This is a genomic window from Bacillus sp. FSL K6-2869 (assembly GCF_040869405.1).
GTDB lineage: Bacteria > Bacillota > Bacilli > Bacillales > Bacillaceae > Bacillus > Bacillus altitudinis.
In genome coordinates, this window is the sequence record NZ_CP152035.1 from 2,790,794 (window position 1) to 2,848,464 (window position 57,671).

General features: G+C 41.2%; 63 protein-coding genes, 1 riboswitch and 1 other annotated feature (2 of these 65 running past the window's edge). Of the genes, 21 read left to right on the plus strand and 42 right to left on the minus strand.

Annotated elements, in window-relative coordinates:
• Positions 1–826, minus strand: partial view of a glycoside hydrolase family 88 protein gene (locus MHI58_RS14380; RefSeq protein WP_039168377.1) — the 5' portion only. 287 nt of this gene lie to the left of the window's left edge; the window shows 826 of its 1,113 coding nt (coding positions 1–826); the start codon lies at positions 824–826; the stop codon falls past the left edge of the window.
• 18 nt (positions 827–844) lie between these two features.
• Positions 845–1,810, minus strand: coding sequence for a sugar ABC transporter permease (locus tag MHI58_RS14385; protein ID WP_008343019.1), 966 nt, complete (start codon positions 1,808–1,810; stop codon positions 845–847).
• A 231-nt stretch (positions 1,811–2,041) separates the two neighbouring features.
• On the opposite strand from MHI58_RS14385, the gene MHI58_RS14390 reads away from it, so the two are divergent.
• Positions 2,042–4,342, plus strand: a complete 2,301-nt coding sequence (locus MHI58_RS14390; protein WP_144680029.1) for a helix-turn-helix domain-containing protein — start codon at positions 2,042–2,044, stop codon at positions 4,340–4,342.
• Positions 4,343–4,377: 35 nt separating this feature from the next.
• On the opposite strand, the gene MHI58_RS14395 is transcribed toward MHI58_RS14390, so the two are convergent.
• On the minus strand, positions 4,378–4,749 hold the full coding sequence (locus MHI58_RS14395; RefSeq protein WP_008343017.1) for a helix-turn-helix domain-containing protein: 372 nt from the start codon (positions 4,747–4,749) through the stop codon (positions 4,378–4,380).
• A 154-nt stretch (positions 4,750–4,903) separates the two neighbouring features.
• Between MHI58_RS14395 and MHI58_RS14400 the strand changes: the two genes are divergently transcribed.
• Together MHI58_RS14400 and MHI58_RS14405 are read left to right on the plus strand one after the other, a co-directional pair.
• Complete coding sequence (locus MHI58_RS14400; RefSeq protein ID WP_368004330.1) at positions 4,904–6,091, plus strand: MFS transporter; 1,188 nt, start codon at positions 4,904–4,906, stop codon at positions 6,089–6,091.
• Positions 6,092–6,104: 13 nt separating this feature from the next.
• A complete protein-coding gene (locus MHI58_RS14405) occupies positions 6,105–6,944 on the plus strand; it encodes an aldo/keto reductase (protein ID WP_061419961.1) in 840 nt (279 codons plus the stop codon).
• A 44-nt stretch (positions 6,945–6,988) separates the two neighbouring features.
• On the opposite strand, the gene MHI58_RS14410 is transcribed toward MHI58_RS14405, so the two are convergent.
• The 6 genes from MHI58_RS14410 to MHI58_RS14435 all read right to left on the minus strand — a co-directional run bounded on the left by MHI58_RS14410 (position 6,989) and on the right by MHI58_RS14435 (position 14,596).
• Positions 6,989–8,488: an extracellular solute-binding protein gene (locus MHI58_RS14410; protein WP_368004331.1), complete on the minus strand. Its 1,500-nt coding sequence runs from the start codon at positions 8,486–8,488 to the stop codon at positions 6,989–6,991.
• Between the two features lie 25 nt (positions 8,489–8,513).
• Positions 8,514–9,374, minus strand: a complete 861-nt coding sequence (locus tag MHI58_RS14415) for a carbohydrate ABC transporter permease (RefSeq protein ID WP_098680761.1) — start codon at positions 9,372–9,374, stop codon at positions 8,514–8,516.
• Positions 9,375–9,592: 218 nt separating this feature from the next.
• Positions 9,593–10,345, minus strand: a complete 753-nt coding sequence (locus tag MHI58_RS14420) for an NAD-dependent epimerase/dehydratase family protein (protein WP_368004332.1) — start codon at positions 10,343–10,345, stop codon at positions 9,593–9,595.
• A gap of 52 nt (positions 10,346–10,397) precedes the next feature.
• Entirely contained in the window at positions 10,398–11,300 is a 903-nt protein-coding gene (locus MHI58_RS14425) for a dienelactone hydrolase family protein (protein ID WP_017367887.1), read from the minus strand.
• Positions 11,301–11,430: 130 nt separating this feature from the next.
• The gene (gene leuS, locus MHI58_RS14430) at positions 11,431–13,845 is read right to left on the minus strand and encodes a leucine--tRNA ligase (protein ID WP_056705439.1); all 2,415 of its coding nucleotides are present in this window, start codon (positions 13,843–13,845) and stop codon (positions 11,431–11,433) included.
• Positions 13,846–13,942: 97 nt separating this feature from the next.
• Positions 13,943–14,164, minus strand: a binding site (T-box leader).
• A 102-nt stretch (positions 14,165–14,266) separates the two neighbouring features.
• Complete coding sequence (locus MHI58_RS14435; protein WP_008343006.1) at positions 14,267–14,596, minus strand: DUF4257 domain-containing protein; 330 nt, start codon at positions 14,594–14,596, stop codon at positions 14,267–14,269.
• A 426-nt stretch (positions 14,597–15,022) separates the two neighbouring features.
• Here MHI58_RS14435 and MHI58_RS14440 point away from each other — a divergent pair, with 426 nt between their 5' ends.
• Both MHI58_RS14440 and MHI58_RS14445 read left to right on the plus strand, forming a co-directional pair.
• On the plus strand, positions 15,023–15,826 hold the full coding sequence (locus tag MHI58_RS14440) for a PAS domain-containing protein (RefSeq protein WP_007501884.1): 804 nt from the start codon (positions 15,023–15,025) through the stop codon (positions 15,824–15,826).
• A gap of 84 nt (positions 15,827–15,910) precedes the next feature.
• On the plus strand, positions 15,911–16,609 hold the full coding sequence (locus MHI58_RS14445; RefSeq protein ID WP_045034181.1) for a hypothetical protein: 699 nt from the start codon (positions 15,911–15,913) through the stop codon (positions 16,607–16,609).
• 60 nt (positions 16,610–16,669) lie between these two features.
• On the opposite strand, the gene MHI58_RS14450 is transcribed toward MHI58_RS14445, so the two are convergent.
• The 8 genes from MHI58_RS14450 to MHI58_RS14485 form a co-directional block, all read right to left on the minus strand.
• Complete coding sequence (locus MHI58_RS14450; protein ID WP_045034182.1) at positions 16,670–17,980, minus strand: ABC transporter permease; 1,311 nt, start codon at positions 17,978–17,980, stop codon at positions 16,670–16,672.
• Complete coding sequence (locus MHI58_RS14455) at positions 17,970–18,668, minus strand: ABC transporter ATP-binding protein (protein WP_007501890.1); 699 nt, start codon at positions 18,666–18,668, stop codon at positions 17,970–17,972. Before MHI58_RS14455 ends, MHI58_RS14450 begins: the two co-directional genes overlap by 11 nt.
• 21 nt (positions 18,669–18,689) lie before the next feature.
• Positions 18,690–19,685 carry an ABC transporter ATP-binding protein gene (locus MHI58_RS14460; protein ID WP_045034183.1) on the minus strand — a complete coding sequence of 332 codons (996 nt, stop codon included), beginning with the start codon at positions 19,683–19,685 and terminating at the stop codon, positions 18,690–18,692.
• On the minus strand, positions 19,679–20,557 hold the full coding sequence (locus MHI58_RS14465; protein WP_045034184.1) for an ATP-binding cassette domain-containing protein: 879 nt from the start codon (positions 20,555–20,557) through the stop codon (positions 19,679–19,681). The genes MHI58_RS14460 and MHI58_RS14465 overlap by 7 nt, the downstream gene beginning before the upstream one ends.
• Positions 20,550–20,942: a GntR family transcriptional regulator gene (locus tag MHI58_RS14470; RefSeq protein WP_024719312.1), complete on the minus strand. Its 393-nt coding sequence runs from the start codon at positions 20,940–20,942 to the stop codon at positions 20,550–20,552. Before MHI58_RS14470 ends, MHI58_RS14465 begins: the two co-directional genes overlap by 8 nt.
• A gap of 17 nt (positions 20,943–20,959) precedes the next feature.
• Entirely contained in the window at positions 20,960–21,139 is a 180-nt protein-coding gene (locus MHI58_RS14475; RefSeq protein ID WP_008342991.1) for a hypothetical protein, read from the minus strand.
• Positions 21,140–21,404: 265 nt separating this feature from the next.
• Positions 21,405–21,737, minus strand: a complete 333-nt coding sequence (locus tag MHI58_RS14480; protein ID WP_041507628.1) for a hypothetical protein — start codon at positions 21,735–21,737, stop codon at positions 21,405–21,407.
• Positions 21,738–21,887: 150 nt separating this feature from the next.
• Positions 21,888–22,163: a YtzC family protein gene (locus MHI58_RS14485; protein WP_017367895.1), complete on the minus strand. Its 276-nt coding sequence runs from the start codon at positions 22,161–22,163 to the stop codon at positions 21,888–21,890.
• A 152-nt stretch (positions 22,164–22,315) separates the two neighbouring features.
• Here MHI58_RS14485 and MHI58_RS14490 point away from each other — a divergent pair, with 152 nt between their 5' ends.
• Both MHI58_RS14490 and MHI58_RS14495 read left to right on the plus strand, forming a co-directional pair.
• The gene (locus tag MHI58_RS14490) at positions 22,316–23,281 is read left to right on the plus strand and encodes a TIGR01212 family radical SAM protein (protein WP_017358356.1); all 966 of its coding nucleotides are present in this window, start codon (positions 22,316–22,318) and stop codon (positions 23,279–23,281) included.
• Positions 23,278–23,856, plus strand: a complete 579-nt coding sequence (locus MHI58_RS14495; RefSeq protein WP_017367896.1) for a class I SAM-dependent methyltransferase — start codon at positions 23,278–23,280, stop codon at positions 23,854–23,856. Before MHI58_RS14490 ends, MHI58_RS14495 begins: the two co-directional genes overlap by 4 nt.
• A 19-nt stretch (positions 23,857–23,875) precedes the next feature.
• Here MHI58_RS14495 and MHI58_RS14500 read toward each other — a convergent pair whose 3' ends face one another.
• The 3 genes from MHI58_RS14500 to MHI58_RS14510 all read right to left on the minus strand — a co-directional run bounded on the left by MHI58_RS14500 (position 23,876) and on the right by MHI58_RS14510 (position 26,772).
• Positions 23,876–24,652, minus strand: coding sequence for a sporulation protein (locus tag MHI58_RS14500; protein ID WP_041507626.1), 777 nt, complete (start codon positions 24,650–24,652; stop codon positions 23,876–23,878).
• 231 nt (positions 24,653–24,883) lie between these two features.
• Positions 24,884–25,963 carry a tetraprenyl-beta-curcumene synthase family protein gene (locus MHI58_RS14505; RefSeq protein WP_041507625.1) on the minus strand — a complete coding sequence of 360 codons (1,080 nt, stop codon included), beginning with the start codon at positions 25,961–25,963 and terminating at the stop codon, positions 24,884–24,886.
• Positions 25,964–25,992: 29 nt separating this feature from the next.
• Complete coding sequence (locus MHI58_RS14510) at positions 25,993–26,772, minus strand: alpha/beta hydrolase (protein WP_019743683.1); 780 nt, start codon at positions 26,770–26,772, stop codon at positions 25,993–25,995.
• Between the two features lie 45 nt (positions 26,773–26,817).
• On the opposite strand from MHI58_RS14510, the gene MHI58_RS14515 reads away from it, so the two are divergent.
• Positions 26,818–27,333: a gamma carbonic anhydrase family protein gene (locus MHI58_RS14515; RefSeq protein WP_008342977.1), complete on the plus strand. Its 516-nt coding sequence runs from the start codon at positions 26,818–26,820 to the stop codon at positions 27,331–27,333.
• A gap of 141 nt (positions 27,334–27,474) precedes the next feature.
• On the opposite strand, the gene asnB is transcribed toward MHI58_RS14515, so the two are convergent.
• Both asnB and metK read right to left on the minus strand, forming a co-directional pair.
• The gene (asnB, locus tag MHI58_RS14520; RefSeq protein WP_008342976.1) at positions 27,475–29,373 is read right to left on the minus strand and encodes an asparagine synthase (glutamine-hydrolyzing); all 1,899 of its coding nucleotides are present in this window, start codon (positions 29,371–29,373) and stop codon (positions 27,475–27,477) included.
• A 148-nt stretch (positions 29,374–29,521) separates the two neighbouring features.
• Positions 29,522–30,724, minus strand: coding sequence for a methionine adenosyltransferase (metK, locus tag MHI58_RS14525; RefSeq protein ID WP_008342973.1), 1,203 nt, complete (start codon positions 30,722–30,724; stop codon positions 29,522–29,524).
• A 195-nt stretch (positions 30,725–30,919) separates the two neighbouring features.
• A riboswitch (SAM riboswitch) is annotated at positions 30,920–31,054 on the minus strand.
• 226 nt (positions 31,055–31,280) lie between these two features.
• Here metK and pckA point away from each other — a divergent pair.
• A complete protein-coding gene (gene pckA / locus MHI58_RS14530) occupies positions 31,281–32,867 on the plus strand; it encodes a phosphoenolpyruvate carboxykinase (ATP) (protein ID WP_007501908.1) in 1,587 nt (528 codons plus the stop codon).
• Between the two features lie 39 nt (positions 32,868–32,906).
• Here the strand turns inward: pckA and MHI58_RS14535 are convergent, their stop codons facing one another.
• Genes MHI58_RS14535 through MHI58_RS14560 form a run of 6 tightly spaced genes read right to left on the minus strand, consistent with a single transcriptional unit; the run spans position 32,907 to position 38,043 of the window.
• Positions 32,907–33,149, minus strand: a complete 243-nt coding sequence (locus MHI58_RS14535; protein WP_003217584.1) for a DUF2584 domain-containing protein — start codon at positions 33,147–33,149, stop codon at positions 32,907–32,909.
• Between the two features lie 39 nt (positions 33,150–33,188).
• Complete coding sequence (locus MHI58_RS14540; RefSeq protein ID WP_017367901.1) at positions 33,189–33,983, minus strand: S9 family peptidase; 795 nt, start codon at positions 33,981–33,983, stop codon at positions 33,189–33,191.
• A 26-nt stretch (positions 33,984–34,009) separates the two neighbouring features.
• A complete protein-coding gene (locus MHI58_RS14545) occupies positions 34,010–35,491 on the minus strand; it encodes an NAD(P)/FAD-dependent oxidoreductase (protein WP_024719317.1) in 1,482 nt (493 codons plus the stop codon).
• Complete coding sequence (locus MHI58_RS14550) at positions 35,488–36,615, minus strand: glycosyltransferase family 2 protein (protein WP_268373025.1); 1,128 nt, start codon at positions 36,613–36,615, stop codon at positions 35,488–35,490. Before MHI58_RS14550 ends, MHI58_RS14545 begins: the two co-directional genes overlap by 4 nt.
• On the minus strand, positions 36,600–37,346 hold the full coding sequence (locus tag MHI58_RS14555) for a lysophospholipid acyltransferase family protein (RefSeq protein WP_024719319.1): 747 nt from the start codon (positions 37,344–37,346) through the stop codon (positions 36,600–36,602). The genes MHI58_RS14550 and MHI58_RS14555 overlap by 16 nt, the downstream gene beginning before the upstream one ends.
• The gene (locus MHI58_RS14560; RefSeq protein ID WP_138278910.1) at positions 37,315–38,043 is read right to left on the minus strand and encodes a carotenoid biosynthesis protein; all 729 of its coding nucleotides are present in this window, start codon (positions 38,041–38,043) and stop codon (positions 37,315–37,317) included. Before MHI58_RS14560 ends, MHI58_RS14555 begins: the two co-directional genes overlap by 32 nt.
• A 173-nt stretch (positions 38,044–38,216) precedes the next feature.
• On the opposite strand from MHI58_RS14560, the gene MHI58_RS14565 reads away from it, so the two are divergent.
• The 3 genes from MHI58_RS14565 to MHI58_RS14575 are packed head-to-tail and all read left to right on the plus strand — an operon-like array spanning position 38,217 to position 40,785.
• Positions 38,217–39,218: an ABC transporter substrate-binding protein gene (locus MHI58_RS14565; protein ID WP_024719321.1), complete on the plus strand. Its 1,002-nt coding sequence runs from the start codon at positions 38,217–38,219 to the stop codon at positions 39,216–39,218.
• Between the two features lie 15 nt (positions 39,219–39,233).
• Positions 39,234–40,004, plus strand: coding sequence for an ABC transporter ATP-binding protein (locus tag MHI58_RS14570; protein WP_008342956.1), 771 nt, complete (start codon positions 39,234–39,236; stop codon positions 40,002–40,004).
• Positions 39,991–40,785, plus strand: a complete 795-nt coding sequence (locus MHI58_RS14575) for an ABC transporter permease (protein ID WP_007501924.1) — start codon at positions 39,991–39,993, stop codon at positions 40,783–40,785. Before MHI58_RS14570 ends, MHI58_RS14575 begins: the two co-directional genes overlap by 14 nt.
• Positions 40,786–40,815: 30 nt before the next feature.
• On the opposite strand, the gene ytkD is transcribed toward MHI58_RS14575, so the two are convergent.
• On the minus strand, positions 40,816–41,292 hold the full coding sequence (ytkD, locus tag MHI58_RS14580) for an RNA deprotection pyrophosphohydrolase (protein WP_008342951.1): 477 nt from the start codon (positions 41,290–41,292) through the stop codon (positions 40,816–40,818).
• Between the two features lie 246 nt (positions 41,293–41,538).
• Here ytkD and MHI58_RS14585 point away from each other — a divergent pair, with 246 nt between their 5' ends.
• Together MHI58_RS14585 and MHI58_RS14590 are read left to right on the plus strand one after the other, a co-directional pair.
• Positions 41,539–42,192 carry a TerD family protein gene (locus MHI58_RS14585; RefSeq protein ID WP_039168327.1) on the plus strand — a complete coding sequence of 218 codons (654 nt, stop codon included), beginning with the start codon at positions 41,539–41,541 and terminating at the stop codon, positions 42,190–42,192.
• Between the two features lie 22 nt (positions 42,193–42,214).
• A complete protein-coding gene (locus tag MHI58_RS14590) occupies positions 42,215–42,997 on the plus strand; it encodes an AIM24 family protein (RefSeq protein WP_008342947.1) in 783 nt (260 codons plus the stop codon).
• Between the two features lie 193 nt (positions 42,998–43,190).
• On the opposite strand, the gene MHI58_RS14595 is transcribed toward MHI58_RS14590, so the two are convergent.
• The 4 genes from MHI58_RS14595 to MHI58_RS14610 form a co-directional block, all read right to left on the minus strand.
• Complete coding sequence (locus tag MHI58_RS14595) at positions 43,191–43,499, minus strand: hypothetical protein (protein ID WP_008342945.1); 309 nt, start codon at positions 43,497–43,499, stop codon at positions 43,191–43,193.
• 43 nt (positions 43,500–43,542) lie between these two features.
• Entirely contained in the window at positions 43,543–43,947 is a 405-nt protein-coding gene (locus tag MHI58_RS14600) for a holin family protein (protein ID WP_008342944.1), read from the minus strand.
• 157 nt (positions 43,948–44,104) lie between these two features.
• Positions 44,105–44,296 (minus strand): hypothetical protein, encoded by a 192-nt coding sequence (locus MHI58_RS14605; protein ID WP_008342942.1) that lies wholly within the window; start codon positions 44,294–44,296, stop codon positions 44,105–44,107.
• A 124-nt stretch (positions 44,297–44,420) separates the two neighbouring features.
• Positions 44,421–44,858, minus strand: a complete 438-nt coding sequence (locus MHI58_RS14610; RefSeq protein WP_007501934.1) for a Dps family protein — start codon at positions 44,856–44,858, stop codon at positions 44,421–44,423.
• Positions 44,859–44,989: 131 nt separating this feature from the next.
• On the opposite strand from MHI58_RS14610, the gene ytzI reads away from it, so the two are divergent.
• Complete coding sequence (ytzI, locus tag MHI58_RS14615) at positions 44,990–45,136, plus strand: YtzI protein (RefSeq protein WP_017358370.1); 147 nt, start codon at positions 44,990–44,992, stop codon at positions 45,134–45,136.
• Positions 45,137–45,144: 8 nt separating this feature from the next.
• On the opposite strand, the gene MHI58_RS14620 is transcribed toward ytzI, so the two are convergent.
• Complete coding sequence (locus tag MHI58_RS14620) at positions 45,145–45,582, minus strand: FixH family protein (protein WP_017358371.1); 438 nt, start codon at positions 45,580–45,582, stop codon at positions 45,145–45,147.
• A gap of 123 nt (positions 45,583–45,705) precedes the next feature.
• Entirely contained in the window at positions 45,706–46,179 is a 474-nt protein-coding gene (locus MHI58_RS14625; RefSeq protein WP_008342935.1) for an S-ribosylhomocysteine lyase, read from the minus strand.
• 128 nt (positions 46,180–46,307) lie between these two features.
• Here MHI58_RS14625 and yidD point away from each other — a divergent pair, with 128 nt between their 5' ends.
• On the plus strand, positions 46,308–46,532 hold the full coding sequence (gene yidD / locus MHI58_RS14630; protein WP_008342933.1) for a membrane protein insertion efficiency factor YidD: 225 nt from the start codon (positions 46,308–46,310) through the stop codon (positions 46,530–46,532).
• Position 46,533: 1 nt separating this feature from the next.
• Here the strand turns inward: yidD and MHI58_RS14635 are convergent, their stop codons facing one another.
• Positions 46,534–47,100, minus strand: coding sequence for a carbonic anhydrase (locus tag MHI58_RS14635; RefSeq protein WP_017358372.1), 567 nt, complete (start codon positions 47,098–47,100; stop codon positions 46,534–46,536).
• Positions 47,101–47,313: 213 nt separating this feature from the next.
• Between MHI58_RS14635 and MHI58_RS14640 the strand changes: the two genes are divergently transcribed.
• A complete protein-coding gene (locus MHI58_RS14640; protein WP_024719324.1) occupies positions 47,314–48,306 on the plus strand; it encodes a metal ABC transporter solute-binding protein, Zn/Mn family in 993 nt (330 codons plus the stop codon).
• 77 nt (positions 48,307–48,383) lie between these two features.
• Here MHI58_RS14640 and MHI58_RS14645 read toward each other — a convergent pair whose 3' ends face one another.
• Positions 48,384–48,626, minus strand: coding sequence for a type B 50S ribosomal protein L31 (locus MHI58_RS14645; protein ID WP_024720420.1), 243 nt, complete (start codon positions 48,624–48,626; stop codon positions 48,384–48,386).
• 176 nt (positions 48,627–48,802) lie between these two features.
• Between MHI58_RS14645 and MHI58_RS14650 the strand changes: the two genes are divergently transcribed.
• From MHI58_RS14650 to MHI58_RS14665, 4 genes are all read left to right on the plus strand, one after another.
• Positions 48,803–50,134, plus strand: coding sequence for a cytochrome ubiquinol oxidase subunit I (locus MHI58_RS14650; RefSeq protein WP_017358375.1), 1,332 nt, complete (start codon positions 48,803–48,805; stop codon positions 50,132–50,134).
• A gap of 22 nt (positions 50,135–50,156) precedes the next feature.
• Entirely contained in the window at positions 50,157–51,203 is a 1,047-nt protein-coding gene (locus MHI58_RS14655; RefSeq protein ID WP_169476099.1) for a cytochrome d ubiquinol oxidase subunit II, read from the plus strand.
• A 68-nt stretch (positions 51,204–51,271) separates the two neighbouring features.
• Complete coding sequence (locus MHI58_RS14660; protein WP_008360682.1) at positions 51,272–51,430, plus strand: DUF1540 domain-containing protein; 159 nt, start codon at positions 51,272–51,274, stop codon at positions 51,428–51,430.
• A gap of 25 nt (positions 51,431–51,455) precedes the next feature.
• Positions 51,456–51,647, plus strand: a complete 192-nt coding sequence (locus MHI58_RS14665; protein ID WP_045034188.1) for a hypothetical protein — start codon at positions 51,456–51,458, stop codon at positions 51,645–51,647.
• A 105-nt stretch (positions 51,648–51,752) separates the two neighbouring features.
• Here the strand turns inward: MHI58_RS14665 and menC are convergent, their stop codons facing one another.
• From menC to menD, 5 genes are all read right to left on the minus strand, one after another.
• The gene (gene menC / locus MHI58_RS14670; RefSeq protein ID WP_008342917.1) at positions 51,753–52,877 is read right to left on the minus strand and encodes an o-succinylbenzoate synthase; all 1,125 of its coding nucleotides are present in this window, start codon (positions 52,875–52,877) and stop codon (positions 51,753–51,755) included.
• A complete protein-coding gene (locus MHI58_RS14675; protein ID WP_045034189.1) occupies positions 52,864–54,324 on the minus strand; it encodes an o-succinylbenzoate--CoA ligase in 1,461 nt (486 codons plus the stop codon). Before MHI58_RS14675 ends, menC begins: the two co-directional genes overlap by 14 nt.
• Before the next feature lie 70 nt (positions 54,325–54,394).
• Entirely contained in the window at positions 54,395–55,213 is an 819-nt protein-coding gene (gene menB / locus MHI58_RS14680; RefSeq protein ID WP_008342913.1) for a 1,4-dihydroxy-2-naphthoyl-CoA synthase, read from the minus strand.
• A gap of 14 nt (positions 55,214–55,227) precedes the next feature.
• On the minus strand, positions 55,228–56,058 hold the full coding sequence (gene menH, locus MHI58_RS14685; RefSeq protein WP_045034190.1) for a 2-succinyl-6-hydroxy-2,4-cyclohexadiene-1-carboxylate synthase: 831 nt from the start codon (positions 56,056–56,058) through the stop codon (positions 55,228–55,230).
• Positions 56,043–57,671 carry the 3' portion of a 2-succinyl-5-enolpyruvyl-6-hydroxy-3-cyclohexene-1-carboxylic-acid synthase gene (gene menD, locus MHI58_RS14690; protein WP_045034191.1) on the minus strand. 114 nt of this gene lie beyond the right edge of the window, so only the last 1,629 of its 1,743 coding nucleotides appear in the window; the start codon falls outside the window, past its right edge — the gene reads right to left on this strand; its stop codon occupies positions 56,043–56,045. Before menD ends, menH begins: the two co-directional genes overlap by 16 nt.

Below are 57,671 nucleotides of genomic sequence, written 5' to 3' on the forward strand. Positions count from 1 at the left end.
CTGAGCTTTCAAGCCAATTGTCGCTATGACTTCCTTTATCAATGATTTGATGCCATAGACCCGTTTCATCGTCCTGATATTTTGCCACACTTTCCAGCATATCTGTCAGTGTGTCCTTCCACACTTTTCGTCCTTCATGTCCTTCTGGTAAATCTTCGATCATATCGGCTAACGCAAGGACATACCAGCCAAAGGATCTTGCCCAAAATTCTGGGGAACAGCCCGTCTGTTGATCAGCCCATGGCATCACTTTCCGTTCATCCCATGCGTGATAGTAAAGGCCCGTTTTTTCATCTTTGGTATGCTTTCTCATGAGATGCTCTTGATGGATGACCATGTCCACCAGCTCCGATTCTCCTGTCAACTGGGCATACTTTAAAGCAAAAGGCCCACCCATATAAAGACCATCTAGCCACATTTGATAGGCATAATTGTCTTTATGCCAAAAACCGCCCTCAGACGTGCGATTCAGCGTCCGGTAAAGCCCCCGAAGCTTTTCTGCTGCCTTCACATACCGCTTCTCTCCCGTTCTTTCAATCAGCGGGAATAAAATGAGCCCTGCTTGAATGGCATCAAGCTCGTCTCTGCGGAATAATAGATTCCCATGGTCATCAATGAGTGAGTCAGCATAATTTTTCACATAATCAAAGTACGCCTCGTTTTCTGTTGCTTCGTAAAGCTTCATCACTCCGCAAAGGAAAACTCCTTGATGATAGTGCCACCTTCCAGCTGGCGGAAGTTCAATCGGTGTATACGCTTTCATTATTGTTTGTGCTAATTTCTCTGCATGCTCAAGCGGTGATCCCTTTTCAATCGATAATGTCATTGGTCTTCATCTCCCCTTTTAATAAATCCCTTCTTCTCCAAACTTCTTCGCTAAACGGTTCGCCATCATAACCAAAATAAGTCCAACGGCTGCTTTAAATAAACCAACAGCGGTACTATAGCTGAATTGTCCTTGCTTCAGACCAGCTGTATACACATACGTATCAAAAATCTCTGCGACTTCCCTGTTGGTCGCATTGAGTAATAAATAGACATGTTCAAATCCAAGCTCTAATGTATCACCGATTTTTAAAATGAGTAGTACAACAATGACACTTTTAATCGCAGGAAGGGTGATGTGCCACATTTGTCTGAGTCTGCCGGCTCCATCCATTTTTGCTGCTTCATATAGCTGCGGATCTACTGCTGTAATCGCTGCAAGATAAATAATGGTTGACCAACCCGCTTCTCTCCAGATTACCTGCAAAATGTACATGGGTCTAAACCATTCTTGACTAAGAAGGAAGTTAATCTTTTCTCCTCCGAAGAAAGCAATCAATTCATTGATTAACCCGCCATCTACCGTTAACAAAACAAAAGATAAGGACACGACAATCACCCATGACATGAAGTGAGGAATATAAATCATTGTCTGAACAAATTTCTTAAACAGTGCCAATCTGACCTCGTTTAAAAGAAGGGCTAATAAGATTGGAATCGGAAAGAAAATCACGACATTCATGGCAAATAAAATGAGCGTATTTTTTAATAAAATGAAAAATGTTGGTTCTGTAAATAAGCGAATAAAGTGTTTGAAGCCAACCCACTCACTGCCAAGAATTCCGAGAAACGGCTGGTAATCTTGAAAGGCAATGATCAGCCCCCACATAGGGACATATTTAAAGACAAGAAAATAAAGGAGCCCTGGCAAAATCATTAAATACAGAAATTTTTGACTAAGTAATTGGTTAAGTAAGCGCTTTCTCTTTTCTTTTTTCAAAGCTGCCGCAGGCACACCCTTGGCAGTGACATCCTGTGTTTTCACAGATAAAGCCTCCCCTCATGCTGATGCATGTGTTAACTGTATCTTAAGGATGAAAAATCCGTCTACAATCATATCATCAGATCATATTTACTCAGGGGAAGCTACTCAAAACGTTACATAAAACATAAGAAAATGATCCTAATCTCAGAAAATGATTATTGACAAACCTACCAGATTTTTGGATTAATAAACTAAGGGGAAAAGATTGTTTCGTTTGAAATGGGGGGTTTTATGAAAAGAAAGCAGTATAAATTTTATTACAAGCTGGTGACGTTTTTTTTCGTGCTTAGTACAATTCCTGTTATTATTGTCGGTATTTTTTCTTATCAGCATTCGCAAAAAACTGCACTCGAAAATATTTCAAATGAAAAGCTGGACAGCGTCAAACAAACGCAATCCAATATTGAGCATATTCTAAAGACAGTAGATCATTCTCTCACTCACTATGTCAGTTCGCCGCCTCTCCTTCAAACACTGGCAGAACCTTTAAATCCAGACCAATTCCAACTTTATAATCAAGTCCAGCAAGAACTGAATTACCTGCAAACCTTCGACACCGATCTCTCCAATATTACACTTGTTAGTAAAATGGAAGATTGGTATATGAACAATTCTGGTCTTTATCATGTCTCAAACGGAGATCAAGAGAAAGCGTTAACCTCTTACCTCAATATTCCGAGTCATTCCAGCTGGGCACTTGAAGAAAATAATCCACTTGTCTCAACAAAAGAAGGAAAGACATCCTTTTGCAAATACAATGTGAATTTAATCAAGCAGCTTCCGATGAACAGTGTCCAAAAGAAGGGGATCGCCGTCGCCAGCATTCCAAGCTGCGTGATTGCTGACAACATGCCTGACTTCTCTCAATCTGATAGTATGTTTGTCATTGATACAAACGGAAAAGTACTGCTACATAATCGAAAAGAACAAATTGGTGACTCGTTAAAAAATCAAGATTTCGTCAAACATGTCCTGTCACTTGAAGAACGATCCGGACAATTTGATATGAAAATCGATGAACTAAACTATCAAATTACGTTTCAAAAATCAGATTATAACGAATGGACATACTTATCCTTTGTCTCCATTCCAGAACTAAAGCAGCAAACGAAATCAATCGGGTGGATCACCTTTATTATTTGCTTTATTTTGTTAGCGCTTTCATTATTATTTTCATGGTTTGGCTCTAGACACTTTTATAAACCGATTCGCTTATTATACGAATCCTTTGCACGTAATGAGTCGTTTTTGCATAAACAGCCTTTCCAAAATGAATTTGAGCTCATCGAATCGAGCATTAAACAAATGAAAGATCAAAACAATGATCTAGAGGAACGGATTGAGCAGCAAGTGACCCACTTACAGCAATACTTTATGGTGCGGCTGCTGCTTGGCAAGCTGACGGAAGAAGAGATTCACAACCGATTTCAAAGTCTAGGCTTTCCTCGTGACTGGTCCCATTTGTCCATGCTTGTGACCCAAATCGATACACTAAAAGGAACGCCGTATGAAAAAAAGGATGCAGACTTGCTTTTATTTGCGATAAATGGACTGATTGAGCAGATTATTCCGCTAGAGGAGCACCTTCAGCCGACCGTTGTCAATCAGCATCAAACGACGATTGTCCTCAATCAATCGAAGTCAGAAGAGGAATTTACTGAATATTTAAATCAATTAGCTGAAACAATTCAGCAGCGGATTGAGGAAGAGCTGGGCTTATCGATCAGCATTGGGATCAGTCGCTCATTTAAAGAGCTCTCTATGGCCAAACATGCTTATATTGAGGGAAAAGAAGCCTTAAAATATAGGCTCAAGGCAGAGAAAAAATCCATTCTTTTATACGAGCATATTCAGCAAGGAAAGACGTTTAAGACTCACTTCCCAAAACAGCTGCAGCATGATTTATTTGATGCCATTAAAGCAGGCGATCAAGGCAAGGCAGATCACTATTTACATGTGCTTCTGCAATCCATTTTTTCTAAAAATGCTGGACCACATGAGTACCAGATTGCTCTCGCTCGTTTTTTAAACAATCTCATCGAGCTGATGCATTTACTAGGCATTGAATTGTTTGAAGTCGAAGATAATAAAATGCTCTATGATACGATCTTTGAGTTTAAAACGTTTGAAGATACAGAAGCGTGGCTGAAACATGAGATCATTCGACCCATCATTGATCAGCTCGGCGCGCGTGAAGACTCTCAATATAAAAATATCTCAGAGAAAATCATTCATATCATTCATCAAGAATTTGACTCAGATCTGACATTGGACGAAATCGCTACACGCCTGCACTACAATCCAAATTATTTAAGCAGTATTTTTAGAAAAGAAATGGATATCTCCTTTAGTGAATATCTCTCGTCTTACAGACATCATGTCGCCAAAAACTGGTTGGTGGAGACGGATATGTCGGTGAAAGAAATTTCGGAAAAGCTAAAATATAAAAATCCGCAAAATTTCATCCGCTCCTTTAAAAAGCTGGAAGGCACAACACCTGGGAAGTACCGTGATCAGAAAAAAGGCATATAAAGCAAAGTCCCGCTCTCACAAGAAGCGGGACTTTTTTATTTAAACTGTTCATTTAGAATGCTGTCTTCCAGCACTGAAAGCGGCTCGCCATACACTCGTTCAATATGGGCTGCCCCCCAATCACATAACGCATTCAAAATTCGCTCAAGTGACTGTCCGTATTCACTTAATTCATACTCCACTTTAGGCGGCACTTGTTCATATACAATGCGGTTAATCACACCGTCATTTTCAAGCTCTCTCAGCTGCTGTGTGAGCATTTTTTGTGTGATATTTGGCATGAGGCGCTTCAGTTCACTCGTCCGCTTTTTCCCATGTGTTAAATGACATAAAATGACACACTTCCATTTCCCGCCGATCACTTCAAGCGTTGCCTCCACAGAGATATTATATTTCTTCTTTTCCAACGTCTCTTCACTCCTTTTGATGCTGTACAGGCACTTTTTAGTACCTATATTACAAAAAAGTACGTACTTTTTTTTCTGTCATCTATGTTAGATAATAACTCTTGCCGATCGGCTTCGTCTATTAAAATGTCATGAAAGAAGGATGTGAATCACTATGCAAAACAAACAAAATCACTTTGCCCTTCTCGCACTAGCGATTAGTGCATTTGCTATAGGTACAACTGAATTTATCTCTGTAGGTCTCCTACCGATGATCTCAGAGGACTTTGGCGTGAGTGTCAGTCAGGCCGGCTGGACTGTTTCTTTATATGCGCTCGGTGTTACCTTTGGCGCACCAATTCTAACCTCCCTGACTTCCGCTATGAACAAAAAGACATTGCTTTTGCTCATTATGCTCGTCTTTTTGATCGGAAATACACTCGCCACGATTGCCCCGACCTTTTCTGTACTGTTAATCGGACGAGTGATTTCAGCCCTATCACATGGTGTATTTATGTCGATTGGCTCGACCATTGCCGCAAGCCTTGTGGTGAAAGAAAAGCGGGCAAGCGCTATTGCCTTTATGTTCACTGGTTTAACAGTCGCTACTGTGACCGGTGTGCCATTCGGTACGTTTCTTGGTCATGAGCTCGGCTGGCGGACGTCATTTGGTGTGATTGTCATGATTGGCCTAATCGCACTGATTTCTAACTATTTCCTTGTTCCGTCTCAATTGAAACAGGGCGTGAAAACAACGTTTAAGGATCAAGCAGCCTTATTAAAGACGAAAAGAATTTTGCTTTTATTTGTCATTACTGCTACAGGGTATGGAGGAACTTTTGTCGTCTTCACCTATTTATCCCCTCTCTTGCAGCATGTGACAGGTCTTGCGCCTGGAACAGTTGCCTTGATCCTGCTGTTATACGGGATGACCATCGCCGCTGGGAATGTCATTGGCGGAAAAGCGGCGAATAAACAGCCAATGAAAGCACTGATTTATATGTTTATCATTCAAAGTCTCATCTTGTTTATCCTTAGCTTTACTGCTGGATTTATGACACTCGGGATTGGAACTGTGATGCTGATGGGACTGTTTGCTTTCATGAATGTACCCGGCCTTCAAGTTGCCGTCGTTGATTTTGCAGAAAGGTATACACCTGGAGCTGTCGACGTTGCTTCCGCTCTGAATATCGCTGCCTTTAATGCAGGTATCGCCATTGGTTCATTTTTAGGCGGCATCGTGACAGATACCCTTGGGCTTGTGCATACCGGCTGGGTTGGCGGCATCATGGTGCTCATGGCGGCCATACTCACGATGGTGAGTCATCAAATCGAACCAAAAGAATACAAACAAACCATTTAAAGGAGACTTTCATATGAACGATTTACAAAGTACAAAAACATTAAACAACGGCGTCCGCATGCCAGGATTTGGTCTTGGGGTCTTTCAGGTTGAAGAGGGAACGGAATTAATTGAAGCTGTTAAAACAGCCATTCAATTAGGATATCGCAGTATTGATACAGCTTCTATTTACGGCAATGAAGAAGGTGTTGGACGAGGCATACAACTTGGTCTAGCAGAAACAGGCCTTCGCCGCGAAGACATCTTTGTGACATCCAAAGTGTGGAATGCCGATTTAGGATATGAAGCGACACTAAAAGCATACGAAGACAGCCTGAAAAAACTTCAGCTTGATTACCTTGATCTGTATTTAATTCACTGGCCAGTTGAAGGGAAATACAAGGAAGCATGGCGCGCGCTTGAAACGCTGTACCGTGAAGGAAAAGTTAGAGCCATCGGTGTGAGTAACTTCCAGCCGCATCATCTAGATGAATTATTGAAAGATGCGGACATCATTCCAGCGATTAATCAAGTCGAGTTTCATCCAAAACTCACGCAGGAAACGCTGTTTACGTATTTGAAAACACATGGTATCCAAATGGAAGCCTGGTCACCACTTATGCAGGGGGAACTGCTAAAACACCCGCTGATCACAGAGCTTGCGGGCACATACAGCAAAACACCTGCTCAAATTATTTTGCGCTGGGATGTGCAAAAAGGCGTCATTACGATTCCTAAATCAACGAAAGCCCATCGTTTAAAAGAAAATGCCGACATTTTCGATTTTGTCCTATCTGATGAGGATATGAAGCGCCTGTCTGCTTTAAATGAAAATAAACGAATTGGTCCTGATCCCGACAACTTCGACTTTTAATGAAAACACCCCCGCTTTTTACTAAGCGGGGGTCTTCATGTTCATCATTTTGATTTTTTAAAGGAAGCTTCATATTCTTCTATGATTTTATTTCCACCATTTGATTTCCACTTCTCTACATCTTTCTTAAATTGTTCTTCGTTGATATCACCAAGAATGAACTTATAGGTTGCATCATCGATGATTTTCTTCAATTCATTTCCTCGCTCTGATGCCGTTTCTGAATACAGGCTTTCAGCAGGGTTAGCGACAATGATGTTTTTATTGTCTTCTTCTAGCTCTTCATATTTTGTACGAACTGCATCGCCTTTATTTTTCAAGTAACGTTTATCAATCCCTACGAGGCTGACAAGCGGCTGTACATCTGTCTGCCAGCTTTTCACTTGGCTTTCTTCCCTCACAAATGTATTTCCATCTTGTTTGTTATAATGCTTTCCATCAATCCCATACGTCATGAGACCATATACGTCTTCTTCTGCAATGCGGTCAAAGAAAGCCAAAATTCTCTTTAACTCTGCTTCTGATTTGACGCTTGTTTTAGGGAAGGCGAAGATGCCATTATGGCCGCCTGATGCCCATACACGTTCTTTGCCATCTGGGCCTTTGATTCGGTTGATAATATCCACTTCCATGTTCTTATCTGTTGCATCATCTCTTAAGTTCACTGCATCTACCATATTTCCAACATAGATACCCGCTTTTCCTTGTGAGAACAATTCTTGCTGCTGCGTTTTGCTTGTGACTGGGAAGTCTTTGTTTATATAGCCATTGTCACGCAGTTTTTTCATATATTTCATTGTATTCATATACTCATCCGTCATAAAGTCTGGCGTAAATTTGCCGTTTTCTTCTTTCCAATCTGTTGGCATTCCTTCATAAGAACCTAGCGTTTTAAATGCACCGTAAATCAAATCGTTACGGTCTGTAAAACCAATTGTATCGTCCTTGCCATTTTTGTTCGGATCTTTTTCAGTAAATGCCTTGGCTACTTCATAAAGGTCATCCAGCGTTTTTGGTGTATCCAAATTTAAATTTTCAAGCCAATCCTTTCGAATGACAATCCCTTGTCTTGAAAGTGGTCTCTCTCTATAAATGCCATAAAGCTTCCCATCGATAGAGGCATTTTTATTAATCAGTTCGTTCATCTTACTTAAATTTGGATAATCCTTTAAGTATGGACCGATTTCCCAGAACATGCCTGATCTAAACGCATTGATAGCAGATGAATTCTTAATGTCTTGAATCGTCACAATTTGCGGGAGGTTCCCTGCGGCAAGTGCTGAATTTAAACGGTCTTCTTTCACCGCATCAGGCACCCACGTTATATCAAGCTCTGTATTTGTGAGCTTCTCAATCTCTTCTAACACTGAATCTTTCGGCGGCTGCTGATGATACAAAATCGCCATCCATGTCAGTTTCACCTTTTTGTCTAAATCAACCTTTCCATCTGATGAGCTTGCCCCTTTACTTGAACAAGCTGACAGAATACCGCTTGCGGCAAATAACAAAACAAAGGCAATCAGCCATAATTTCTTTCTCCCCATAAGATCCCTCCGTTATTCCATCTTTTTAACCCTTTACAGAACCGAGTAATGCCCCTTTGTTGAAATGCTTTTGAATAAATGGATAGACAAGCAGAACGGGAATGGTCGCCACGACGATGACCGCCATTTTAATGGTTTGGTCTGGCGGCGGTGTTGATGAGCCCATATCTGACATATCTCCCTGCATACCGCTTGATACAATGACGATTTGTCTTAACAGGACCTGAATTGGCCATTTCACCGAATCGTTTAAATATAAAATGGCTGTCATGTACGTATTCCAATACGTCACGGCATAAAAAAGTGAAATCGTCGCAATAGCTGGCAAAGAAAGTGGCAGCACGATTTTAAAGAAGATCCCTAAATCGTTACAGCCGTCCATCTTCGCTGATTCTTCAAGGCTTGCTGGTATGTTTTGAAAGAAGTTTTTCAAAATGATCAAATTGAATGCATTGATGGCCACTGGCAGAATGAGTGACCAGTAAGTATCAAGCAGCCCAAGTGTTTTCACGACGATAAACGTTGGAATCATCCCTCCGCTAAACAGCATCGTGAAGACAACGAGAAACATGAGAGTTCTTCGGCCCTTTAGCTCCTGACGAGACAGCCCATACGCCATGAGTGAGGATAAAAACATGCTGACCGCTGTTCCAACGAGTGTCACAAGAATGGATACAATCAGGCTGCGATACACAATATCTGTAGAAAAGATATAGCGATAGGCCTCTAGAGAAAACGTCGTTGGAAACAAAATAAACTTCTTTGAGATGACCTCTTCTACTGTCGCAAAAGAGGCGGCAATGACATGGATGAACGGGAGCACACATATTAATGCGAACATGAGTAGAAAAGAGTAATTAAATACATTGAACAATCGGCCTTTAATAGAACGATCTATGTTCATCACGCCCTTTCTTTGTAAGCGTTATCATTTCGTCTGAACATAAGCTGCAGCCTTTGACGATATCGTGATTAAAATGTAACAAACGGGGGAAGAAAGCGTCTATAATCATCATGACAGACCACAGAGATGATCATGCCATTCGTGCTTTTAGCCTCATCAATGAAAAGAAAAAGATCATGAGCTAATGTCATGATTATGCCCTATGCCTGATCGTTTTCTTTCAGAATTTCTGCCGTATTGACATCTGGCCTGTAGCCTAACTCCTGCTTCGTTTTCTCAGTAGACCAAGGTTTTCCTTCGTTTTCTGATACAGCATAATAAGTCCCGAATGGAACGTCCGTTTCGATGGCAGCCTTGATCATGCCGAAAAGGTCTTCATGTGAAAGAAGCGTTCGTTTCGTTCTTTTTTTGGTGTGCAATCCTTCCATCTCATCTGTCACGACGGTTCCAATTCTCAAATTGATGACAGACATACCTGTTTGATCGTGAAACAAACGTCCAAGCTGTTCGGAAGCAAATTTTAAAATGCCATACACATTTTTCGTTGCTGGTACATCATCAGTCGTAATTTCTCGCCCTAGTAAGGAGTGCCCATCTTTTTCATAGCGATCTGTCACATGGTTACTGCTTGCAAAAATAACTTTTGGAATGCTTAACCTGGCCGCTGAACGAAACATATTATACGTGCTTATCCAAAACACCTCATTCATTTTTGCAAACTCCTTTTCATTCATCACATCATGCGTCATGTCTATGTTTAAAAGATGAATGATCACATCTGTATCTCTTGGAATGGCTTGAAACAACTCCTCTTCAATTGCCGCATTTGCAAAAATGACTTCTTCTACACATCTTGTTTGATCAATGATGGTCAGGTCATACTCCGAAAAGAGCTCTTTAGTTAATAAACGTCCGATGACACCACATCCGCCAATCATGGTGATTTTTTTCATCTGTTTCCTCCTTCATCTTCTATCGGAGTAGTATGTCCATGCCGTCTATTGATTACAGCCACTTTTTCAAAAAACGTGTAGCCTCGTGGCGCATAGCAGCCGTTTCAAAATGACCTGCATGTAAACCGACAAGCTGATAACGTTCCTTTAAGGAAGCAGCTTGATAGGCTTGACTTAATGTCTGTTGAATTCGTCCAACACCTTCAGCAGGTGTAAGCTGATCATGCTTTCCAACTAAGCTTAAATGCGGTCTTGGGAAAATCATTTCTTGGATGTCAGCTGCTGTAAAGTGCTTAGCTAAGCTCGGTACATAATAGTAAAAACCGTGTCTATCTAAATGATTTGTTTCAATCAATGTGTGATGATCAACCTGTGCGCAAAGATCCACACACACACTGACCCTCTCATCAAGTGCTGCCGTCCACCATGAAAGAAGGCCGCCCATTGACATCCCAAAAACAGCTAAACGCTCTGGAAGCACATCAGAGCGGGACAGCAAATAATCAATTGCACACATGCTCTCATACAGCATCATGCCCCACATCACTTTTCCTGTTAACAGCATTTCTTTGAAAATTTCACTTTCTGTTCTTCCCCTTCTTTCACCAAATCCCGCGTGATCAATCGCCAACACACTATAGCCTTTTGAAGTGAATTCTTTTGCGTATGAAGGCGCTTGCAAATAATGAGCCCCCTTCAATAACTCTTCTTTCCCATCCACATAATTCCCACCATGAGAATGCTGAAACAAGACAACTGGCCTTTTTTTCACTGTATCTTTCGGCTTCACAAAATAAGCCGGAACTTCCTCCACCCCATGAATAGAGAGAATGAGTGTTTCTACTAAGTACGATTCACGTTCCTCAATCTTTAACGTATACGCCTCCACACGATGGCGCTCCGGCATTTCCCCTAATAAACTGAGCAGTTGTTCACGTTTGCTTTCCTTTTCCATTGACGTCACTCCTCATTTTCTTGATCAACTTGTTAAATACGAGATTGATGGAGGAATTACCTTGTTTTCGACAAAATTATGTCCCGGGAAATAAACAACACCCATCGGCTGATACCGATGGGTGCGTTCATTAGTTCGCGACAATATTGACAAGTTTTCCAGGAACCGCAATCACTTTACGGATTGTTTTCCCTTCAAGCTGTTCTTTTATCCGTGCATCACTTTTCGCAAGCTCTTCTAGTTGCTCTTTTGTTGCATCAGCAGGAACCGTTAATTTTGCTTTCACTTTTCCATTTAGCTGTACGACAATTTCCACTTCATCATCGACAAGTTTTGACTCATCATATTGCGGCCATGCTTCATAAGAAATAGACCCTTCATGACCAAGTTTATTCCAAAGCTCTTCCGCTACATGCGGTGCAATCGGAGAAAGAAGTTTCACAAATCCTTCTGCATATTCTTTCGGCAGTGTGTCAGCCTTGTATGCATCGTTGATGAACACCATTAATTGTGAAATCCCAGTATTGAAACGTAAGCCTTCATAATGATCCGTTACCTTCATGACGGTTTCATGGTAGCTGCGTTCTAATGCGCCGCCAGATTGCTCTGTCACTTTATCACTGATGGAGCCATCTTCATTTGTAAACAGACGCCATACACGATCTAGGAAACGACGAGCACCATCAAGACCTGTTTCAGACCAAGCAATCGATGCATCTAAAGGTCCCATGAACATTTCATACAGTCTTAATGTATCTGCACCATGAGATTCTACGATATCATCTGGGTTGACAACATTCCCTTTTGATTTACTCATTTTTTCATTATTTTCACCAAGAATCATTCCTTGGTTGAACAATTTCATGAACGGTTCTTTTGTTGGAACAACACCAATATCATACAAGAATTTATGCCAGAATCGTGCATATAGCAGATGAAGCACAGCATGTTCTGCTCCACCAATATACACATCAACCGGAAGCCATTTCTTCAGCTTTTCAGGAGATGCAAGTTCTTCTGTGTTATGTGGATCAATATAACGTAAGAAGTACCAGCAGCTACCTGCCCATTGTGGCATCGTATTGGTTTCACGGCGTCCTTTTTTACCTGTCACTGGATCGACAACCTCTACCCAATCTTTAATATTCGCTAAAGGTGATTCACCTGTTCCGCTTGGCTTAATCTCAGTCGTCTTAGGCAAAATCAGTGGAAGCTCTTCCTCTGAAACAGCTGAAGATGTTCCGTCCTCCCAATGAATAATTGGAATTGGCTCTCCCCAGTAACGCTGACGGCTGAACAGCCAGTCTCTTAAACGATAAGTGACTTTCTTTTCACCTTTTTGATGTTCTTCCAGCCATGCAATCGCTTTTTCAATTGCTTCTTCTTTCCCTAAGCCGTTTAAGAAATCAGAGTTGATGTGCTTTCCATCACCTGTGTAGGCTTCTTTGTCAATGTCTCCACCTTCGACAACCTCTTTGATGGGAAGATCGAATGTTTTGGCGAATTCATAATCACGTTCATCATGAGCAGGAACTGCCATGATCGCTCCAGTGCCATATGTGGCTAACACATAATCTGCAATCCAGATCGGCATCTTTTCCCCATTCAATGGATTGATGGCATAAGCACCTGTGAAAATGCCCGTTTTCGTTTTAGCAAGATCTGTTCGCTCTAAGTCACTCTTAGACTGAATTTCTTTGATATATGCTTCAACTGCTTCTTTTTGAGCAGCTGTTGTAATTTTTTCAACTAGTGCATGCTCTGGTGCAAGAACGGCATATGTTGCACCAAATAGTGTATCAGGACGTGTTGTAAACACAGTAAACTGTTCGTCATGTCCTTCTACTTCGAAGTGAACATGTGCACCTTCAGAACGTCCAATCCAGTTGCGCTGCATATCTTTGATGCTTTCAGGCCAATCAATGTCTTCTAAATCTTCTAACAGCCTGTCCGCATATGCTGTAATTTTTAGCATCCATTGCTTCATTGGACGTCTTTCAACAGGGTGCCCTCCGCGCTCACTTTTCCCATCAATGACTTCTTCATTTGCAAGGACTGTACCAAGTGCTGGGCACCAGTTTACAGGTACTTCATCAATATACGCCAATCCTTTTTCATACAATTTCAAGAAAATCCACTGGGTCCATTTATAATAATTCGGATCTGTCGTGTTAATTTCTCGATCCCAATCATACGAGAAACCTAATGATTGAATTTGGCGGCGGAAATTATTAATGTTCTCTTCTGTAAATTCAGCTGGATCATTTCCTGTATCCAGCGCATATTGTTCCGCTGGAAGACCAAATGCGTCCCATCCCATTGGATGAAGAACATCGTAGCCCTGCATACGTTTCATACGTGATAAAATATCCGTTGCTGTGTATCCTTCAGGATGCCCTACATGAAGCCCTGCTCCTGATGGATAAGGAAACATATCTAGCGCATAAAACTTTGGTTTATCTTCCGAGTCAGATGTGGCGAATGTTTTATGTGTCAGCCAATAATCCTGCCACTTTTTTTCAATTTCCCGATGCTGAAAACTCAATGTAAAAACCTCCTTTAATATGTACGGCTTTATCTGCTCAGATGACCACTGCAAGAATTCAGATTTTTCTAAAATCAACAAAAAACCCTCATCCCTGGAAAGGGACGAGAGATTTTTTGGTTCCCGCGGTACCACCCTTGTTAGCGTCATGAACTGTTCATACGCTCACTTAATATCTTTAACGCAGACATGCGACAGAAGCTTTAACGCAACTGCAACTCTGAGGCGAGTTCAGAAGCAGATTTGATTGACTTTCACCAGCCGTCAATTCTCTAAAGACAAATACTGCTTTCCTACTACTCCTCTTCACTGTTCTTATCGTAACCGTCATCTAAGTAGTATTTTATAGAATTATGATCATAAGTGCAAGCAGGTTTGTATACAATGGGAATGTACCCTAGACTAGGGTAAAGTGAGGATATTATTCGTGTGGAGATCGGTTATGACGGTTGGAGCCTGCATCCTGTGAACGTTCTTCTCTCACAAAATCGAAGCTTCGCAGAACTGCTTCTCCTCCGTAACCTGAAATAATGGATAAGATGATCAAGTGCAGACTAGATTCGGGATTTGAGGATAAGACAAGCAGTGTAGCAGCAATCATCCCAACGAGCCAATCTTCAATAAACCCTAGATAAATAAACTTCTTTGTCATTCTGGGCTTCTCTAGCCTGCCTTTTTTCTTTACGTGACCGAGAATGCCCATGACCCCTCCAATGGCGCAAGCAATAATGACTTGTTGCAGCATTTTCATCACCTTCCTAAAGCCCTTAGAATAGTAAAGCGACTTCAGGCTGTCCAGCCCCCTGTAATGCCATTCTGCTGTTCCGTCATAATCCATGTAAAAGGTCTATTCTCTCTAACGAAGAAAAAAAGCTTGTTTCTTCCATTATATGTGAATGACCCAAAAACAATCTTGATGCATTGGAATCATTTTCACCTAATCCATATTAACTATTTTTGTCATTTTATGAATTATCCTCAAATGATCCCTTCTTTTTCTAATGAAAAGTCTCCTTACTTACTCTATTCTAATGGAGGACAAACTATGATGACAAATTTAACAAAGCGATTGCAATCATTGAAACAGAACATATGTTATGTTACGTTTAAAAAGAATTCATTTGGTTTTAAAAAAAACCATCTTAAATGTCTGATAGCAGCAACAAAGGAGGGTAATATGGTCAGCTCGAACATCTTCGGCTTGCAAAAACAGCTTGAACTCATAAAAAAAGCGCTGGATCATGCGCGGATTGGTGTTGTCATTACAGACCCTTCTTTAGAGGATAACCCTATCGTTTATGTGAATCATGGCTTTACACAAATGACTGGATACAAACCAGATGAGATTCTTGGACGTAATTGTCGATTCCTCCAAGGAAAAGACACAAATCAAGAGCAACTTGCCTTAATACGTCACGGAATTCAAAACAAAACACCTATTACCACACAGCTCAAAAATTATAAAAAAGACGGTACTTTTTTTTGGAATGAACTCAATATAGATCCTCTATACATTGAACAAGATGACAAAACATTTTTCATTGGCTTTCAAAAGGATATTACAAAGCAGAAAGAATATGAACAACTCCTAGAAGATTCCTTACAGGAAGTCACCTCTCTGTCGACGCCAATTGTCCCAATCAAAAATGGTGTTTCCGCTCTTCCACTCATCGGAAAATTATCAGAAGAACGCTTTGATGCCATCGTCGCGAAGTTAACTTGTATATTAGAAGATTCAAAGGATGATTATTTAATTGTCGATCTTTCTGGTTTAATTGATGTCGATGATTCCGTTGCAGCGCGAATTTTCAAACTGCATCACCTGCTGAACTTAACTGGAACTGAACTCATCATCACTGGGATCAAACCACAGCTTGCGATGAAAATGAAAGACTTAGATACAGACTTCCAGAATACGATCACTTATTTAACGGTAAAAGAAGCAATCAAAGGATTGCCATTAGCTGAAAACCCTGTTTAAACAGGGTTTTTTTAATTGAACCGCTCCTCGAAATGGAAAAATGAGGTATGATAGGTATAAATAGCGATATAGGGGGGCTGCCAAATGATGATGTTACTCATCATAGGTCTTTTATGTATTTGTTTCGCCATAGGATATGCCGTCAATTTCTTATTACTTAAACACCAAAATCAACAAATCTTTTCAAAAAAACTCTTCTATCCTTTTTTGACCATTGGTCTTGTTTTTTCTATTATGTCATTACCGTTTGCCGGCACAGGTGCTCCGAAAGCACAAGCAGATCCATCTTCTGAACAGCTGCTGAAAGAGCAAAAACAATTAGCATCTGACATCTCTCGTCTGAAGGAAGACAAAGAAACGCTGACGGCCTCTTTAGAAGACGTGACCAAAGAAAAAGAAAAGCTATCCAAGAAATTAGAAAACATCACCTCCGAAAAGAAGACAGTCAAACAGCAAGAAAAAACCATCCATGAGCTTGAAGAGAAAATAGACAAGCTCACCTCTACAAACGAAACACTCAAAAAAGAACACCAGAAAGTAAACAAAGACACCACGTCATCGGCCCAGCGATCTGCTCCTAAAGATGATGGGTCGAATACTGGCGGTCATGAGTCACAAAAAGAAACAAAAAAAGAATCTGCCGCCTGTAATATTAAAGGAAGTGTCAACGGCATATATCACACACCGAGCAGCAGATACTACTCACGGACAAAAAACGTGACCAAAATGTTCTGCTCCGTAGAAGAAGCTGAGCGTGCAGGGTACCGGGCACCAAAGCAATAGACATCTTTTGACGATAAAAAAACCTCCTGTCAGCCCAATATAGGTACAGGAGGTTCTTCTTTAAATTTCTCTTCTTAATGCTGTTAATACATTCGTTTTTGTCGCCTTACGTGCTGGATTGAGTCCAGAAATAATGGCGACTCCTGCACTAATCACTGTTGCTGTGACCACAAGGCTTAGCGGAATATAGGAGAAGGTGATCGAGAATTGATCACTGGATCCCCCTTCAGACATGGAAGACAAAATCGCTGGAATGATTAAATTCACTGCAAAACTAACGATGTACGAGATGATGATCCCGATGATCGATCCAATCACCCCAATATAAGCACTTTCCATGAGGAACATTCGCTTAATAATGGAAGGATTCGCACCGATGGCTTTCATGATCCCAATCTCTTGTGTCCGCTCTGTTACAGCCATTGTCATCGTATTGAAAATGCCGATCGCCGAAATAATCACCGCAATACATCCAACAAAGATGAGTCCAATTTTAAAGACTGTAAAGAACATATCCATTCCTTCAAGCTGATTCGTCACAGAGATGACTTGATAGCCGTCATCTGTCAGCTTATCCGTGAGCGCACCGACATTGTCGAACTTATCAGCATAGACAGACGTCATTTTTTCGACATTTCCTGCATCAGGAGACAGATCGAGCACTTGACTAAATTCTTTTTCATAAGCATTCGGAATAAGAATTTTATGATCCTGCTGCCACTCCAAATTCGGTTTCTTCAATACACCGACGACACGGAAATCGAACGTCTTTTCTTTCACCACTTCATTTTTTTCATTAAATTTTGGTACCTTGATTTGAATGACTTTGTTTAAAATTTCCTTCGTATAGCCTTTTGGCTCTTCCGGTGTCTCTTCACCATTTGATATCTGATTCATTTCTTTTTCATAGTCTTTTCGTTCTTTTTCCGTCCAAAGTTGTTCTGCCATATGATACCCAACTACAATTTCATTCGCCGATGTTGGGACTTTTCCACGGTCTAGTTCAAGGCCTGCCTCTTTTTCTTCTTTCATATCTGTCAGTACAGCCTGCGTATCACCTGAGCGATTATCGAGCTCGACGTGAACCGATGGAATGATTGACGTTCTTGCAACGACAGATTTCGCATGATCATATTTCTTTAAATCGTCGACCTTGACGTCACCTTTTTCTTTGCCTAACACTTTAATTTCTGTGATAATTTGTTGTTTCATGATTTCATCTTGAGCGGATTTTTGCAGACCAAAACCAACCGACGCTAGAACGATTAAGAAAGAGCATGCCATTGTCGTTGCAAGTATGGTCATAAACACACGCAATCGATTTTTCTTCATATTTCTTCTGATGAATTTGACCTGATCTCTAAATTTCAATGGACTGATCCCCTTTCTTTAATACACCATCATGAAGCTGGAACGTTGTGTCTGCGATTGAAGCGACTTCATCGTCATGTGTAATGATGACAAATGTAATTCCTTTTTCACGATTGAGCTGCTGGATAAAGGCTAGAATTTCTCCTTCAGTTTCTGAATCCAGACTGCCTGTTGGTTCATCTGCTAAAATAATAGACGGATTAAGGATCAAGGCTCTTGCAATACTCACACGCTGCTGCTGTCCACCTGATAGTTCATTAGGATAATGTCCTGCGTGATGTTCAAGACCAACTCGTTTCAGCATTTCCTTTACTTTCACTTTTCGCTCAGACGGCTTCACACCTTTTAAAGTGAGCGGAAGTTCAACGTTCTCATATGTTGTTAAACTCCCGATCAATTGAAAGCTTTGAAAGATAAAGCCAAAATGATCTAACCGAAAGTCTGCCCATTCTTTCTCATTAAAACCGGTCACATTGGTGCCATCAACCATAATTTGTCCGCTTGTTGGCGTAATATATCCCGAAATTAAATTCAGTAAAGTGGATTTCCCCGAACCGCTTCGTCCGACGATACATGCAATTTCGCCTCTTTTAATAGACAAGTCAATGTCTTTGAGCACAGGAATCTCGTTCTCCCTGCCCTTTTTCCCAATTTTAAACACATGATCTAACGATTGAATTTGAATCATCTCTACTCCCCTGCTCTCTGTTTATCTTTTTCGATAGATTAAGAAATAACTCGTCAGTGCGCCTACAGCTCCACCGATGCACATGCCAGCAATATAACCAAAAATGGAGTTGTCTGAAGAAAATCCAACCCAGCCAAATCCTAGAACACCGAAGGCAATGACCAATATCTGAATGGGCCTATCCATTTTGGGGTAAACAAAGAATCGTCCATTTCGTTCAACTGGATGTTTAATAAAACTGAATAAACCAATGAGATAAAATACGATTAGCATCACAATGGGCACGATAAATTCTACACCTGTAAACCAAATTGGATTTTCAACTAAATTACGAAATTGAAAACGGTCTGTTATATAAGTAATTGGAGCAATGGGCATAATAAAGTAGTCATAACTGACATCAACCCAACTTCTATCCGTTTTTAATAAATAGTCTAAATGAAACATCGGAAGCCAAATTAATAAATAAGGTAAAATTGATGTACTGAATGTAACAATGGCTTGACTAATTGCGCTTCCTGTTAAAGCACCTGCTGCAAGACACAAACTATAAAACATTAAGGTGGACACAAGTGCAATCAAATAACCACTGTTAAACGCAATCGTCTCTTGTGGTTGAATGCATAAAATGAGTATATAAGTAAAGACATATGACAATACATGAACGAGCGTGATAATTCCGGCACCTAGGAAAAACTTTGTGTGATAAATGGTCGTTCTGCTAAACGGCAAAGATAAAGTAAAATCAATTTGCCCTTTATTTCTTTCAAAACCCAACTGGGTAATTGCAAAAATTAAACTCATCGTCCATGAAAGGATGATAAAAATATCAGAACCGAAATCATAATAAAAGTAATTATCGAGTGGAGTACAAGTCGGATCGTTTAAACAAGTTTGAAAGGATGAGTATTCCATTAAAAAGGATAATGGCGTCGCAAAGATCGCAACAAGCATCACTAAAATGAATGTCAGCTCAGACTGCTTCCATTCCTTATATAACAATTGCCGCTTTACCATCTGCGTTTCCCTCCAAACTTCGCAATGAATACTTCTTCTAAATTTACAGGCAGTTCATGCCAGACTTTTGGTTCAAGCGATTTCAAATACTCTTTTGCTTCTTCATCTGTTTTGAGTACAAGTGCTGTATAGAACACACCCGCTTGATCTAAGATGGCAACGCCTTTTTTTCTAATACTTAAGTTCATATCCTCTTCAAATGCCATCTGGATTTTGACGTAGTCATTCTTTAATTCGTCTAAATCCATAACACTTGTGAGCTGATTTCCTTCCAAAAACCCGATTCGGTTACACATACGCTCAATATCCTCTAAACGGTGAGATGTAATTAAAATCGTTGTTTGTCGTTCTGCCACCTCGTCAATCATCAGCTGAAGAACGTCGTTTCTTGTGACTGCATCAATCCCGTCTGTCGGCTCATCTAACAAAATGACTGCTGGTTTGATGGCAAAACTTAAAATGAGGGACAGCTGCTTCTTTAAACCTGTCGACAATTCACGGTATTTCACTTTTTCCGGAATCTCATACCGGTTCACAAGCTCATTGGCATATGTCACGTCAAACTTTGGATACAGTTGTTTTAACAGCTTCACAAGCTGTCCATAATTGTACCGGTCAAAGTAGGGATTTACGACTGGCATATACACAATATTTTGCTTCACTAACGGGTGGTCTTTTACGAGTACATCTCTAAAATAAATCTCTCCTTCATCTGGAAGAAGGATTTGCTGAATCAAGCGAAGCAGTGTTGTTTTACCAGAGCCATTCCGGCCAAGCAGACCAAAGATCTCTCCTTCGCCTATCTTGAAGGAAACGTTGCTGAGTACTTCACGTCCATTTAATTTCTTTGATACATTTCTGACCTCAATCAACTTGTTTTCCTCCTTTTAGACTTGAGCTGATCTCCTCCAGCCACTCTTTGAGTTGATGAATATCAATACCGGCATAATGAGCTTCAATAATGAGTTGCCTTAATTGCTCCTTCATCTCTAACACCTTCCCTTCATTCAGCTTTAACTGTGCACCTTCTGTCACATACGTTCCACGGCCTCTTAATGTTTCAATAATTCCTTCCCGTTCAAGCTCTTTATACGCTTTGCTGACGGTGTTTGGATTCGCAATAATAATGGTGGCAAGCTCTCTCACAGAGGGCAGTTTGTCACCTGGTTTCATCACGCCTTTTAAGCACAAAATTTTTAACTGCTCAATGATTTGTTCATATATTGGTGCAGCGCTTCTTGGATCTATTTGAATCATGATGGCTCCCTCTTTTCTCATTCATGCTTTTGCAGTCCTATCGCTTGATCATGTCCTTGCATTAAAGGGACCGAATTTGGAATAAAATCTTTTTGAACTTCAAAACCAATGAAAACGAGAACGAAAAAAAATGTACATGCTAACGCAACAGCCAGCACCATCCACTTTAAATTGATTGGTTTTTTTTCTTTTTTCATGGTTAAACACCTTTCTTCACGTTTAAGTGTCTATAGTGTATTAGTTGATGTAGTACACTTAATACAATATAGACACTTGATTGAAAAGTCAAGGGACTCTAGAAAAAAATAGGCAGACGAACCAGATAAAATGACGAAGCTACTTAAAAGCTTTCGGAAGCCAGGTTTGCTTCTGGTTTAGGGTGTTCAACACGTTAATAACTTTCATAATCGCCTGAAAAAGTGCATAATAAAAGACCCCGAATATTGAGGTCTCTACAATGTTTTAATTAGATACTATTACTTTGTTTTTGGACTTGCTTTTGAACAGAATTAGCACCCACCATACTAATAAAAATATATAGCCTATAACTGTAAAGATAGACCAAACTGCACCCTGTCGCAATTGACTAAATAAGTGTTCAAATTCATTCATTCCTTCTACTCTACCAATGCTATTTATCAGGCTAATAATCGGAATTGTAACAGTAAATACAATGGTTAGGATGGACAATCCCCTTTGTTTATTTTTCACAACACTGAATATTGCGGTTCCTAATGTTGCTAAGAAAAACAAGTAATATAATGCCCAAAACCAATCAGGAAGAGTCTCCCACATTTCTTCTACCCCCTTGAAGATATTTGCAATTTCTATATATAACATACTTTAACAGAACAAAAACCTATTACAAATATATATCCAAAAACAACAATCTTTGCGAAAACAGCCAAAAAATAAAAACAGACCCTTAAAAGAAGGATCTGCTCATCATTCGTTCTCGTATGAAATACCTAAAATCATTTGGTTTTGCAGACTTTGAATTTGTACACGCGTTCTGTCTAAACGTTCTCTTTGCTGATCATTGGCGACATCTTTTAACTTTTCTAATTCATTCACCGCATCCTCAAGCATGAGCTGCGCTTTTGAAAATTCTTCTACGTTATAATGTTCTTGGCGAGAGCTCAAATCAAACTGTTCGCTTGCAAACTCAAGAGTCTCAGTGCTTTTTTGGACAAATTCATCGATTGATTTTCTAGTTGCCATCTAGCCATCCCTCCATTTCATCATTGCTCTCGCCTATTTTGCCCACGTAAAGCTTTTTCACTAAAGAAAATGTTGGACAGATTCAATTGTCCTCTTTCGTGATTTTTGTTAAACTTTAAGGATGCCTATTATTATGCAAGGAGGTTACTGACTTGGATCAGCATAACCCTTTTTTATATTCAAACAGCGAAAAACGTTATCACACATGGAATTATCATTTGCGTGAGCACTTTGGTCATAAAGTATTTAAAGTCGCATTAGACGGCGGCTTTGATTGTCCAAACCGTGATGGTACTGTCGCACATGGAGGCTGCACATTTTGCAGCGCAGCAGGATCTGGTGATTTTGCAGGGAACCGGGCGGATGATCTCATCACTCAATTTAATGAAATCAAGGACCGGATGCATACAAAATGGAAAGATGGAAAATACATGGCGTATTTCCAAGCTTACACAAACACACATGCGCCGCTTCCTGTTTTAAAAGAAAAATACGAAACCGTCATGAATCTGGATGGAGTGGTTGGTTTATCGATTGCCACAAGACCTGATTGTCTGCCAGATGACGTCGTGGAATATTTAGCTGAGTTAAACGAACGGACATATCTATGGGTTGAACTTGGTCTACAAACTGTACATGAGCGGACAGCGATGCTCATCAACCGTGCCCATGATTATGAATGCTACGTAGAAGGTGTAGAAAAACTGCGAAAACATGGCATTCGAGTCTGTTCACATATCATCAACGGTCTTCCTCTTGAAAACCGAGATATGATGATGGAGACAGCAAAAGCTGTCGCTGATTTAGATGTGCAAGGAATTAAAATTCATCTACTTCACCTGTTAAAAGGAACACCGATGGTAAAGCAATATGAGAAAGGCAAACTAGAGTTTCTCAGCCAAGAGGAATATGTCCAGCTTGTCTGTGATCAGCTGGAGATCCTGCCCCCAGAAATGATTATTCATCGTATTACAGGCGATGGTCCCATTGAATTAATGGTAGGTCCAATGTGGAGTGTGAATAAATGGGAAGTGCTCAATGCCATTAATGCTGAGCTTGAAAGACGTAACAGTTACCAGGGCAAACGCTTCGTCAGATTGGAAGAAGCGGCAAAATGATTTTAAAACGGATGCTCCCTTTTAGTAAAGAACTGTTAGAACGTGCTTGTCAAAAAGGCGATATTGTCATTGATGCAACGATGGGGAATGGCCATGATACACGCTATTTAGCTGACCTTGTCGGGAGAGATGGACAAGTTTTCGCATTCGATGTACAGAAGGAAGCCATTGAGCAAACAAGCAAAAGACTCGGTGAGCACTATCCAAACGTTCACCTTATCCATGACGGACATGAACAACTTGCTGAACATCTGCCAGCGGATGCTTATGGCCACATATCTGGTGCAGTGTTCAATCTTGGATACTTACCAGGAGGCGATAAAACCGTCACAACTCAGGCCCATACAACCATTGAAGCGATCAAACAGCTCATGGATTGGCTTAAGCCTGGAGGTCTGATCGTTCTTGTGATTTACCACGGGCACCCCGAAGGAAAAAAAGAGAAGGACATCCTTCTTGATTATTGCAAAACCCTCCATCACGAAGAAGTACAGGTGATATCTTATCAATACATGAATATTCAAAACGATCCGCCCTTCGTGGTAGCCATCGAAAAAAAACTCAAATCCTCTTAATGGATTTGAGTTTTATTATTTAATAAGCGTATTGGTCAATGATTTCTTCAAGCACTACTTCTAGCTCTTCTGCATCTGCAAGCTCTGATCGAGTAAAGCGGACACGTACAAGCTGTTCTCCGTCATTATACATTTCTTCCAGCCAGCCACGCAGCCCTCTTGCTCTGCGGTCAACTTCAAAAATGAGATCTAGCCCCTCTTCATCAATGAAGAAAATCACCTCTAACTCATCAAGCATTTGACGATAATAATCGGAAGTCGGTATGAACTCAAACTCTTGAACAAAGGGAAGGCGGCGCCTGAAATAAGGTGCTTCTTCACAGTCTGCTTCATGAAGGTGAAAGCCTAAGTTTCCAACAGCTTCAAGCACACGTTTCACCCACGGGTGCGCGCTTACAAAAATACGGTCATGATCAGATTTATCAATACCACCTTGAATATCAAGGTCTGTCACAACAGCCACCTCTACTTTACCTACAGTCATTGGTGTATCAAGAGGAAGGTGAAACGAGAATGTAAACTGCTGAGCTTCCGCAGGCTGAATCGTGAATGATTCAGTCACTCGGACAGAATGGATGGTTGTGTGTTTTCGTTGCTCTTCATCATCTTTTACAATGGTGTACCATGTTTTCAACTTTAAATCAATATAGCGAATATCTTGAGGCACTTTTCCGCCCTTCACATGGACTGTTCCCTTTACTTCTTCTCCCGGTTCATACGCATCTTTCTCCAAAATTGTATCCACTTTTGCTGCACCGATTCCCACACTTGCTGCAAACTTTTTAAAAAATGACATATTCGACCTTCCCCTTTTTTAAGTTTTTCAACAAATATACGTCATAAGGAGTAGATACGATTCATTCGATCCATACTTTTCTCCTATTTTTCGTACACTAAGAATAATATCGGCAGCAAATAAGAGGATTGTAATCATAAAAGAACTGTACATGGCCCAAAGCGAAACAGTTCAAAACAAAAAAGCTTGTAGAAAACCATTTTCTACAAGCTGATGAGCTTACTTTATCCTTTATGAAGATTTCTTCCAAGGCATTTTCTGATAGGTTCGATAGGCTCTGCCATTGATATAGAAAAAGAACGATGTTTTCCCGCTTGATTTGATCAACCGCTTTGCCAGCTTGTTCATCTCTTTTTGGGCTGTCACTTTTTCATCAGACAAATAGACCGCAAGTAACCCTCTATTGATTAGTTTGTGAAAATTCTCGTGTGGAATGCCTTTCAGCTGTTCATCCGCTTTTTCAATAAAATGCTGTAGTCTATCCATCATCTCATGATGAGAGTTGTAGTACGAGCAAAAATTCAAATCGCCTTCCAACCTGTCCTCTTCTTGGTCGATTAAATAGTCCAGTAAGATGTGCAGACCTTGGATATAAGGGAAATAACTTTCGTAAATTTGCTTCGCCTGCTTCTCTGTAAAATCAGGCTGCAGTGCATAAGCCACAAGACAGAAAATACCCAGCGTTGATCCTGCACATGCGGAAAACTCATACCACTCCATCTTTGGTAAATCCTTTTCATACTGGCGGAACCATGACTCTAATCGAGGTTCACGCTCATGAGGAACCACATGCTTATGTACTTGTAAATCACTATAATAATCACACAGCGTATGTAAATAGGGCTGAATGATCGGATAATGCGCTAGACGTGACAGCACATCTTGGCACGTCCTGACTAGCGCATGCAGGTACCCATGATCCTCTTGATCATCACGGAATTGATAATACGGCTTAAGCTCCGCATGAATATCGAGTGCATCTCTCATTGCCTGATGCAGCATATGAAAATCCTTTGGATCAAGTGATGTACTGCGATCACACAAGTTATCTAAGTAATCGCTAATCGTTTGGTACGCCACAATGAATTCAATACACGTTTCCTTCGCTTCACCTGCAAGCAGAGATAAAATTCCCCCGCCTTCACAGTGAAAGGTTTTACTGGATATACTCGCTAGTGCCTGCGTTCTCAGTTCTTCATTTTCAATCATTTCTGCATGAGCCCGCCACTTTTTTAGCTCCTGATGAACTAGCGGAAAAATATCTTTATACACCTTCGTCATCAGTGCAAAAGGACGTTCTGGTACTGACAAATCAATCCACCCCCAACTTAAGCTCACAATCAAATATATTGATCAGTAAAGGCTCTTGCCGCCTTAAACACATCTTCTCGCTCGGGCTCATTAAAAATTTCATGATAAAGCCCTTCCCATTCACGGTATGATTTATTGGTTGATTCAATGCCATTGAACCATTTCATCACTCTTGTTTTATCTACAATCTTGTCATCGCCTGCCTGCATGAGCAGGAGTGGAATCGACCGAAAAACATTCGTAGGCTGCATCGCCGCATCGATATTTTTCACCAGTTCTCGATACCAGCGAACCGACACCTTCGTCACATAAAGCGAATCATTGGAATCTGCCTCTATCACATCTTGATTCCGTGTGGCAAGTTCGATCGACAGCCCGGATTCGACTTTAAAAGACGGCGCCAGCACATTTAGCCCTTTTGACGCAAAATCCATCAGCTTCTTCGGTTTAAATTGCAGACCTAAACAAGGTGATGATAAAATAAGGCCATCAATCTTCGTATGGGTATACTGCTTGAACCATTCAATCGAAATCAGTCCCCCCATACTATGTCCAAGTAAAAATGTCGGAAGTCTGAACGACTTCGCATGTTCAATCCATTCATCGACTGTATCAATGTATTCTTGAAAAGAACGAATGTGGCCTCTCGCACGTGTCGATGTCCCTTGCCCAGGCAGGTCACCCATGACGACGTGATAGCCTGCATTTCGCCACATTTCGATCAGCCATTTATATCGGCCATGATATTCACTAGCACCATGTACAATGACAATTGTACCAACCGGTCTTTCAGCATGCCAAGTCCACAAAGTAAACACCTCACAAATGTTGTATTAAGAAAGGAAGTCGAAAAAGTGATTTATCCATATCATCAGTTTACACCTGAGATTCATGAATCGGTCTTTGTTGCAGAAAACGCCACCATTACAGGTGATGTCACAATTGGAGAATATTCAAGCGTTTGGTTCCAAACGGTCATTAGAGGCGATGTAGCTCCTGTCAGAATTGGAAAAAACGTCAACATTCAAGACTTATCCTGTCTGCATCAAAGTCCTGGAAAAACACTTCTTATTGAAGATGGTGCTACCATTGGACACCAAGTCACATTACATAGTTCTATCATTCGAAAAAATGCCCTCATTGGCATGGGATCCATCATTCTCGATGGTGCGGAAATTGGCGAAGGAGCCTTTATTGGTGCAGGTAGCCTTGTCCCGCAAGGAAAAGTCATCCCAAAAGGCTCACTCGCTTTTGGTCGTCCAGCCAAAGTCGTTCGCCAGTTAACAGATGAAGATATCCAAGACATGGATCGTATCCGCAGAGAATATGTAGAAAAAGGACAATACTATCGTTCCCTTTTATCGCGTTAACATCATATATGTATCTTCACTTTATCATGTTTTTTTCAAGATATTAAGCAATAACTATGTACCGCTTGTTATTTTACCCTTTTCCACCACTTTCTATCATGACAAAAAAGGTTTTCAGCACAAAGCTGAAAACCTTTTTCATTAGCTAAAAATAACTTCTTTCGGCTGGTGATTCAACTGCTCTGGATCAATGCTGCGCTCTACATAGATGCTATGCCAGATCATAAAGATCAGGACAGTCCAAATCTTACGACTATGATCTGCTTTTCCAGCACAATGATCATTTAATAAATCAAGAACATATGCCTTGTTAATGTATTCATCTGTCTGACTGTTTTTAATGATATCTTTCGCCCAAGCGTTCATCTCATTTTTCAGCCAATGACGAATTGGCACAGGGAAACCTAGTTTTTTACGGTTTAACACATGGTCTGGTACAATGCCTTCTGCTGCTTTACGCAATAAATATTTCGTTGTACCGTCTTTCGTTTTCAGCTCTTCTGGAATTTTAGAAGCTGCTTCAAATACGACCTTATCAAGGAATGGAACACGAAGCTCAAGAGAATTCGCCATTGTCATCTTATCTGCTTTCAGCAGGATATCCCCGCGCATCCACGTATGGATATCAACATATTGCATTTTGTTAATATCACTGTAGCCTGCACTTTCTTCGAAGTATGTTTTCGTCACGTCACGATACGTGATGTTCGGATCATACTGCTTTAAGAGGTTTTTCTTCACTGGCTCTTCAAAGATTTTCGCATTGCCGATATAACGTTCCTCTAATGGCGTACAGCCGCGAACGATAAAGCTTTTCCCTTTCATTCCTTCTGGCATTAAACGAGCCAGACGAAGAAGAAGCTTTTTCAGCATGGATGGTACAGATTCAAAAGGCTTTAGAGATAGCGGCTCACGGTAAATATTATATCCACCGAACAGCTCGTCTGCTCCCTCACCTGAAAGAACAACTGTGACTTGTTTTTTCGCTTCTTTTGCCACGAAATACAATGGAATCGCCGCTGGATCAGCCAAAGGATCATCTAAATGCCAGACGATCTTCGGAAGCTCATTCATATATTCCTCAGGAGAAATCACAGCACTAAAGTTTTGCAATCCCAGCTTATCAGCTGTTTCTTTTGCTACATCTACCTCACTGAATCCATCCTGCTGGAAACCAACAGAGAATGTCTTCAGTTCAGGGTGAAATTCCTTTGCGACCGACACGATGAAAGAAGAATCGATCCCACCTGATAGGAATGAACCAACAGGCACATCACTTCTCATGTGGACTTTTACAGAATCATAGATAGCATCACGTACTTCTTCTACTAATTTCTGCTCTTGTGTTTGTTCAGGTTTGAATTGAACTTTCCAGTAAGTCTTAAATGCAATGTCTTGGCCTGGACGCAGTGTAAACTGATGACCTGGCTCAACTTTGTGCACTTTTTGATCAAGTGTATTTGGCTCAGGAACGAACTGAAAAGACATATACTGCTGCAAAGCAGTCTCATCAAATAAAATGTTCTCATTCACAGCCATTAAGCTTTTGCGTTCAGAAGCAAAGTACACTTGGTCATCCATTTGTGTAAAATAGAGCGGTTTAATGCCGAAAGGATCTCTTGCGCCATATAATAACTGCGCTTCTTTATCCCAAATCAAAAATGCAAACATCCCGCGAAGCTTCGATGCCGCTTCTTCTTTATAGTGGCGATATGTGGCAAGAAGGACTTCCGTATCAGAATCTGTGCTGAACGTATAGCCTTTTTTCACAAGCTCTTCTTTCAGCTCCACATAGTTATAAATTTCTCCGTTGAAAATAATCCAATATTTTTCATCTTCATAAGAAAGCGGCTGCTTTCCGTGTTCAACATCTATAATACTTAAACGTCTAAATCCAAATCCTACATGCTCATCATGAAAGTACCCCTCATCATCCGGACCTCGATGAACGATGAGACGATTCATTTGCTTAATTAACTCTTCCTGCTCAGTAGTTTCGGACAATGGACGGTGATTAAATACACCAACAAACCCACACATATTATTGCCTCCACGTTATGTTATTTCTTAAAAGTAGACCTATAATTAGACAGTATTTTGTCCAATTTTGTTTCACATTTTTACGCTTTTTGTAGAATTTTTTTTAATCAAAAGGAAAACCGCTTAAAATAAGCGGTTTTGTATGTTGTTATTCTCCTAATGCTTCCTTGCGAAGCGTGTCGGCTTTATCCGTTTTTTCCCATGGAAGATCCAAGTCATGACGGCCAAAGTGACCGTATGCAGCGGTTTGTTTATAGATCGGACGACGTAAGTCAAGCATTTTAATAATGCCAGCTGGACGAAGATCAAAGTTTGCACGTACCACTTCAATTAATTTCTCTTCAGAGGCTTTTCCTGTTCCAAATGTATCAATTGAAATGGAGACAGGCTGTGCAACACCAATTGCATAAGCAAGCTGCACTTCACATGAATCTGCAAGACCAGCTGCTACGATGTTTTTCGCTACATAGCGAGCCGCATATGCTGCCGAACGGTCAACCTTCGTTGCATCCTTACCAGAGAAAGCACCTCCACCGTGACGAGCATACCCGCCATAAGTATCAACGATGATTTTACGTCCAGTTAAACCAGCATCCCCTTGAGGTCCACCGATAACAAAGCGGCCTGTTGGGTTGATGAAGTATTTTGTTTCTTCATCGATCAGTTCACTTGGAACGACAGGGCGGATGACATGCTCTTTTAAGTCGCTTTGAATTTGTTCAAGCGTCACTTCTGGTGCATGCTGTGTAGAAATAACCACCGTATCAATACGAACTGGTTTGTTTTGTTCATCATATTCAACTGTTACTTGAGTTTTTCCGTCTGGACGAAGGTATGCAAGTGTTTCATTCTTGCGTACTTCTGTTAAACGGCGAGATAATTTATGTGCAAGAGAAATCGGCAGTGGCATAAGCTCTTCAGTTTCGTTGTTTGCAAAACCAAACATCAGACCTTGGTCACCTGCACCGATCGCATCAATTTCTTCTTCAGTCATTGTTCCTTCACGTGCTTCAAGCGCTTTGTCTACACCTTGCGCAATATCAGCAGACTGTTCATCAATTGATGTAAGAACCGCACATGTTTCCGCATCAAAACCATATTTCGCACGTGTGTAGCCAATTTCCTTAATCGTGTCACGCACCGTCTTTGGAATGTCGACATAAGTAGACGTTGTAATCTCACCGCTTACTAATACGAGACCGGTTGTTACAGAAGTTTCACAGGCAACACGTGCATTTGGATCTTTCTTTAAAATTTCATCCAAAATGCTGTCTGAAATTTGATCACAGATTTTATCTGGATGTCCTTCGGTCACTGATTCTGAAGTAAATAAACGACGATTTTGACTCATAATGGCTATTTCCTCCTGTACAAGACCACATCATCCCAAGATGAGGCCTCCAATATGATACGGAACTCGTTCCCTCTTATATTTCAACATGTTTATATTAGAGATGTTATTGGCAATTTGTTCATATGATATCCCAAAAATAAAAAAACCATTTCCTTCATTGCGAGGAAAGGGTCTGAGATCGCATGCCTTTCACTCTTATCGCTCAAGGTGTTCTTGTACCTTGCATCAGGTTAGCACCTTGGTTTCTCAGCATGTTCATGCCTTTTTCATAAGAAACCGGTTGCTGGGCTTCATCGGGCCTGTCCCTCCACCAACTCGGGATAAGAGTATCCGTTCAATAAGATATCTTATCTTAAACCCTTGCGTCATGTCAATGGTTCATAGGAATTATCTCCCCTTTTTTTCACCTCATCATTAGCATCACCAAAAAGCATATTTTCATAGCAGAAATGAAAAAACACACACAAAAATGTTTAAATAGTATAGACTATTATTATCAATGTGTTATACTAATCAAAACAAACAAATTCAACGGTAAAGGAAGGGTTTTTTTATGAACTCAGTGGATTTAAAAGAAGATTTGCAGTCATTGCTCTCATTAGAAAATACGCACCAAAATTTATCTGTTCCGAAACTTGTTGAAAAGATTTTGGCACGTAATGAAGGCGTTTTAACTTCAACTGGTGCTGTCCGCGCCACAACGGGTGCCTACACTGGACGTTCGCCTAAAGATAAATTCATCGTAAAAGAAGAAAACTCTGAACATAAAATTGATTGGGGTCAAGTGAATCAGCCGATCTCGAAAGAGGCATTTGATCGTTTATATACAAAGGTTGTGTCATACTTAAAAGAACGTGATGAACTATTTGTCTTTGATGGTTTTGCCGGTGCTGACGAAAAATACCGTATGCCAATTACAGTTGTAAATGAATTCGCTTGGCACAATCTCTTTGCAAAGCAGCTATTCATCAGACCTGATGGATCAACACCATCATCAAACGAAAAACCTTTCACCATCTTATCTGCACCTCACTTTAAAGCAGATCCTGAAACAGATGGCACAAACTCTGAAACGTTTATTATCGTTTCTTTTGAAAAACGGACGATTCTGATCGGTGGAACAGAATATGCAGGAGAGATGAAAAAATCCATTTTCTCTGTTATGAACTACCTGCTTCCTGAACAAGATATTTTATCAATGCACTGCTCTGCTAACGTCGGTCAAGAAGGCGATGTTGCTTTATTTTTCGGCCTTTCAGGTACTGGAAAAACGACGCTTTCTGCAAGTGCAAGCCGCAAGCTGATTGGAGACGATGAGCATGGCTGGTCTAACACAGGTGTCTTCAATATTGAAGGCGGATGCTATGCAAAATGCGTGAACTTAAGTGAAGAAAAAGAACCACAAATTTACAAAGCCATCAGCTTCGGATCAGTGCTTGAAAATGTAGTACTTGATGAAGAAACACGTGAAGCAGATTATGATGACACATTCTTTACTGAAAATACACGTGCGGCTTACCCAATCGAAATGATTGATAACATCGTGAAACCAAGTATTGCAGGTCACCCATCTGCCATCGTCTTTTTAACAGCTGATGCATTCGGCGTTTTACCTCCAATCAGCCGTTTAACGAAAGAACAAGCCATGTACCACTTCTTGAGCGGTTACACAAGTAAATTAGCGGGAACTGAGCGTGGTGTGACGTCACCAGAAACAACGTTCTCTACTTGCTTTGGTTCACCATTCTTGCCACTTCCTGCTCATGTCTATGCTGAAATGCTTGGTAAAAAAATCGATGAGCACGGCGCAAAAGTATTCCTTGTGAATACAGGCTGGACTGGCGGCGGCTACGGTACGGGCAAACGAATGAATCTTGCTCATACAAGAGCAATGGTGCAGGCAGCGATCGAAGGCGATCTTGACAACGCTGAAATGATCACTGACGACATCTTCGGATTACACATCCCGCTTCATATTCCAGGAGTGCCAGATGAAGTGCTTCAGCCTGCTAAAACATGGGACGATCAAGAGGCTTACAAAGAAAAAGCAAACTTCCTTGCAAATGAATTTAAAAAGAACTTCAAAAAATTCAGCCATGCAGCAAGTGATATTGAAGCAAAAGGCGGACCACTCGTCTAATCAAAAGGAAAAAGCTGAGGGAATGATCCCTCAGCTTTTTTAGTTCGTTGAATGTAATGACACAAGACGGTACGTCACCTTCGTGACATTGTCTGTGAGCTCCAGCTTTTCAACATGTGCTGTCCCTGTTTTTTCTCCGTCTTTCGTTTTACGCACCTCAAGCGGAATATTTAATGGATAAATGCGGTACCCTTCCTTCATGAGCTCAAACACATTTTCTTCAATTCTTGTCTCTTTTCCTTTTGTGACAATCATTGTATTAAATTCAACAGGCATTCCCATAATGAAAATCCCCCTACTTTCTATATTTCTTTCTACCGTTTATTTTACCACATTTCCGCCTTTTCGGCTGTGCATCCATGTCGTCAACCGTCTGACAATCTCCCGGTTATGCTGTGGCGGGAAATAATGATGATATCCGTGAAAATACCATGTTTCCACAGACTTGCCATGCTGACGCAGGGCATCTTCTAATAAATACGCATGCTCAATGGATACATTCTCATCCAGCTCCCCATGAATGATTAGGACAGGTGCTTCAATTTGGTGCACATGATTCAAAGGCGTTCTAGCCTCATATGCTTCTGGTACCTTATGCGGAGGACCTCCTATCACACGCTTCATCATTCTTCTCATATCCACACGTTCTTCATAGGTGAGCTTCATATCACTTACGCCTCCCCATGTCACAAAGGAAGCGGCCTCATGCTTCATTTCAACAGCGGTCCATATGCCCATAATTCCGCCGCGGGAAAAACCAAAGATATGAATGCGCTCCTGCTTCACCTTTTGATGATGTTTCAACAGCTGAAATGCAGCAAATGCATCTTTCCGATCTTCTCCGGCAAAATCCTCGTTCCCTTCGCCTCCTTGATTCCCTCGGTAGAAGGGCGCAAAGACGACAAACCCTTGCGCAGCAAATTGCACAATTCGGCCAGGTCTAACCATTCCCACATTTTTAATGCCGCCCCGTAAATATAAAAAACCGTCATAGAGACCTTCTCCGGCCGGTTCAGCGAGCAGCCCCTTCATCCGAAGTCCATCGGCCTCATATGTCACTGTATATAAGTGAATATGCGGATGTGGCGACGGGAACCTTCTCTTTTCCACAATCACTTGAATTCTCTCCTTTTCATTCGGTGTTACGTCAAATGCTTGATAATGGCCTCTGCGACGAGCTGTCCTGATTTTGTCACCATCGGAGTGCCGCCGCCTGGATGACTTGTGCCGCCAACAAACCAAAGTCCTTCAATATCCTTTGATTGATTATTGATGCGAAAAAATGCCTGCTTGAACGAGTTTGACGACATGCCATAAATGGCCCCATGATACGCTCCCGTTTTTTGCTGCAAATCAAGCGGGGTTTGTACCGCTTCAAATTCTACAAGCTGGTCAAGGTCAAAGAGACCCTTTTCCTTTAGTTTTGTTTTCATATGCTGGCCATATGTCTCCTTTAGCATGTCCCAATTTTGCTCTTTTGTCACATATGGCGCATTGGCCAATACAAACAAGTTACTTCTTCCTGGTCCTCCGCTTAAAGCTGGCTCTGAATGACCTGAATAACAGATGTAAAGCGTCGGATCATGAGGAAGCTGTTTTTTCTGAAAAATATCCTTGAATTCTTGTTCATAATTCTCTGGAAAAAACACGTTGTGATGAGACAGTTGTTCATAGACTTTAGGGACGCCCAACAAAAGAACAAAACCTGATAACGATGGCTCAATGTTTGCCAGTTTTTGATTTCCAAAGCTCGGGCGGTCTTCTTCATCAATTAATTGGCGATAAACAGTCAGTGCATCTGCCCCCGCAATGACTTGGTCTGCCTCATATAACTGCTGATCTGTTTCAACTCCTTGGATTCGCTTATTCTTTACATGAATCTTTTTGACTGATTCATTGAGATGAATTTGGACACCCAATTCCTTTGCCAGTGTCTCAAATGCCTCAACTAAACGATACGTACCGCCCTTAATACCATAAATGCCTTTTTCTCCTTCTAAATAAGCCATCATATTAAAAATAGCAGGTGCCTCGTATGGAGAAGAGCCAATGTAAGTCGCATACCGGCCAAACATCGCCAATGTATGAGGATGACGAAAATATTGACGCAGCAAGCGCTGAACAGATGTAAAAGGTTTGACAGCAAGAAGGGCTTTCATTAGCTTGACATCCGCTTTATCCTTCCAGGTCAATAATAAACGATTTAAAAACTGATCCTCTGCCATTTGAAAAAGCTTCTTCGATTCCTGTAAAAATGTCCGGTATTGCTGTGCATCCTCTGGACTAAAAACTGCAATTTGTGATTCCATTTGCTCAATATCTGGCGTAAACTCGACCGTATGTCCATCTGAAAAAACGTTTTTAGTAAGGGGGAAAATCGGATAAAACGTCACATAATCCTCCATTCGTCTATGACAGGAGGTAAATACTTCCTCAAAATACGCCTTCATTGTAATGGTACTTGGTCCTAAATCAAAAGAGTAGCCAGACGCTTGATGGCGTTGTAATTTCCCGCCTAAAGAAGCTTCTTTTTCTAAAATGGTGACCTGGAAACCGCGTGACTGTAAGCGAATCGCAGCCGATAACCCGCCAAGTCCGCCGCCAATAATGATCACTTTTTTCATTCGTACCTTCTTCCTTTCCATTCATAGCCTTCTTTTTTCAGCCCAATTTTCATAGAAGCAAAACCAATGGCAATCAGGCTCATGATACTGACAGGCAATAAAAAGGCCATCGTAGACGTTCTTCCATTTTCGATATCAATGACCGCTTTAATGGATACACCCAGCCCGTAGCAAAGAAGGGCTAAACAGAGATTGACCACATCAAAATGAATCAGTGCGATCATAAAGCAAATAACAGGAACTACATAAAGGACGGAGTATAAACAAAAGACACTGCTTAACAAAGCAATGTTTCGATTCACTCCCGGGAACAAATTTTTCCGATATCCTTCCCATACTTCCTGTCCACTCTCATACATTCTCATGTAGACAAAAGAATGAATACTTGCCAGTGTGAACGGAAAGCCCTTCGCTTTCACTCGTTTAGCCAAAGCCATATCATCCACAAGAGAATCCTTGATCGCTTCATGACCACCTATTTCGTGATAACAGTTCTTTTCAATGGCAATAAAGCCGCCATGTGCTGCAGCAAAAGCGGGATGTTGAGATGTTCTGACCCACTTCACTGGCAGATGACAGCCAATCGTAAACATCATCATAGGAACGACAAGATGCTCAAAAGGCGTTCCCGTTTTTTGCTCTGGGAAACCTGAAAGCATGCCCGTTTTTTGTATGCATAACTGCTTGTACACCGCTTCAATAGCTCCTTGCTTTAAGCGGACATCTGCATCTAAAAATAACAGCCAATCAGAAGATGCTGCCTCAGCAAGCTGGGAACAAGCATATGATTTTCCAAGCCAGCCGCGCTTCAATACTTGACCTGACTGCACACGAATCCATGGATATGTCTCTGCGAAGCCCTCTGCAATCATTCTCGTCTGATCTGTCGAGTGATCATCCAGCACGATCAACTCTTTCGGATGGAGACGCTGATCAACAATCGACTGAAGGCAAGCTTCCAGCCGTTTTTCTTCATTTCTCGCTGGAATGAGGATCGATAATGAAATGGGGTCATCAGGTGAAAGAGATGCCGGCTTGAGTACAGGAAATTGCTTCATATTCCAAATCGTAAACATCAATTGGCAGAGCAGCAAAACACTGATGACAATTAAGAAGATCGCCATGTTTTCACCCACTTTTTAAAGGAATCAAACGCATCACTAGTTGACCGGCTTGTCCTTGTCACCTGCCTAAATTGTTCGTTTGTTGAAAAATCTGGATCAGCAATAACCTGTGCTTGATGTGCGTTTAACTGTGTTTCAAGCAGGTCTCCGAGTAAACTTGTTACTTCCTTACTCCGAAGTGATCCGCCAGCTACTAGGACATCTTCTCCAAATTCAACCGATACCGTCGGTTTTTGAAATTGATTAAATGTATAATGCAGCGTCACAGGTTTGATGACGACCTGCTCAAATTGCCTGACTAAAAAAGAAGCTCCGCCTTCCAGTTCAAGCGGCCTTATGTCTTGGTGCATAATTTTCCCCTGCGGGAAGAGCCACACAGCCCCGCCAGCCTCCATCTTCTCCTTTGCGGTCATTAATGCCTGCTTGACACTTTTCAGCTTCTCTTTATGAACTGGAAATGCACCAAGTTTTTGAAAAAAAGCATATTGCTTCAACTGCTTCTCTTCCATCATCATGGCATGATCCAGCTCAGACATTTGTTCTATTAAAAGAAAAATGATCAGTCCATCCCACCATGAACTGTGATTAGCAAGATAAAGAACAGGATGCTTCTCCTTTGGGTCAACCGTACCTTTCATCATGACACAGCGAAAATGTTTGTTCAGTAAATATCGTTCAAGATAAAAATAAAAGAATCGTCTAAACGATCGGTTTTTGTCGCTTTCTTTCAAATCGAACCCTTCCTTCACACAAGATGACAATGATCAGTGCTAAATAAAAAATGACATCCAGCCCGCCCTTTAATGCTAAAAGACCAAAGAAGAACACCATGGCCTGATAAATACGCCCATTCCAGCGCAATGCCTGCTGATCAATTGATATAAGCGGGAACAGAAATGAAAGTCCTGCTCCAATGATACCCCAGCTGACAAAATTCTCAAAAGGGATACCAAAGAAACCTCCGCCGTCATACCACACCCAAAACTTTCGTTCAGCCGCTACCGGATCTAATATGAGATCAAGCAGTACAATCCATATACCCGTTTCGACGGCTCGTTTCCACTTCGATTGTTGTCTTGATAAAAAAAGACTATTTAAAAACACCCCAACCCATGCAAAAGCGATCGTCAAAGGCACTCCAGCCACAAGAAATCCAAGCGTCGGATAATAATCATAGGCCCCAAATGGAAAATCAGTTGTGATCCCCACCCATTCAACTGTAAACGTCAACACACCCACAATGGCTGCTCTTACGATCACAAAGCTCCATGCCCCGTAAATATTTCGGCCAATCTCAATGACGCAGCAGGCGTAAAGCACAAGAAAGATACCATTCGCAAACTGAAGCCATGCCGGCACTTCAAAAAAGACCATTAAAATAAGACCTACTACATACCAACCAACAAATACCCAACTCAATCTATACACGAAACCGCTCCTTTATTTCTGCCAAATTCAAGAAAGCATTCATGCTTCTAGTATAGAAAAAAAGACACGTTCTATAAATAAACAATGCGCTTCTTATTTCATCTAGGCACTCACCAAAAATCCCTTTTGACATACTTTAATTAGTGATCTAGAACAAAGGAGGCGAATTACTCTTGAATCGTTCCATTAAAGTCAGACTGGCATTCATATTCGTTGTCCTGCTCTTTATTCCATTTGTCGCCTGTAAAAAAGACCAAGAGCAGACCGTACAAGTAGCCGAGGTGACCCATTCGGTCTTTTATGCACCGCTTTATGTCGCCCTATCCGAAGGATTTTTCAAAGATGAAGGCTTAGAGGTTGAATTAAAAACCACTTGGGGCGGCGATAAAACAATGACAGCTCTCTTATCCGGCGGCGCTGATATCGCTCTGACCGGATCTGAATCTTCTATTTATGTGGAAGCACAAGACACGAAAGACTCTGTCATGAACTTTGCACAGCTGACACAAACAGACGGTACATTTCTTGTTTCAAGGGAAAAAATCAATCAATTTTCTTGGGATCAATTGAAAGGAAAAGACTTTCTCGGACAACGGAAAGGCGGCATGCCGCAAATGGTCGGTGAATATGTCCTGAAAAAAGAAGGCATTGATTTGAAACAAGATCTTCGCATGATTCAAAATATTGATTTTGCCAACATTTCAGGTGCTTTTTCCTCTGGAACTGGCGATTTTGTGCAGTTATTCGAACCGACAGCTTCCTTAATTGAAAAAGAAGGCAAAGGGTACATTACCGCCTCCTTTGGTGAGGCTTCCGGCAAGGTGCCTTATACCACCTTTATGGCAAAGAAGAGTTACTTAGAAGAAAACAAAGAGACAGCTGAAGCCTTTACTCGTGCCATTTACAAAGCGCAAAAATGGGTCAAAGCAAAGAGCCCTGAGGAGATTGCCAAGACAATCCAATCTCAATTTCCTGATACAGACCTTGATGTCTTATCAACAGCTATCAAACGCTACAAACAGCAGAACTCCTATGCAACAGATCCCCTTCTAAATGAAGAGGAATGGAACAAATTACAGGAAATCATGAAGGCAAGTGGTGAACTGCCGGAATTTATCCCGTACAAACAACTTGTCGATTCATCCATTGCCAAGAAGGTCACAGATCACAAATAGAACAGGAGGTAGCACATGTCTTTCCTTCAAATTGACCATGTGACCCACACGTACTTCTCTTTAAAAGAAAAAACAACGGCCATACAGCACATCAATATGGAGATCACTCAAGGTGAATTCATCTCATTTATTGGTCCTAGCGGCTGCGGGAAAACAACCTTGCTTTCCATCATCGCAGGCATTACGCCACCCTCTGAAGGTCGAATTTTAATCGAAGGAAAAGAACCGAATCAACAGGAGCATCAAATCGGTTATATGCTCCAGCAAGATTATTTGTTCCCATGGAAAACGATCAAAGAAAATGTCATTCTCGGGTTAAAAATTGCAAAACAAGATTCACATGAAGCCACCTCAGCTGCCCTGAGCTTACTGCCAAAGCTTGGACTCAATGATGTCGAAGAAAAATACCCGAAAGAGCTGTCAGGCGGGATGAGGCAACGTGCGGCTCTCGCCCGAACGCTTGCAGTTGATCCCGGTCTGCTTCTGCTAGATGAGCCATTTTCAGCACTAGATTACCAGACGAAACTGACATTAGAAGACCTCGTCTTTCACACATTAAAAAACTACCAAAAAACGGCTGTTCTTGTCACGCATGACATCGGCGAAGCCATTGCGATGAGTGATCGCATTTTCTTATTCTCAAAGCATCCCGGCTCTATCCAGCGAATGTTTACCGTTCCCGATGATCTGAGGACGCTCTCTCCTTTTGAAGCGAGACAGACAGCCAGTTTCCAAGAGCTCTTTCAAACGATTTGGAAGGAGCTGAAGACAGTTGAAACACAGTGATCTTTTACATGAAGCCTATCGAAAAAAAGTTCGAATGGAAAAACGCATGACGCGAGTCTACCAGTTGATCATTTTCGCCAGTTTCTTTTCACTTTGGGAGCTTGCGAGCCATTTCAGACTGATTGACCCGCTCATTTTCAGTTCACCATCTGCCGTCTGCCAATTGTTTGTACAAAAATTATCAGATGGTTCATTAATTAATCATATGAGCATTACGCTATTTGAAACAGTGCTCGGCTTTCTACTTGGTACTTTTTGCGGCATTTTATTAGCCGCCGCCTTATGGTGGTCCACCCGTCTTGCAAATGTTCTAGATCCTTATTTGGTTATTTTAAATGCGATGCCGAAAGTCGCTCTCGCCCCCATTTTAATTGTTGCCCTTGGACCAGGCATGATCAGCATTGTCGCGATGGGTGCCATTATCAGTGTGATCATTACCACCATCGTCATTTATACAGCCTTTCAAGAAGTCGATGAGAATTATTTAAAAGTCATGAAAACCTTTGGCGCGAAAAAAAGAACGGTCTTCCGTGAGGTCATTTTGCCAGCAAGTATTCCAACGATGATCTCTGCCATTAAGGTCAATGTTGGTCTTTCTTGGGTTGGGGTCATTGTGGGAGAATTCCTTGTTTCCTCAAAAGGACTCGGCTATATGATCATCTATGGCTTTCAAGTCTTCAACTTTACACTCGTGTTCTTAAGTCTTTTCATTATCGCCGTCTTCGCCACCATCATGTATCAGCTTGTTGAATGGCTAGAGCGCCGTTTTCTGCAAAAATAAAAAGCGCAGGGTCATTTCCCTACGCTTTTTTTAACGAATCAAACCGTTCTTTTCTAAATAAGCAAGACTTTGCCTCAAGACATCATCTTTCATAATAAAACTGAAATTTTTATTTTTTGCGATGGATCTTGGTAAGTCTGCGAAAAGAACGGGTCCTTTCGTTTCAAAATACGTGTCCTGCTTGACGAGCCTTTCAATATCGGCGAAATAAATATTTTTGACAATGACTTTCTCTCTGCCAAGCACCTGATATTGACCAATATACGTTAATTCACGAACAACAGCACCCGTCTCTTCGTGAATCTCTCGTATAGCGGCTTGATCTGCTTCTTCATTTGGCTCTACTTTCCCTCCTGGAAACTCGTAGCCTCGATCCTCATGTTCAGTAAGTAACCATTTTCCTTGATAGCGGCAAATAGCCCAAACATGCTTAGGATGACTTGAAAAAGGCTGCTCTTCAAAAGAGAGCTTGACCGTATTATGATAATAATCTTTAAATACATGCATGTGAAATCCCTCATATCCTGTCCTTGCTTCTTGTAAAACATCATACCACAGATCACATTTCTCTGAAGAATTTTTATGAAAAGTGAAACAAACGAGTGCTTCTATCTCGTCTGTATGTAAAATAAGTATTCTTGCTAAAACCTTTTTATCATCTCCATCCTCATCCCATTTTAATCATGAAACCTTTTGCCCATGATGACGTAAATCAATAAGTGTTTGTCCTACACAGACGAGGAGGAAACCAACATGAGCATCACAAATGGATCAAAACAAGAAAATAACAAAGCATGGCCAATGAGGCAACACGAGAAAGAAGACGCTTCTCTTGAGGCAGTGAAGAAACACCTCATGAAAGGACAAAAGTTAGATTTAACAAAAGACAATCCAAATGTAGATCAAATTCATATCGGACTTGGCTGGGACTTATCTGGTCAGCCAATTGATTTAGATACGCAAGTGTTTCTTTTAAATGAAGAGGACAAGCTTCTGTCTCCAAAACACCTGATCTATTATCATCAGCAGCAAAGCTTAGATGGAGCTGTTCGCCATCTAGGTGATCATCAGGTCGGCGGAGGCCATCGGGATAATGAGATCATCATTATGCAGCTGAGCAGAGTCTCACCCGATATTCAGAAAATCGTCGTAACAGCCACGATACATGATGCACACGAGCGGGCACATCATTTTGGACAGGTGACCAATGCCTACTTGCGCCTTTCAGATCAAATCACACAACAGGAGATTTGTACCTTTCAGTTAACAGAGGATTATTCATTTTGTACATCCATCATTTGTGCTGAACTAACGAGAGTTGAGAACGAATGGAAAATCACCGCAACCGGACAAGGTACGACCCTTGATTTAAACGACCTATGCCGCATCTACGGATTCACATCTTGACAAAGAAAAGGAGCTGGCACAAATGGGATTTCATTTCAACACGATCGAAGAACTGACCTTACAAGCAGAAGGCAACGGGATCTTTTTTGCCAAAAAAGGCGCTATGATTGCCGATCAAGGTACATTTCAATACCGTAAACGATTACTTGGGACGAATAAAGGGAATATGGTCAGCCAAGTATTTAATCATATTAGCAGAAAATTAACAGGTGAAAACCTTGAGATGATGGAAGTGAGTGGACAAGGCACTTGCTACTTGGCTGATTCTAGCGAGCATGTGACCGTCATCAATCTTGAGCCGAACGGTCCTTGGCAACATGTTAGCGTGGAAAGTGAAGATTTACTTGCCTTTACTGAAGAATGTCACTATGGCGTGACACCAGTAGGCGTTGGGATTTTATCACAGAAAGGGCTATTTACTTCAAAGCTCTCGTATCAAGGTCACGGGGCGCAGGTTGCCATCAAAACAAATGGAAACCCGCTGATTTTAAAAGCACCTTGCCGTGTAGATCCTGACGCCATTGTCGCTTGGACGGGCAAAGCACCGAAAGTCAAATTAGATGTGAACTGGAAAACGTTCATTGGACAAACATCAGGCGAATCCTACTTGTTTGAATTTCATGAACAGGACCAAATTGTGATTATCCAGCCATCTGAACGAACATCTGGAATGCGGGTCGGGATAGATGATAACCGGTACAAACCCCAGAGTCAGAGTACCTCACACGAAATCACCAACTCACAGCAGGAAAATAGAGGCGGAATCAGTGATCTAATCGGCGGTATCTTACAGCCTCGAAAATAAAAGTATGTAGAATGTCTCTACATACTTTCAGATCGTTGACAAAAGGCTAAAATGAACTTTCTTTTAGCCTTTTGTCTTCTTTTCAGCGTGATAGAAAACCAATGCAGTCTAGGAAAAACGAGTACTGGCGCGGAGCGAATTTGACATTCATGAGCACCTGACAAAGGATGCGAGGGTTTGTCTACATGCTTTTTCAATTCATCAGTCCATTGGTCTCAATAAAGTTCTTTGTCTCTTCGTTACCGAGATCATGAATCATCGAGTAAATCTCTTTTCTTTTCCTATCCATTTCGTCGTTTGGACTATCATAATGATATTCAAGAAATGGAACATGCGCCCGAAAAAAACCTTTCCAATCTGTCATATACTGTTCATCAAAATACTCTCTTAACTGCAAGATTTGGTCATCATCTGCTTCTATCTGAAATTGCCAAGCAGCCGCGTCTCTGTGCTGTGAGATTGATCCGTCTTGAACGGATACATAGTATGTGTGTCTCGCCATCTGATTCATCCTTTTTCCTTTAGTATGACCAGATATGAAGAAATTACGGCTTTTTGCGCAATTTATTTTTAATCATGTCTAACACATCAATAAACAACTGTGGAATGGGAATTCCGAGAGCTCTGGCTGTTGAGACAATCTGGTACGATTCATAAATAATATAAAAGATGAGCGCTAAATCCTTAATTGTCCCCCCAGTCTTCAGCATGACATCGAAGAAATGTGCCATGGATATTAAAGAGATCGTCACAACCTTTCGAACAAGCCTGGTCAAAAAACGCTTCATCGTAAGTTGTCCAGTCACAGATTCTCTTAGGCTTGAACAAATTAATTCTATAGCCATGAGTGTCACTAATATCATGAGTAAATATCCTGCTCCACCAAACAGAAAGCCCATTGCCGACAAACTGACTGTAAACAACGAAAAGATGCCTAAATCCTTGCTCACTTGGCATCAACATCCTTTCATAGTGGAACTTCTTACCTCAATAGTATATGCCGCATTTGATGAATAGCTTGGACGACAAAAAATAAAGGCATGGTTAGCTGTTCAAAAAATTCGTGAAGCGCATAAAAAGAGCCGCCTGTGACGGCGGCTTTCTTGGTTAAACTCTGACATCAATAAACGTAGCGTCTGAATCTTTGGGCTGAACAGCTTGAGGCTGCTGCTGCACTTGATCGAGCATCACCATGGCTTGGGCTGTGTTCGTGGCAAGCTGTGAATTCAATAAACTGATATTAAGTGTTTTTTGAATACTCGCCACTTGCTGGCTCATCATTCCTGCAATTGAGGACATCTTCTCCCCTCCCTTCCCTTTTCTCTTCGGCTGAAAGCCCCATCAATTCAATGGGCTGTCTGTCACAAATCCACAAAAAAAGAATGCCGATCTGTTTGATGATCGACATTCCTTTCACATTCGCTTATCCTAAGTATGCTTTTAGCATCCAGTTGTGTTTTTCAATGGATTGATGAATCGCAAGCAGCATATCGCCTGTTGTTTCATCGCCAACTTCTGCAGCCAGCTCCATGCCTCGCTTAAGTTCTTCTGCAATATTAGAGAAATCATCATACAGATTTTTCACCATTTGCTCGGCTGATTCATTGCCTTCCGCTTCTTGAATGCTAGAAATTTCTAAGCACTCTTTCATTGTCGCAACAGGTTGTCCATTTAAAGCAAGCATACGCTCAGCCAAATCATCAATGTATGTCGCTGTTTCTGTATAAAGTTCCTCGAATTTTTCATGGAGTGTAAAGAAATCTTTTCCCTTTACATACCAGTGATAGTTATGTAATTTTACGTAAAGCACAGTCCAATCTGCTACTTGTTTATTGACGACGTTTAATAATTTTTCAGACATGTTGATTCCTCCTTATGTAGTTGCGTTTAGTATGGGATTACCCTTTTTTTATTATACTGAAACCTGCCATCATTTTCTTCTATTTTGACCGCATGAAATATATGTTAATATGGAAATAAGGAGGGAGTTAGATGCTGTTACTTGGGATTATCAGCTTTATCATTATCTCAATCGTTGTCTTTTTATCACTGTGGACGACATCAAAGGCTTATGATTACAAGCATAAAGTCGATTCACCACAGGATGCTGAACCAAACCAACGTCCTAACCCAAAATAAAACCGCTTTCAATGATGTGAGGTATCTTCTTCTTCAGTAGATGAACTCTCTTTTTTCACATCACCTACATGGATGTTTGTCTTCGGCATATTATGCTGCTGTTTAGCTGTCACATGGACTTGTATGATATAAAGGCCATCTTGTTTGAAAGCTGTATGCAATTCATATACACCTTTCTCCTTTTTCTTTGGCTGAATCATCTTGCTGTTATCCTTGTCGCCATCTTTCCACACTTCAAATTGAACATCATCTGCATCATCAACAGGCGTATCACCATATGTGACAGCTGCTTTTACGATAACGTTTTCATTTTTCTCCACTTGCTCCGGCCCTGTTAGTTTGACTTCTAATAGCTCAGGCACTTCTCCCTTGTCATTGCTCGCTGCCGAGTTTCCACATGCACTAAGTAATGCGAGCATCAAAATGATTCCTACCATTTTCCGCATTCGTGTATCCCCCTTTTTTTACTGACATGTCCATTTTAACAAATATCCCCTATTTTAACAGCTCTCGTTTCATTTCATATAAAAAACCGGACATTCAATATGTCCGGTTCATCATCTTACTGATTATCCAAATACTTTTAATAGCTCTTCTTGATCCTGAGACAGCCAGAAACGCATTAAACGTTTTGCTCCTTCAAGATCATGAAGCTTCGCTTGACCGCACTGCTCTTCATTTGCAGCAGGAATTTCTGTTACTTCCACTGCATCTTTGAATGTTGCATCAAGCAGTTCAACGATCTCTCTTGGTGTCGGTGCACCGCTGACAACTAAATAGTAGCCAGTCTGGCAGCCCATTGGAGAAATATCAATGATATCAAAATGATCGTATTTCTCTGAGTGTGTTCTAATATTAAACGCAAGTAAATGCTCTAATGTATGAATCGTATCAGGTTTCATTGCCTGCTTGTTTGGCTGACAAAAACGGATATCAAATTTGTTCACTTCCCCATCTGATCCCACTTTATGAACGCCGCAATGACGAACGTAAGGTGCTTTTACAGCATTATGGTCAAGTTCAAAGCTTTCGACTGAAGGCATTAATCACCACTCCTATAATTGCAATTTCCTATATTATAACATATTGTTCCGACCAGTTTAGTTTATAAAACTTCCCTTCCTTGTCCTTTTTTCTTATACTGTGAAAAGACAGACAAGGAGGAACCTCTATGAAACAAATTTTTATCGGCATCATTCGCTTTTATCAAAAATGCATTTCCCCTCTAACACCGCCGAGCTGCAGGTTTTACCCCACTTGCTCAAACTACGGGCTAGAGGCGATCAAAACGCATGGCGCTTTAAAAGGCGGCTGGCTCACGATTAAGCGAATTTTAAAATGTCACCCGCTGCATCCTGGAGGCATGGATCCGGTCCCGCCTAAAAAGGAAAAATAACTTACTTTTCTTCATAACCATTGACAACTAAGTCAAGCTTACCTGTTCCAGGATCAATGACAAGACCATGTACAGGCACATCAGATGGAAGAAGCGGATGATTTTTAACGACAGATACACTGTCTTTCACACTTTCTTCAACTGAGCTAAAGCTTTTGAGCCACTGTTGAAAATCGATTCCTGAGTATTCCAGTACTTCAATCCGTTTTTCTGGAATACCACGCTCAATGGCTTTATTTAAGAGTGTTTCGCTGTCTATTTTACTCATCCCGCAATCGTGATGCCCAATGACGTACACCTCGTCAGCATTCAATTCATAAACAGCCACTAAAATGCTTCGCATAATACTTCCAAATGGGTGAGAAACAAGAGCGCCAGCACTTTTGACAATTTTAATATCGCCATTTTTCATGTTCATGGCGCGTGGAAGCAGTTCAACAAGTCTTGTATCCATACATGATAGAATGACAGCTTTTTTCTGTGGAAACTTCGTTGTTGTAAACTCTTCATATCGCTTCTCTTCAATAAATTGTTGGTTATATTCGATGATTTCGTCTAAAAGTTTCATAAGTTTGTCCATTCCTTTTTCTTTTTTTAAAAATAAATATAGCACAATGTTTTAAATTTCGTCACGTTTTGACGTCTATTTTTTTAGAGGAAACATCTTCTGATGAAAATTTTTTATTTTCCTCTTTTCAAATCGTAATTATTACGATACAATAACTCAGGACATTAAATCGTAATTATTTCTATCTAATAGGTTGAGAGGAGACATTCTTAGATGAAAAAAATCTTTTTTATTTTAACAGCTGCTTTATTAGCGGTCGGTCTTGCCGCTTGCTCAAGCAGTGCGGGGACAAATGCTTCAAAAGGAAAAGCAGACGGGAAATTAACCATTTACACGACGATCTTCCCTATTCAAGATTTCACTGAAAAAATTGGCGGCTCTCACGTGAACGCTCAAAGTGTGTACCCTGCCAATGCAGATGCACACAGCTTTGAACCAAGTTCAAAAACGATGGTTGAAATGGCTGAAGGAGATGCCTTTATTTACAGCGGAACAGGTGCTGAAGCATTTGCTGATAAAACGGCTTCTACATTAAAAGACCAAGGCGTGAAAACAGTGAAAGCAGCCGAAGGCATCAAGCTATTATCAACACAAGAAGAACATGCTCATGAAGAAGGGGAGGACCATGATCACGATCATGAAGGTGAAGATCATGACCATGATGGACACGACCACGGAGATAAAGATCCCCATGCATGGCTAGACCCTGTTTATGCACAGCAAATGGCAAAAAACATTAAAGACACACTCGTTTCACTAGATCCAGATCATAAAGACGAATACACAAAAAACTATGAATCACTAAAAAAAGAATTACAATCGTTAGATCAGGAATTCAAAACAACGTTATCTAAAGCAGAACATAAAGAAATTCTTGTTTCTCACGCAGCATACGGCTACTGGGAAAAACGCTATGGCATTGAGCAAATCAGTGTACTAGGACTCTCTGCTTCTGAAGAGCCTTCCCAAAAACAGCTTGAAAATATCGTACAACAGGCAGAAAAGCATCACATCAAGTATGTCATTTTTGAAAATAACGTCAGCAGTAAAGTATCAGATACGATTCGCAGTGAAATTGGGGCAAAAAGCCTTACACTGAAAAATCTAGAATCCATTACAGAAGATGATGCTAAAAATGGCGAAAGCTATGTCAGCTTAATGAAACAAAATTTAAACACATTAAAAACAGCTTTAAATGTTGAATGAATTCATGAACCCCGTGCGATCAGCCGGGGTTTTTTACTGCACAAAAAAACACACCATGATCAGGTGTGTTTCTTTGTTTACATTTGATATTTTTTCTTAAACTGCTCCGCTCTGCCGCCTTTTTCTCCGAATTTCTGGCGTCCTGTATAAAATGGATGCGTATCAGAGCTTGTCTCTACTTTAATGACAGGATAAGTCTTCCCATCTTCCCACTCTACGGTCTCATGTGATGTCTTTGTTGATCTACTTAAGAAGCGGTAACCGCTGTTTACGTCCATAAATACAACTTCATGTGAGGTTGGATGAATATTTCTTTTCAATGTCAAAACTCCCTTCATCATTAAAACGTAATGATTACGTTTTATAGTTATATTCTACTCCCCCCTTTTACAACTTGTCAAAAAACAAGCTTTCTTAGTCAGGAAGAATAATCTAAAAATGGTGGAGAATAATAAACACCATCAAAAGAGATGCGATAAGAAAGGCGGAGAAAAAATTGACTGATCTCGTTTTAGCTAGAAGTCTGTTCGGCACAACAATGGGCTTCCATATTATTTATGCCTCGCTTGGCGTAGGCATCCCGCTAATGATTTTGTTAGCTGAACTCATCTTTCAAAAAACGAAGGACCCGCATTATGCCATCATGGCCAAACGATGGACAAAAGCGCAGGCTGTTCTGTTAGGTGTTGCCATTCCAACCGGTACCATTGCTGGTACGCAGCTTGCCCTTCTATGGCCTGGTTTTATGGAGGTCATCGGAAAAGTCATGTCACTGCCATTTCAAATAGAAATTTATGCTTTCTTTATTGAAGCATTATTTATGTCTATTTATGTGTACGCAGCAGATCGTTTATCACCAGCCATGCGCATCATTACCGTTATTTTCGTTGTCATTGGTGCAGCAGCTTCAGCGATTCTCATTACAAACGTACATGCTTTTGAAGGAACACCCGCTGGCTTTCAAATGGTCAATGGAGAAATAACGAATATCGAACCTTGGAAGGCATTTTTCAATCCTAGTTTTGTTGTAACTGCTACTCACGTCGTACTGTCTGCTTTTACAACAGGCGCTTTTGTCATTGCTTCTGTCGCTGCATTTAAAATGTTGAAAACAAGAAAAAACGAAAAGCTCTATACCTTTCATCGAAAAGCCCTTTTTCTCGGACTGATTGTAGGCGGACTTTTCTCTTTTCTCACAGCCTTAAACGGTCACGAATCAGCTCAGCTTCTGTATGAATATCAGCCTGAAAAATTAGCGGGTGCTGAAGGTTTATTTGAAACGCAATCACATGCGCCTCTAGCCATTGGCGGTTTTACTGATGCCAATACGCAAGAAATCAAAGGAGCTATCGAAATCCCTTGGGCACTTAGTTTTCTTGCAGGAAATAGCTTTGATACTGTGGTTAAAGGGTTAAATGATTTTCCTAGGGACGAGTGGCCGCCTTTATTTATTCACACATTATTTAACGGAATGGTCATTATCGGCTCATTGCTCATTTTCTTTGCTGTGTTAGCACTGTTTTACCGCAAAATTTTAAAACGCGACCATTATCCAAAATGGCTGCTTGTCCTTTATTTATTTGGCGGGCCTCTTAGTCTTTTGGCGATTGAATTTGGCTGGATCTTTGCCTGTACAGGCCGTCAGCCATGGGTGATTTATCGAATGCTCAAAACCTCTGAAGTCGTCACATCATCAGGATCTATCGGTACACTTTTCATCCTTTTTGCCATTGTCTATCTCATTTTAGGCATCGCAACTGTGATTGTACTGACGTACTACTTTAGAAAACATTCAATTGAAGAAGACTTACGGTTAACAGAATCTTAAAAAGGGAGCGATCTTGATGCAAATGGATGTAACAACTGATGCACTCATTGCAATCACCATCTTATGGGGATTCGTGTTTATCTATGCAGTGATGGCATCAATGGATTTCGGTGCAGGATTTTGGTCAATGATTTACATGAACAAAGAGCAGACAAAGGCCGCAAATATCGCAAATAAGTATCTTTCTCCCACTTGGGAAGTAACAAACGTCTTCATTGTGGCCATCGTCGTTGCCTTGTTTAGCCTGTTTCCAGGTGCAACATTTGTGCTAGGCACTGTTCTATTAATACCCGGCAGCATTATTTTGTTGCTTCTAGCACTGCGAAGCGGATTTCTCGTCTTCTCTCATTCACTGCCTAAAAAATATAGAAAAGCCGTGACATATATTTCAGGAATTAGCGGCTTTATTATTCCGTCCATCCTCATCATGGTTCTCCCCATTACACATGGTGGATTCATCTTTCAGGAGAATAATGTCTACTCATTAGATTTAGGATTGGTCTTTACAAGCGCAAATGTCTATTCTTTCGTAGGTTTTGCGATTTTCAGTACCCTTTTCCTCTCATCTTTGCTTTTAGCTGATTTTTCTAATGTTGCAAACGAAGATGAGGCTTATAACATTTATAGAAGAGGAGCACTGATTACAGGTCCGCTTTCTCTCATGATGGCTTTCTTTATCATGCTCACACTGAGAAGTGAGGCCAATTGGCTGTTCACAAAAATGATGCAGAACATCCCGATCCTGCTTGTTTCTCTGCTCATGTTTTTGCTTGCAGGTTTGGCTCTATTTTTACCAAACAGCCGCTTTAAACATCGGAAAGGGAGACCACGTTTAGCGGTTATCGCCATTACAATTCAATATTTCTTAGCAAGCTATGTGTATGGACATGCGCATTTGCCCTATATGGCCTATCCTGATATTACCATCATGTCTGGGTTTACAGATCCCGTCACATTTAGGGCATTATTTATTACGTATATTGTAGGGTTTATCATCCTATTCCCTGGGTTCTACTTCTTCTGGAAATTGTTTATGAAAGATAAGCGTTATATTCGTCAGGAAGATTAACATGAATGAACGCCCCTTACTTCGGTTACATTATAGATGAAAGACATACTCAAAAGGAGGTCATCTGTATGAGTCAAAAAATCCTTTGTGAAGTAAACAACTGTTCCTACTGGAATGCTGGAAATCGTTGTGGTGCAGATGCAATTTATGTCGTCAGCCATACAGGAAATACGGCTGAGAAAAGTGAAGAAACTGACTGTAAAACGTTTAAACCTCAAGACCTTTAAGTCTCATTAAAGGAGGCGCTTCGCTTTGAAAAACGATCGGCTTGCTCAAACGTTTCTTGAAGAAATTCAGGACGCGGACGAGGCTGCATTTTATCTAGCAGCTCACTCCTTTTTAAATCTTTGGGATTATGAATACGGACATGTTTCCGACATGCCCAATGACATGCATCAGTATATTGGACAGCTTGCTTACGACAGCGGGCTTGTAGAAGAGTAAGAAAGAGCGGATGACCGCTCTTTCTTTTTGTTCAGACAGGAAGGAAAAACTTTCCTCAACTATACAGTGGTTCTATTGATGGTGCAAATGGCGATTCATTCGTTTTCATTTCACAAAATCATGTTTTGTAAACACATCAATTTTATCTGAGAAAGAACGAAGCGCTTGATAATCAACTTCTACACCCATACCTGGAGAACGCGGTACTTCAATAAACCCATTTTCAACTTTAATTTCAGGAAAAATGATATCCTGCTCCCAATATTTCGACGATGCTGAAATATCCCCAGGAATCGTAAATTGCGGAAGTGATGCAAGTGCCACGTTTTGCGCGCGAGAAATGCCTGTTTCAATCATTCCACCGCACCATAATGGAATCTGCTGCTCCTTGCAGAACGCATGAATTTTAAGTGCTTCAGTCAGCCCTCCAACTCGTGAAGGCTTCACATTAATAATCTGACAGCTTCCAAGTTCTACAGCTTTTCTCGCATCATCTAAAGAACAAATACTTTCATCCAAACAGATTGGTGTTTTTAAATGCTTTTGCAAATGCCGATGATCGACAATGTCATCTGCGGCTAAAGGCTGTTCAATCATTAATAAACGAATATCGTCGAGCTGCTTCAGTTTGCTAATATCTTTTAATTCATAAGCAGAGTTTGCATCCGCCATTAACGGGAGGTGAGGGAAAGACTCCCTTATCTTTTGTAGAAGTCCAATATCTTGTCCCGGCTTAATTTTCACTTTCACACGCTGATAGCCTTGATCAACAAACTGCTCGATTTGCTGAATCATATCATCTATTGGTCCTAACCCCGCAACGACACCAGATGGAATTCTATCTCTAGTACCGCCTAAGACGTCACGTAAGGACTTATTTTCTCGCTTCGCATAAATATCCCACACAGCTGCCTCAATTCCCGCTTTGGCCATTCTATTGCCTTTAAAATGGTACAAGCTGTCTGGTATGTCCGAAGGATGTGTAAAAGACCGGGTCAGCACGTTCGGGATAAAGAAAGCCCTCAGCATGTGATAGCAGGTCTCGATGGTTTCTTCTGTATACCACGGAGAAGAGAAGGCAGATACCTCTCCCCATCCAGTTAATCCTGTTTGATCTTTGACCTCGACAATAATAAACTCACGCTCTGAAATGGTCCCAAGGCTCGTTGTAAATGGCTGTTTGAGTTTCATCGTGACATGATATAAGATCACACGTTCAATTTGAATCATCTAAAAACCCCTTTGATTTGAGTCTGTGCCTCTGCAATTTATTCGACGCATTCCTTGGCAGCTCATCCACAAAGTGAAAAGCGGCGGGCCATTTATACTTGGCTAATTGCGACTGACACAAAGCATAGAGCTCATTCTCCGGAATCTGCTCATCTGTCACAAGGAAGGCAGCAGGTACCTCTCCCCATTTTTTATCATATATACCCGTCACTCCGGCTTCCTTTACATTTGGATGTGTTAAAAGAACTGCTTCAATTTCTGCTGGATAAATATTTTCTCCACCAGAAATAATTAAGTCTGACCGCCGATCAAGCACAAATAAGAATCCGTCCTCATCTACATAGCCAATATCACCCGTTTTCAGCCAGCCCTGCTCAAATGCAGCAGCTGTTGCCTCTTGACGATAAAGGTAGCCTTTCATGACATTTGCACCTTTCACCATGATTTCACCATGCTCAAAAGGACGACACGGACGGTCCTCATCTTGAATCTTTAATTCACACCCAAAAAGGGGTTTTCCCGCTGATCCAAGCTTTTCCACACTAAATTCGGGCGCAAGTGTCACAATTTGCGAGCAGGTCTCCGTCATACCGTACGATTGAAACACAGGAAATCCTTTCTCCTTACTCTCTTGAAGCATCGCATAAGGTGCAGGGCCTCCGCCTAACAGCAGACAACGCAAAGATGATGGACATTCTTCAAGTCCACTTAATAAACGGGACAGCATGGTTTGAACAACTGACAACATCGTCACTCGATGCTGTTCAATAGCATTCTTGACTTCATCGACATCAAACTTTTGATGTAGCACGACAGTCATACCGTATATGACAGATTTAAATATAGCGGATAAACCGCTTATATGAAAAAGAGGCAAGGCAATGAGCCAGCGGTCGTCCTCCCTGATCCCTAAATTCAATGCCGAGGAAACAGCACTATGAAAATGATTGCCAAACGTTTGCTCCACCCCTTTAGGGCGTCCTGTCGTTCCAGATGTATACATAATCGTCGCCGTCTCATTTAAATCAATATCATGTACGACCTTCTTTTCCATATCATGATCTGCATCAGGTAAAGTCTCTATTGTATAAACAGGTAAATCACCATGATGCTCATTTGCATATGCAGGCTCTGTTAATAAAGCCATGACTTTCGCATCTTCCAACTGAAAACGTCTCTCTGCTTTTGTTAACTTATTGTTCAATAACACAATCTTGAAGCCTAATAAAAAACAAGCGTGAACAAGCATGACCATATGAGGATGGTTGTTCATTAAAATCGCAACCGTATCCCCTTTTTTAAAAGATGCACGTGTCAGTCGATTCGCAAGTTGGTCTACATCATTCGCTAAATCACGAAATGTCCACTCTTTGTCTTGATAAATGAGTGCGACCCGGTCTGGCGTTAAATACGCACGGTGCAGCAGCCAATTGGGTTGCTTCATCATGACACCTCCTTTTCATAAAAGAAAACAGCTCAGTCTGATGCACTAAGCTGTTTTCATCCATATCATTGAATCAAGGGAAACGAGGGAACTGACCGAAGTCTGGCTTCCGTTTTTCCTTAAAGGAATCGCGTCCTTCTTTTGCTTCATCTGTTGTGTAATAAAGAAGGGTCGCATCTCCTGCAAATTGCTGAATACCAGCTAATCCATCTGTGTCCGCATTAAATGCAGCTTTCAAGAATCGTAAAGCGGTCGGGCTCTTTTCTAGCATGTCCTCACACCACTTCACTGTTTCTTCTTCCAGCTGCTCTAATGGTACAACTGTGTTGACAAGTCCCATATCAAGCGCTTCTTGTGCATTGTATTGACGACATAAGTACCAGATCTCTCTTGCTTTCTTATGACCCACAATACGTGCAAGATAGCCAGATCCATAACCAGCATCAAAGCTGCCCACTTTTGGTCCTGTTTGTCCAAAAATCGCATTGTCTGCTGCAATCGTGAGGTCACACACGACATGAAGCACATGCCCGCCGCCAATCGCATAGCCCGCAACCATCGCAATAACTGGTTTTGGAATGACACGAATTAAACGCTGTAAGTCTAGGACGTTTAGACGTGGAATTTGATCGTCTCCTACATAGCCGCCATGACCGCGTACTTTTTGGTCTCCACCTGAACAGAATGCTTTTCCTCCAGCACCTGCAAGGACAATGACACCAACATCTGAATTGTCGCGAGCACGTGAGAATGCATCAATTAATTCACTTACAGTCTTTGGTGTAAATGCATTATGTACATGCGGACGGTTAATGGTGATTTTTGCAATCCCATTATATGTTTCATATAAAATTTCGTCATACTGACGCTCAGTTTGCCATTCAATAGCCATCAATATTTCCTCCTCTAATCTTGCGATAAAATAAACTCACTTACTATTTTACCAAAAAAATGTGGTTGTTCCACATGAACTGTATGCCCAGCATGCTCTACTACTGTGAATTGACTGTATTCAAGCTCCTGCTGCATACGTTTGGCGATGTGACAGAACTTTTTATCAAGTGTTCCGCAAATGAGTAAAACAGGCTGTTTTATCTGCTTTAATGCTTCCCACATAGACGGCTGTGAGCCCGTTCCTATACCTTCTAAGCTGCGAGCCAGCCCGTTAGGATCGGCTTTTAGCCTTCCCTCTCTCAGTTGCGTTAGCCTGTCCGCTGGCAAGGATTTCTGCGAAGCAAACAGCGGAATGTTCTCCCAAAAATCCACAAACTGCGCTAACCCTTCATGTCTGATCTTTTGAGCTAGCTGATGATCATGATTCAGCCTCTCCATCCGCTCTTTAAAAGAGTTCAGCCCTGGAGATGTACTCTCAAGAATCAGTTTGTTTACACGTTCTGGATAACGGGAGGCAAATGATAAAGCAATACGCCCTCCCATAGAATATCCGAGAATGTTCACTTTGTGAAGCTTTAATTGATCTAAAATCTCAGCAAGATCTGCCAGCTGCTGGGACATTGCATATCTTCTTATACTCTTTGGTGAGTCTGTGCGGCCATGTCCAAGCAAGCTGACCTGAATCAATCTCGTATGTTTTTGTGTATAAGTATTCAAAAAAGCCCAAGAAGCTGCACTCCCTGTAAAGCCATGTAAACATAACGTGGCATTTTCAGCAGATGGGTTATGGTCTATCACCTCATACGCCACACCATCGTGCATTCGTATTATGAGTGAAGGCATTCTTTTTTCACTTCCCTCAATATCTCGTCCATCATTTGGCGATGTTTGCCAACGCGAGAATGCCGGTCAGTTTCAATCTCAATTAAATGAAGCCCTGGTTTTTGGATATGCGCCAAGTACACATCTTTTAACTCTTCTTTCGTTGTCGGCTTCGAATAGGTTCCCCCATATAGCTTTGATGCATACTCAAAATTCAACCCAGTCGGCGTACCAAAGAGCTTTTCATAATACGGTTCATCGGATGCCTGCGGAAGGAAAGAAAAGATTCCTCCACCATCATTGTTTAACAACACAACCGTGAGCGGAATGTCCATTAGCTTAGCTGCAAGAAGACCGTTCATATCATGGTAAAAAGATAAATCGCCGATGACTAAAGTGATGGGTTGTTTCAAGGCTGCATATGTTCCAAGAGCTGTGGACACAACACCATCAATGCCATTTGCTCCGCGATTCGCCATCATCCGAAACGGTTTTGACTGCGTTTCAAAAAAAGTATCGACATCTCGAATAGGCATACTATTTCCGATAAAGAGCACACTCTCTTTTGGCAAAAGGTGCTGCAGCTGACGATAGACATTTCCCTCAAATGTCAGGTCCTCATCATTGTATTGATTTACATGCATTCTAAAAGAAGAATTGACACTCTGCCAGCGTCGTAAATAAGATGTATCCTGACGCTTTTCCGCTCTCATCAAGACTTCTTCTACAAAAGAGGCTACATGACTTTCAATCATGTATGATGCGCTTAAACCAGGATCTCGATAACCACCCGCAGCATCGACGACAATCTGCTTCACTTCCGCATGCTTTTCTAGCCACTTAAATAAAGGCTTAGACACAGGCATCGGTCCAAAACGAATGACCATTTCAGGCAAGAGATGCTGCTGCAATGCCTCATCTTTTAACAAAGAATCGTATGCATCTATGATGTATTCTTCACTTTCATGTCCATTTCGCAAAAGAGAAAGCGGGTCAGCTAAAATTGGCAGATGCAAAGCTTTTGCAAGACGTAACACTGACGCCTGCTCTTCCGGCGAGTGAAGTTCACCAGCAACAATGATTCCTTTTGCCGCTTTGTTCATGATAGACACTAATTCTGACATAACCCGATCATCCGGACGAGCTTGACCTGCTGCTAAAACTTTATTCGCAGCTCCTTCTTCTCTATCAAAAGGATCAATAGACAAGTCAGGAAGCAATGGTTCTCTCAGCGGCACATTCACCTGAACGGGTCCCTTTGGCTCCTGCATAGACACATGACTTGCCCTAGCAGCAGTAGTTTGGACATACCGCAGCATCGTTTGGCTTTCTTCTGGCAAGGCTAAGTCTGTGAACCATTTAACAAACTTACCGAATAAGAATTGCTGATCAATCGCTTGAGGTGCCCCAACCTCCCTCAATTCGTGCGGCCGATCAGCAGTTAAAACAATCAATGGTACTCGGGAATAATGTGCCTCGACAACAGCTGGGTAAAAGTTAGCTGCTGCCGTACCTGATGTACAAATGAGTAGCACTGGTGTTTGGCTCGCTTTCGCAAGACCCAGTGCATAAAAAGCAGCAGACCGTTCATCCACTAACACATGGACATTGATTTCTTGATGAGCAAGAGCGAG

Coding starts and splice junctions, on each gene's coding strand:
- MHI58_RS14595 (WP_008342945.1), bottom strand. CDS start 43,499: ATGGCGAGACACACATACTATGTATCCGTTCAAGACGGATCAATCTCA.
- MHI58_RS14405 (WP_061419961.1), top strand. CDS start 6,105: ATGAACGATTTACAAAGTACAAAAACATTAAACAACGGCGTCCGCATG.
- menH (WP_045034190.1), bottom strand. CDS start 56,058: ATGCCTTCACTCATAATACGAATGCACGATGGTGTGGCGTATGAGGTG.
- MHI58_RS14620 (WP_017358371.1), bottom strand. CDS start 45,582: ATGCGGAAAATGGTAGGAATCATTTTGATGCTCGCATTACTTAGTGCA.
- MHI58_RS14640 (WP_024719324.1), top strand. CDS start 47,314: ATGAAAAAAATCTTTTTTATTTTAACAGCTGCTTTATTAGCGGTCGGT.
- MHI58_RS14400 (WP_368004330.1), top strand. CDS start 4,904: ATGCAAAACAAACAAAATCACTTTGCCCTTCTCGCACTAGCGATTAGT.
- ytzI (WP_017358370.1), top strand. CDS start 44,990: ATGCTGTTACTTGGGATTATCAGCTTTATCATTATCTCAATCGTTGTC.
- ytkD (WP_008342951.1), bottom strand. CDS start 41,292: ATGCATGTATTTAAAGATTATTATCATAATACGGTCAAGCTCTCTTTT.
- MHI58_RS14420 (WP_368004332.1), bottom strand. CDS start 10,345: ATGAAAAAAATCACCATGATTGGCGGATGTGGTGTCATCGGACGTTTA.
- MHI58_RS14455 (WP_007501890.1), bottom strand. CDS start 18,668: ATGATTCAAATTCAATCGTTAGATCATGTGTTTAAAATTGGGAAAAAG.
- MHI58_RS14550 (WP_268373025.1), bottom strand. CDS start 36,615: ATGGCGATCTTCTTAATTGTCATCAGTGTTTTGCTGCTCTGCCAATTG.
- MHI58_RS14545 (WP_024719317.1), bottom strand. CDS start 35,491: ATGAAAAAAGTGATCATTATTGGCGGCGGACTTGGCGGGTTATCGGCT.
- MHI58_RS14610 (WP_007501934.1), bottom strand. CDS start 44,858: ATGTCTGAAAAATTATTAAACGTCGTCAATAAACAAGTAGCAGATTGG.
- MHI58_RS14485 (WP_017367895.1), bottom strand. CDS start 22,163: ATGGCAACTAGAAAATCAATCGATGAATTTGTCCAAAAAAGCACTGAG.
- MHI58_RS14675 (WP_045034189.1), bottom strand. CDS start 54,324: ATGATGAAGCAACCCAATTGGCTGCTGCACCGTGCGTATTTAACGCCA.
- MHI58_RS14500 (WP_041507626.1), bottom strand. CDS start 24,652: ATGTCATTTTTTAAAAAGTTTGCAGCAAGTGTGGGAATCGGTGCAGCA.
- menC (WP_008342917.1), bottom strand. CDS start 52,877: ATGATTCAAATTGAACGTGTGATCTTATATCATGTCACGATGAAACTC.
- MHI58_RS14475 (WP_008342991.1), bottom strand. CDS start 21,139: ATGAAAAAAGAAAAAAAACCAATCAATTTAAAGTGGATGGTGCTGGCT.
- MHI58_RS14425 (WP_017367887.1), bottom strand. CDS start 11,300: ATGGAAAAGGAAAGCAAACGTGAACAACTGCTCAGTTTATTAGGGGAA.
- MHI58_RS14535 (WP_003217584.1), bottom strand. CDS start 33,149: ATGGGAATGCCTGTTGAATTTAATACAATGATTGTCACAAAAGGAAAA.
- asnB (WP_008342976.1), bottom strand. CDS start 29,373: ATGTGTGGGTTTGTTGGTGTATTTAATCACCGTCCATTGTCCGAAACT.
- MHI58_RS14440 (WP_007501884.1), top strand. CDS start 15,023: ATGGTCAGCTCGAACATCTTCGGCTTGCAAAAACAGCTTGAACTCATA.
- pckA (WP_007501908.1), top strand. CDS start 31,281: ATGAACTCAGTGGATTTAAAAGAAGATTTGCAGTCATTGCTCTCATTA.
- MHI58_RS14655 (WP_169476099.1), top strand. CDS start 50,157: ATGGATGTAACAACTGATGCACTCATTGCAATCACCATCTTATGGGGA.
- MHI58_RS14470 (WP_024719312.1), bottom strand. CDS start 20,942: ATGATTCAAATAGATCCAAGAAGCGCTGCACCAATATATGAACAAATC.
- MHI58_RS14495 (WP_017367896.1), top strand. CDS start 23,278: ATGATTTTAAAACGGATGCTCCCTTTTAGTAAAGAACTGTTAGAACGT.
- yidD (WP_008342933.1), top strand. CDS start 46,308: ATGAAACAAATTTTTATCGGCATCATTCGCTTTTATCAAAAATGCATT.
- MHI58_RS14570 (WP_008342956.1), top strand. CDS start 39,234: ATGTCTTTCCTTCAAATTGACCATGTGACCCACACGTACTTCTCTTTA.
- MHI58_RS14390 (WP_144680029.1), top strand. CDS start 2,042: ATGAAAAGAAAGCAGTATAAATTTTATTACAAGCTGGTGACGTTTTTT.
- MHI58_RS14660 (WP_008360682.1), top strand. CDS start 51,272: ATGAGTCAAAAAATCCTTTGTGAAGTAAACAACTGTTCCTACTGGAAT.
- menB (WP_008342913.1), bottom strand. CDS start 55,213: ATGGCTATTGAATGGCAAACTGAGCGTCAGTATGACGAAATTTTATAT.
- MHI58_RS14605 (WP_008342942.1), bottom strand. CDS start 44,296: ATGTCCTCAATTGCAGGAATGATGAGCCAGCAAGTGGCGAGTATTCAA.
- metK (WP_008342973.1), bottom strand. CDS start 30,724: ATGAGTCAAAATCGTCGTTTATTTACTTCAGAATCAGTGACCGAAGGA.
- MHI58_RS14445 (WP_045034181.1), top strand. CDS start 15,911: ATGATGATGTTACTCATCATAGGTCTTTTATGTATTTGTTTCGCCATA.
- MHI58_RS14460 (WP_045034183.1), bottom strand. CDS start 19,685: ATGGTAAAGCGGCAATTGTTATATAAGGAATGGAAGCAGTCTGAGCTG.
- MHI58_RS14635 (WP_017358372.1), bottom strand. CDS start 47,100: ATGAAACTTTTAGACGAAATCATCGAATATAACCAACAATTTATTGAA.
- MHI58_RS14590 (WP_008342947.1), top strand. CDS start 42,215: ATGGGATTTCATTTCAACACGATCGAAGAACTGACCTTACAAGCAGAA.
- MHI58_RS14625 (WP_008342935.1), bottom strand. CDS start 46,179: ATGCCTTCAGTCGAAAGCTTTGAACTTGACCATAATGCTGTAAAAGCA.
- MHI58_RS14410 (WP_368004331.1), bottom strand. CDS start 8,488: ATGGGGAGAAAGAAATTATGGCTGATTGCCTTTGTTTTGTTATTTGCC.
- MHI58_RS14480 (WP_041507628.1), bottom strand. CDS start 21,737: ATGTGGGAGACTCTTCCTGATTGGTTTTGGGCATTATATTACTTGTTT.
- MHI58_RS14585 (WP_039168327.1), top strand. CDS start 41,539: ATGAGCATCACAAATGGATCAAAACAAGAAAATAACAAAGCATGGCCA.
- MHI58_RS14435 (WP_008343006.1), bottom strand. CDS start 14,596: ATGAAAATGCTGCAACAAGTCATTATTGCTTGCGCCATTGGAGGGGTC.